This window comes from Streptomyces sp. NPDC048415, assembly GCF_040651675.1.
Taxonomy (GTDB): Bacteria; Actinomycetota; Actinomycetes; order Streptomycetales; family Streptomycetaceae; genus Streptomyces.
In genome coordinates, this window is the sequence record NZ_JBEZKJ010000061.1 from 1 (window position 1) to 50,518 (window position 50,518).

The 50,518-nt window shown below is 70.3% G+C and carries 45 protein-coding genes and 2 pseudogenes; 29 read left to right on the forward strand and 18 right to left on the reverse strand.

Translation table 11 applies throughout. From position 1 onward, the window contains the following. Positions 1-107: 107 nt before the first annotated feature. The 6 genes from AB0D27_RS30825 to AB0D27_RS30850 all read right to left on the reverse strand — a co-directional run bounded on the left by AB0D27_RS30825 (position 108) and on the right by AB0D27_RS30850 (position 9,840). On the reverse strand, positions 108-2,060 hold the full coding sequence (locus tag AB0D27_RS30825; RefSeq protein ID WP_362515373.1) for an amino acid transporter: 1,953 nt from the start codon (positions 2,058-2,060) through the stop codon (positions 108-110). A 625-nt stretch (positions 2,061-2,685) separates the two neighbouring features. Continuing rightward, positions 2,686-4,248, reverse strand: coding sequence for a Na+/H+ antiporter (locus tag AB0D27_RS30830; protein ID WP_362515375.1), 1,563 nt, complete (start codon positions 4,246-4,248; stop codon positions 2,686-2,688). Positions 4,249-4,517: 269 nt separating this feature from the next. After that, positions 4,518-6,542 carry an APC family permease gene (locus AB0D27_RS30835; protein ID WP_362515376.1) on the reverse strand — a complete coding sequence of 675 codons (2,025 nt, stop codon included), beginning with the start codon at positions 6,540-6,542 and terminating at the stop codon, positions 4,518-4,520. Between the two features lie 211 nt (positions 6,543-6,753). Next, complete coding sequence (locus AB0D27_RS30840; RefSeq protein ID WP_362515378.1) at positions 6,754-7,311, reverse strand: hypothetical protein; 558 nt, start codon at positions 7,309-7,311, stop codon at positions 6,754-6,756. Positions 7,312-7,426: 115 nt separating this feature from the next. Further along, a complete protein-coding gene (locus AB0D27_RS30845) occupies positions 7,427-8,917 on the reverse strand; it encodes a HAMP domain-containing sensor histidine kinase (protein WP_362515380.1) in 1,491 nt (496 codons plus the stop codon). Positions 8,918-9,069: 152 nt separating this feature from the next. Then, entirely contained in the window at positions 9,070-9,840 is a 771-nt protein-coding gene (locus tag AB0D27_RS30850; protein ID WP_362515381.1) for a response regulator transcription factor, read from the reverse strand. 360 nt (positions 9,841-10,200) lie between these two features. Here AB0D27_RS30850 and AB0D27_RS30855 point away from each other — a divergent pair, with 360 nt between their 5' ends. The 4 genes from AB0D27_RS30855 to AB0D27_RS30870 all read left to right on the forward strand — a co-directional run bounded on the left by AB0D27_RS30855 (position 10,201) and on the right by AB0D27_RS30870 (position 13,923). After that, positions 10,201-10,368 (forward strand): hypothetical protein, encoded by a 168-nt coding sequence (locus AB0D27_RS30855; protein WP_362515382.1) that lies wholly within the window; start codon positions 10,201-10,203, stop codon positions 10,366-10,368. Between the two features lie 1,157 nt (positions 10,369-11,525). Next, positions 11,526-12,680 carry a N(5)-(carboxyethyl)ornithine synthase gene (locus AB0D27_RS30860; RefSeq protein WP_362515384.1) on the forward strand — a complete coding sequence of 385 codons (1,155 nt, stop codon included), beginning with the start codon at positions 11,526-11,528 and terminating at the stop codon, positions 12,678-12,680. Positions 12,681-12,871: 191 nt separating this feature from the next. Further along, complete coding sequence (locus AB0D27_RS30865) at positions 12,872-13,207, forward strand: metalloregulator ArsR/SmtB family transcription factor (protein ID WP_362515385.1); 336 nt, start codon at positions 12,872-12,874, stop codon at positions 13,205-13,207. Beyond that, a complete protein-coding gene (locus AB0D27_RS30870) occupies positions 13,207-13,923 on the forward strand; it encodes a cation transporter (RefSeq protein WP_362515387.1) in 717 nt (238 codons plus the stop codon). Before AB0D27_RS30865 ends, AB0D27_RS30870 begins: the two co-directional genes overlap by 1 nt. Positions 13,924-13,953: 30 nt before the next feature. Here the strand turns inward: AB0D27_RS30870 and AB0D27_RS30875 are convergent, their stop codons facing one another. Then, the gene (locus AB0D27_RS30875; RefSeq protein ID WP_362515388.1) at positions 13,954-14,616 is read right to left on the reverse strand and encodes a hypothetical protein; all 663 of its coding nucleotides are present in this window, start codon (positions 14,614-14,616) and stop codon (positions 13,954-13,956) included. Positions 14,617-15,001: 385 nt separating this feature from the next. Between AB0D27_RS30875 and hemL the strand changes: the two genes are divergently transcribed. The 10 genes from hemL (at position 15,002) to AB0D27_RS30925 (ending at position 24,885) form a co-directional block, all read left to right on the forward strand. Then, positions 15,002-16,318, forward strand: a complete 1,317-nt coding sequence (gene hemL / locus AB0D27_RS30880; protein ID WP_362515390.1) for a glutamate-1-semialdehyde 2,1-aminomutase — start codon at positions 15,002-15,004, stop codon at positions 16,316-16,318. Then, entirely contained in the window at positions 16,315-17,007 is a 693-nt protein-coding gene (locus AB0D27_RS30885) for a histidine phosphatase family protein (protein ID WP_362515391.1), read from the forward strand. The genes hemL and AB0D27_RS30885 overlap by 4 nt, the downstream gene beginning before the upstream one ends. A 179-nt stretch (positions 17,008-17,186) precedes the next feature. Then, a complete protein-coding gene (locus AB0D27_RS30890; protein WP_362515392.1) occupies positions 17,187-18,437 on the forward strand; it encodes a hypothetical protein in 1,251 nt (416 codons plus the stop codon). Between the two features lie 66 nt (positions 18,438-18,503). Continuing rightward, the gene (locus AB0D27_RS30895; RefSeq protein ID WP_362515394.1) at positions 18,504-19,127 is read left to right on the forward strand and encodes a TlpA disulfide reductase family protein; all 624 of its coding nucleotides are present in this window, start codon (positions 18,504-18,506) and stop codon (positions 19,125-19,127) included. Between the two features lie 6 nt (positions 19,128-19,133). Further along, positions 19,134-19,910 (forward strand): cytochrome c biogenesis protein CcdA, encoded by a 777-nt coding sequence (locus tag AB0D27_RS30900; protein ID WP_362515396.1) that lies wholly within the window; start codon positions 19,134-19,136, stop codon positions 19,908-19,910. Positions 19,911-19,913: 3 nt separating this feature from the next. Beyond that, on the forward strand, positions 19,914-21,704 hold the full coding sequence (locus AB0D27_RS30905; RefSeq protein WP_362515398.1) for a cytochrome c biogenesis protein ResB: 1,791 nt from the start codon (positions 19,914-19,916) through the stop codon (positions 21,702-21,704). 71 nt (positions 21,705-21,775) lie between these two features. After that, entirely contained in the window at positions 21,776-22,816 is a 1,041-nt protein-coding gene (ccsB, locus tag AB0D27_RS30910) for a c-type cytochrome biogenesis protein CcsB (RefSeq protein ID WP_362515445.1), read from the forward strand. Between the two features lie 103 nt (positions 22,817-22,919). Further along, entirely contained in the window at positions 22,920-23,522 is a 603-nt protein-coding gene (locus AB0D27_RS30915) for an RNA polymerase sigma factor (RefSeq protein WP_362515446.1), read from the forward strand. Continuing rightward, the gene (locus AB0D27_RS30920; RefSeq protein WP_362515400.1) at positions 23,519-24,442 is read left to right on the forward strand and encodes a CU044_5270 family protein; all 924 of its coding nucleotides are present in this window, start codon (positions 23,519-23,521) and stop codon (positions 24,440-24,442) included. The genes AB0D27_RS30915 and AB0D27_RS30920 overlap by 4 nt, the downstream gene beginning before the upstream one ends. 38 nt (positions 24,443-24,480) lie before the next feature. Continuing rightward, complete coding sequence (locus AB0D27_RS30925; RefSeq protein WP_362515402.1) at positions 24,481-24,885, forward strand: SRPBCC domain-containing protein; 405 nt, start codon at positions 24,481-24,483, stop codon at positions 24,883-24,885. Between the two features lie 58 nt (positions 24,886-24,943). Here AB0D27_RS30925 and AB0D27_RS30930 read toward each other — a convergent pair whose 3' ends face one another. Further along, positions 24,944-27,418 carry a SpoIIE family protein phosphatase gene (locus tag AB0D27_RS30930; protein ID WP_362515404.1) on the reverse strand — a complete coding sequence of 825 codons (2,475 nt, stop codon included), beginning with the start codon at positions 27,416-27,418 and terminating at the stop codon, positions 24,944-24,946. Positions 27,419-27,644: 226 nt separating this feature from the next. Between AB0D27_RS30930 and AB0D27_RS30935 the strand changes: the two are divergent. After that, positions 27,645-28,640, forward strand: a pseudogene (locus tag AB0D27_RS30935) (GAF domain-containing protein); the annotation flags it as partial. Positions 28,641-28,692: 52 nt separating this feature from the next. On the opposite strand, the gene AB0D27_RS30940 reads toward AB0D27_RS30935, so the two are convergent. The 4 genes from AB0D27_RS30940 to AB0D27_RS30955 form a co-directional block, all read right to left on the reverse strand. Further along, positions 28,693-30,237, reverse strand: coding sequence for an ABC transporter substrate-binding protein (locus tag AB0D27_RS30940; RefSeq protein WP_362515405.1), 1,545 nt, complete (start codon positions 30,235-30,237; stop codon positions 28,693-28,695). Beyond that, positions 30,237-32,363, reverse strand: coding sequence for a hypothetical protein (locus tag AB0D27_RS30945; protein ID WP_362515407.1), 2,127 nt, complete (start codon positions 32,361-32,363; stop codon positions 30,237-30,239). The genes AB0D27_RS30940 and AB0D27_RS30945 overlap by 1 nt, the downstream gene beginning before the upstream one ends. A 128-nt stretch (positions 32,364-32,491) precedes the next feature. Next, positions 32,492-33,490, reverse strand: coding sequence for a 2-oxoglutarate and iron-dependent oxygenase domain-containing protein (locus AB0D27_RS30950; protein ID WP_362515409.1), 999 nt, complete (start codon positions 33,488-33,490; stop codon positions 32,492-32,494). Continuing rightward, a complete protein-coding gene (locus AB0D27_RS30955) occupies positions 33,483-33,941 on the reverse strand; it encodes a nucleoside deaminase (RefSeq protein ID WP_362515411.1) in 459 nt (152 codons plus the stop codon). Before AB0D27_RS30955 ends, AB0D27_RS30950 begins: the two co-directional genes overlap by 8 nt. A gap of 146 nt (positions 33,942-34,087) precedes the next feature. Between AB0D27_RS30955 and AB0D27_RS30960 the strand changes: the two genes are divergently transcribed. Then, a complete protein-coding gene (locus tag AB0D27_RS30960) occupies positions 34,088-35,725 on the forward strand; it encodes a PucR family transcriptional regulator ligand-binding domain-containing protein (RefSeq protein WP_362515413.1) in 1,638 nt (545 codons plus the stop codon). A 3-nt stretch (positions 35,726-35,728) separates the two neighbouring features. On the opposite strand, the gene AB0D27_RS30965 is transcribed toward AB0D27_RS30960, so the two are convergent. Then, entirely contained in the window at positions 35,729-36,823 is a 1,095-nt protein-coding gene (locus AB0D27_RS30965) for an abortive phage infection protein (protein ID WP_362515415.1), read from the reverse strand. A 328-nt stretch (positions 36,824-37,151) separates the two neighbouring features. Here AB0D27_RS30965 and AB0D27_RS30970 point away from each other — a divergent pair, with 328 nt between their 5' ends. Further along, complete coding sequence (locus tag AB0D27_RS30970; protein ID WP_362515417.1) at positions 37,152-37,556, forward strand: hypothetical protein; 405 nt, start codon at positions 37,152-37,154, stop codon at positions 37,554-37,556. Positions 37,557-37,571: 15 nt separating this feature from the next. Here AB0D27_RS30970 and AB0D27_RS30975 read toward each other — a convergent pair whose 3' ends face one another. After that, positions 37,572-38,546 carry a zinc-binding dehydrogenase gene (locus AB0D27_RS30975; RefSeq protein ID WP_362515418.1) on the reverse strand — a complete coding sequence of 325 codons (975 nt, stop codon included), beginning with the start codon at positions 38,544-38,546 and terminating at the stop codon, positions 37,572-37,574. 101 nt (positions 38,547-38,647) lie between these two features. On the opposite strand from AB0D27_RS30975, the gene AB0D27_RS30980 reads away from it, so the two are divergent. Further along, the gene (locus AB0D27_RS30980) at positions 38,648-38,980 is read left to right on the forward strand and encodes a transcriptional regulator (RefSeq protein ID WP_362515420.1); all 333 of its coding nucleotides are present in this window, start codon (positions 38,648-38,650) and stop codon (positions 38,978-38,980) included. Here the strand turns inward: AB0D27_RS30980 and AB0D27_RS30985 are convergent. Further along, on the reverse strand, positions 38,977-39,408 hold the full coding sequence (locus tag AB0D27_RS30985) for a hypothetical protein (RefSeq protein WP_362515422.1): 432 nt from the start codon (positions 39,406-39,408) through the stop codon (positions 38,977-38,979). The two genes, AB0D27_RS30980 and AB0D27_RS30985, sit on opposite strands and share 4 nt — an antisense overlap. Positions 39,409-39,447: 39 nt before the next feature. Here AB0D27_RS30985 and AB0D27_RS30990 point away from each other — a divergent pair. Together AB0D27_RS30990 and AB0D27_RS30995 are read left to right on the forward strand one after the other, a co-directional pair. Then, positions 39,448-39,594 (forward strand): annotated as a pseudogene (locus AB0D27_RS30990) (transcriptional regulator); the annotation flags it as partial. Between the two features lie 88 nt (positions 39,595-39,682). Beyond that, complete coding sequence (locus tag AB0D27_RS30995) at positions 39,683-39,874, forward strand: DUF397 domain-containing protein (protein ID WP_362515423.1); 192 nt, start codon at positions 39,683-39,685, stop codon at positions 39,872-39,874. On the opposite strand, the gene AB0D27_RS31000 is transcribed toward AB0D27_RS30995, so the two are convergent. Further along, on the reverse strand, positions 39,855-41,252 hold the full coding sequence (locus AB0D27_RS31000) for a cytosine permease (protein WP_362515425.1): 1,398 nt from the start codon (positions 41,250-41,252) through the stop codon (positions 39,855-39,857). The two genes, AB0D27_RS30995 and AB0D27_RS31000, sit on opposite strands and share 20 nt — an antisense overlap. 255 nt (positions 41,253-41,507) lie before the next feature. On the opposite strand from AB0D27_RS31000, the gene AB0D27_RS31005 reads away from it, so the two are divergent. Continuing rightward, the gene (locus AB0D27_RS31005) at positions 41,508-42,455 is read left to right on the forward strand and encodes a DMT family transporter (RefSeq protein ID WP_362515427.1); all 948 of its coding nucleotides are present in this window, start codon (positions 41,508-41,510) and stop codon (positions 42,453-42,455) included. On the opposite strand, the gene AB0D27_RS31010 is transcribed toward AB0D27_RS31005, so the two are convergent. Next, positions 42,352-43,233 (reverse strand): LysR family transcriptional regulator, encoded by an 882-nt coding sequence (locus AB0D27_RS31010; protein WP_362515428.1) that lies wholly within the window; start codon positions 43,231-43,233, stop codon positions 42,352-42,354. The two genes, AB0D27_RS31005 and AB0D27_RS31010, sit on opposite strands and share 104 nt — an antisense overlap. Then, on the reverse strand, positions 43,233-43,625 hold the full coding sequence (locus tag AB0D27_RS31015) for a PLD nuclease N-terminal domain-containing protein (protein WP_362515430.1): 393 nt from the start codon (positions 43,623-43,625) through the stop codon (positions 43,233-43,235). The genes AB0D27_RS31010 and AB0D27_RS31015 overlap by 1 nt, the downstream gene beginning before the upstream one ends. Positions 43,626-43,897: 272 nt before the next feature. Here AB0D27_RS31015 and AB0D27_RS31020 point away from each other — a divergent pair, with 272 nt between their 5' ends. The 8 genes from AB0D27_RS31020 (at position 43,898) to AB0D27_RS31055 (ending at position 50,420) form a co-directional block, all read left to right on the forward strand. Next, on the forward strand, positions 43,898-45,349 hold the full coding sequence (locus AB0D27_RS31020; protein ID WP_362515432.1) for a menaquinone biosynthesis decarboxylase: 1,452 nt from the start codon (positions 43,898-43,900) through the stop codon (positions 45,347-45,349). After that, positions 45,346-46,248, forward strand: a complete 903-nt coding sequence (gene mqnP / locus AB0D27_RS31025; RefSeq protein WP_362515434.1) for a menaquinone biosynthesis prenyltransferase MqnP — start codon at positions 45,346-45,348, stop codon at positions 46,246-46,248. The genes AB0D27_RS31020 and mqnP overlap by 4 nt, the downstream gene beginning before the upstream one ends. 31 nt (positions 46,249-46,279) lie before the next feature. Then, a complete protein-coding gene (locus AB0D27_RS31030; RefSeq protein ID WP_362515436.1) occupies positions 46,280-46,966 on the forward strand; it encodes a UbiX family flavin prenyltransferase in 687 nt (228 codons plus the stop codon). A gap of 66 nt (positions 46,967-47,032) precedes the next feature. Further along, positions 47,033-47,488 (forward strand): Lrp/AsnC family transcriptional regulator, encoded by a 456-nt coding sequence (locus tag AB0D27_RS31035; RefSeq protein WP_362515438.1) that lies wholly within the window; start codon positions 47,033-47,035, stop codon positions 47,486-47,488. 49 nt (positions 47,489-47,537) lie between these two features. Then, positions 47,538-48,701, forward strand: a complete 1,164-nt coding sequence (gene mqnE / locus AB0D27_RS31040) for an aminofutalosine synthase MqnE (RefSeq protein WP_362515439.1) — start codon at positions 47,538-47,540, stop codon at positions 48,699-48,701. A gap of 58 nt (positions 48,702-48,759) precedes the next feature. Further along, complete coding sequence (locus tag AB0D27_RS31045; RefSeq protein ID WP_362515440.1) at positions 48,760-49,305, forward strand: GNAT family N-acetyltransferase; 546 nt, start codon at positions 48,760-48,762, stop codon at positions 49,303-49,305. A gap of 108 nt (positions 49,306-49,413) precedes the next feature. Beyond that, on the forward strand, positions 49,414-49,707 hold the full coding sequence (locus AB0D27_RS31050; protein ID WP_362515442.1) for a DUF4229 domain-containing protein: 294 nt from the start codon (positions 49,414-49,416) through the stop codon (positions 49,705-49,707). 68 nt (positions 49,708-49,775) lie between these two features. Next, on the forward strand, positions 49,776-50,420 hold the full coding sequence (locus AB0D27_RS31055; protein WP_362515443.1) for a TetR/AcrR family transcriptional regulator: 645 nt from the start codon (positions 49,776-49,778) through the stop codon (positions 50,418-50,420). Positions 50,421-50,518 lie beyond the last annotated feature (98 nt).

The window sequence follows — 50,518 nt, forward strand, 5'->3', positions numbered from 1 at the left end:
GCCCGTCCGGCGTTTGAGGACGAGCGCGAAGCGCGATACGGGGGGTCTGGGGGGCGGAGCCCCCCAGGTACGGGACGGGCAGGGGCGGAGGGGGCGAAAAACCGCTCCTAGCCCACGTGCACCCGTGGCCGGCGGGCGCGGTCCGGCTCGGCCTCGCGCAGGACCTCTCGGGTGACGGGGGCGACCTCGCCCTGGCCGAAGAGGAAGAAGCGGAGGAAGTTGGTGAACGGGTCGCCCTCTGTCCACTCGAAGTAGATGTGCGGGATGCAGCCGGTGGTGTCGCGGACGTGGAGGAGAAGAGCGGCGAGGCCGTTGGGGATGGACGAAGACTCCAGCGTCAGGACGCGATAGCGGCCATGCATGACCTCGCCCCGTACGTTCATGCCCGCCTCGAACTCCGAGGGGTCTCTCACGGTGACCTCGAGGAAGACGAAGTCCTCCTGGGCCGGAAGATCGTTGTCGGCCCGGATCTGCTCGATCTTCTCCCGGTACTCGGCGACGTCCCGGTTGTCGGGCTCGTTGGCGACGAACCGGATCCGGCGGCTGGCGATGTCCCGGACGAACCGCTCGGCCATGTCGTCCATGGTCAGGCTGGTGACCCGCAGCTCGAAGGCGCGGGCGAGCCGGGACAGGAGCGAGACGAGGATGATCCCGGCGATGAAGCAGGCGCCGATCTTGACGCCGTCGGGACGTTCGATGACGTTCACGACCGTGACGTAGAGCAGGACCGCCGAGACCACCGCGAAGCCGATCGTCCAGCCCCGCTGCTGTGCGCGGCGGGCGGCGATGGTCACCGCGATCGCCGCCGAGGACATCAGGACCAGGACTCCGGTCGCGTACGCGCCGCCCTGCGCGTCGACGCTCGCGTTGAAGATCCACGTGACCAGGAAGGCGACAAGAGTGAAGACGATCACCATGGGGCGGACCGCGCGCGCCCAGTGCGGGGCCATGCCGTAGCGGGGCAGATAGCGGGGCATCAGGTTGAGGAGCCCCGCCATGGCGGAGGCGCCGGCGAACCACAGGATGGCGATCGTCGACACGTCGTAGACCGTGCCGAAGGCGCCTCCGAGGTACTCGTGCGCCAGGTATGCGAGCGCGCGCCCGTTGGCCTGGCCGCCCGACTTGAACTCGTTCTCCGGGATGAGCAGCGTGGTGATGAAGCTGGTGGCGATCAGATACACGCTCATGATCACGGCGGCCGTGGTCAGCAGCTTCTTCGTGCCCCGGATACGGCCCTTCGGGTTCTCCTCCGTGTCGTCGGGGTCGCCCTCGACATGCGGCATGACCGCCACGCCGGTCTCGAAGCCGGAGAGGCCGAGGGCCAGCTTCGGGAAGACCAGCAGGGCCACGCCGACCATTGCAAAAACGTTTCCGTGCTCGGCGGTGAGGCCGTTCGACCAGTCGGTGACCACATGCCCCGCCGTGACCACGTGCCAGAAGCCGACGAAGACGACCACGGCGTTGAGGACCAGATAGAGCCCCACCAGGACGACCGCGACGCCGATCGCCTCCAGGAAGCCCTTGAGGAACACCGCGCCCAGCAGCGCCACGAGGATGAGGGTGATCAGCATCTGCTTGTCGTGCAGCACGGTGGTCAGATGGGGGTTCTCCACCAGGTGCGTGGAGGCGTCCGCCGCCGACAGGGTGATGGTGATCAGGAAGTCGGTGGCGGCGAAGCCGAGCAGGGTCAGGACGAACAGCTTGCCCTTCCAGAACGTCAGCAGCCGCTCCAGCATCGCGATCGAGCCCTCGCCCCGGGGGCTCTCCTCGGCCACCCGCCGGTACACCGGCAGTGCGCCCGCGAGGGTGACGATCACCAGCACGATGGTGGCGATGGGCGACAGCAGCCCGGCGGCCAGCGCGGCGATGCCCGGCTGATAGCCCAGCGTGGAGAAGTAGTCGACGCCGGTCAGGCACATCACGCGCCACCACCGCTGCCCCTTGTGCACGGGCTCGGGAGGGACGGCGTGCGGCCCCTGCGGGGCCTTGGCCATGTCGGACAGGCCCTCCAGCATCCACGCCCGCAATCGGCTCGTGGGGGCATGCTCGGTCGTGGCCATCGGGGTGCTCTCCTGACGTACGGCTCTTCGATCGTTCCCGGCCATCGAGGAGGACGGCGCATTCAGCAGTCAGCGTATGCAGAGAGTGATCCATGGGCCCACGGATGAGTGGGCCGAACGCGTCAAGCTTGCGTTAAGACCGGCTGGTCGCGCATCACGGGCGGCGCCCACGGGGTGGCGGCGGCCCGGACCCCGCTCGGGTCGGCGCGGGGGCGGACCGCGGCGTCAAGGCCCCGCCAAAGGTCGCCTGAGAAGGCGTCAAGGGACGCGGTACGTGACTGGAACCGGTCGCACACCGAGCCTCACAGGGGACACGGGGGACACGGGGGACACAGGGGACACAGGGGACACGGGGGACACGGGGGACACGGGGGACACGGGCGACACGGGCGACACGGGCGACCGTCCGTGGCGCGACGGGGAAGGGCTCACTTCACCGACTCCGTTCGCGCGGGCCGCTCCGACTCCGCCCGCGCGGGCCGCTCCGAGGTGAGGGGACTGCTGCCCTGGACGTGCGGGCTGCTGCTCGCGGCGGGCGCACTGACCCTGCTGGGGGCGCACTTACCCTGCTGGGCCTGCGTCCGCGGTTCGCGGAGTTCCGCTGAGCGCGTCGATTCTCGTCGGCTCACGCGTCCGAAAGCCGCGCCTCCTCCAGATCCAGGGACCGTTGCAGCCGCCTGCGCGTCGTCTCGCTGATCCGGTGCTGGTCGTACAGGCGCTGGAGTTCGGCCGCCTCGATGGTGATGAGGTCGCGGCGGAGCTGGCGGTAGGTGAGGTCGGCGGACTCGACCGGCGTGCCGTCGCCCTCGCCGCCGGATTGGGTGAGGCGGTCGCGGGCGGAGTCGAGGCGGGCGGTCAGGCCGCGCCGGAGGCGGTCGAGGACGACGTCCGGTACGGCCTCCAGTTCCGAGAGCTCCTCCAGCCGGCCAAGCCCCGCGCTCGCCAGGGCGAGCCGCGCCTCGGCCTCCTCGCGTTCCGTGTGGTCGGGTTCCAGAGCGATGCCGGAGCGGCGGACGACCGAGGCGAGGCTGAAGCCCTGGACGACGAGGGTCATCACCACCACCGAGGTGGTCAGGACGAGGACCAGCGGGCGATCGGAGAGCGTCTCCGGTATGGACAGGGCGGCCGCCAGCGGGACCACACCCCGGGTGCCCGCCCAGGTCAGTACGACCGGCACTCGCCAGTTCATGCGGGAGATACCGCCCTTGCGCTGCACCACCGCCGACAGCGGCGCCAGCCACAACAGGCGTACGGCGATGAGCGTGGCGGCGACGGCGAGCGCGTACAGGGGCCAGGTCCGGTCGTCGTCGGACAGCGCTTTGACCTGGGCGGGCAGGGCCAGGCCGATCAGGCTGAAGACGACGCTCTCCAGCAGGAACACCACCGTGCCGTAGACGGCGTGCAGTTGGAGGCGGATGCGGGCGTTGGTGAGGCGGTCGCCCCGGCCGCCGAGGACGACCCCGGCGACGACGACGGAGGTGACGCCGGAGGTGTGCGCGGCCTCGGCGAGGACGTACGCCGCGTACGGGGTGACCAGGGCGATCACCGTCTCCAGGACCGGATCCTCGGTGCGCCGCCTGATCAGTGCCACCACACCGGCGACCGCCGCGCCGATGACCGTGCCGCCGCCCGCGAGGAGCAGGAACTCGCCGCCCGCCGACCCCCACGTCGCCGCCGCCGAGGCGACGGCCACGCTCACCGCGACCCGGAAGAGGACGAGCGAGGTCGCGTCGTTGAACAGACTCTCGGCCTGCACGAGCACCTGGACCTTCGGCGGCAGCGCGAGCCGTCTGCCGAGCGCGGTCACCGCCACCGGGTCGGTGCTGGCGAGCACCGCGCCCAGCACGAACGCCATGGGCCACGACAGGGGCGTCACCGCCGAGGCGACCGCCGCCACCGCCGCGGCGGACGCGAGCACCAGCCCGATCGACAGCACCCCGACCGGCTTCCACACCGCGCGCAGCTCGCGCCAGGACAGTTCTTCGGCGCTCGCGTACAGCAGCGGCGGCAGCACGACGAGCCCGATGATCTCGGGGCTGATCTCGATCTCGGGAGTGCCCGGCAGCAGCGCGACGGCGAGACCCGCGACGACGAGCAGGGAGGGGGCGGGGATACGCCAGCGGCGCGCGAACGTCGCCACCAGGGTGGCCAGGACCACCAGAGCCAGGACCGTCCCTACGCTGCGCATGCCGACCCCTTGGCCATGAGGAAGGAGCCTTCGCGACTCTCCGCGGAGCCCTTGTGACTCTCAAGGGAGCCCTTGCGACTCCCTGCCGACCAGACTTCCCGGCACACCTCTTTCACCCTATCGGGCCGGTGCCCGTGAAGGCAGCGTCAATGACACGACCGGGTTTCGCCCCCTCCGCCCCTGCCCGTCCCGTATCTGGGGGCTCCGCCCCAGACCCCCGTGTCGCGCTTCGCGCTCGTCCTCGAACGCCGGACGCGCTGAAATACGCCCTAGCGTCGTCGTTCCCCGGCCGGGGACTGCGGCTCCCCCCGCCGGAAGGAACCCGGCGCCCGGGCCGCCGGGCGGTCCGCGTGGGACGAGGAGCTCAGTTGCCAGGGGACGCTGGTGACCATGACGCCGGGGGTGAAGATCAGGCGGCTCTTGAGCCAGAGGGCGGACTGGTTGTGGAGGAAGTTCTCCCACCAGTGGCCGACGACGTACTCGGGGATGAAGACGGCGACGACGTCGCGCGGACTCTCGCGGCGGATCGAGCGGACGTACTCGACGACCGGGCGGGTCACCTCCCGGTACGGCGAGTCGATGATCTTCAGGGGGACCTCGATGCCGTACTCCTCCCAGCGGGCGCGCAGCGCGGCGGCCTCCTCGCGGTCGACCGAGACGGTCAGGGCCTCCAGCCGGTCGGGGTGCAGGGCGCGCGCGTAGGCGAGGGCGCGCAGGGTCGGCTTGTGGATCGTCGACACGAGCACGATCGCCAGTACCCGGCTGGGCAGGACGAGTTCACTCTGCGGGTCGGTCACCGCCAGCTCCGCCGCCGTGGTGTCGTAATGCCGTCTGATCCCCCGCATCATCACCCACAGCACGATCGCCGCGAGTACGGCCAGCCACGCGCCCTCGGTGAACTTGGTGGCCAGCACGATCACCAGGACCAGGCCGGTGACGACGGAACCCACCGCGTTGATCACGCGGGCCGTGTGATGGCGGCGGCGCGCGGCCGGGTCGGGTGTCGCGCGCAGCTCGCGGTTCCAGTGCCGGACCATGCCGAGCTGGGAGAGCGTGAAGGAGGTGAACACGCCCAGGATGTAGAGGTGGATGAGGCTGGTCACGTTCGCCCGGAAGCCCCACAGCAGGAGCCCGGCGACGATCGCCAGGGCCAGGATGCCGTTGGAGAAGGCGAGCCGGTCGCCTCGGTTGTGCAACTGCCGTGGCAGATAACGGTGTTGGGCGAGAATCGAGGACAGCAGCGGGAAGCCGTTGAAGGCCGTGTTGGCGGCGAGGATCAGGACGAGCGCCGTCACGGCCTGGATGAAGTAGAAGCCGACGCTGTGCTCGCCGCCGAAGACGGACGCCGCGATCTGCGCGATGACCGTGCGCTGGGTGTGGTGCGCGCAGTCGCCGCCGAGGCCCGTGAGCCGGCAGGCGTCGCCCGTGATGTGCACCTTGGTGATCAGCGCCAGTGCCGTGACGCCCACGAACATGACGATCGCGAGGATGCCCATCACCGACATGGTCGTGGCCGCGTTCCTCGACTTGGGCTTGCGGAACGCCGGTACGCCGTTGGAGATCGCCTCCACGCCCGTGAGCGCCGTACAGCCGGAGGAGAACGCCCGCAGCACCAGCATCAGCAGGGCCAGACCCGTGAGGTGCGCGTCCGAGGGGGCCGCCGTGACGCCGTACCTCGCGCTCTCGGCGACCGGTGCGTCCCCGAGGGCGTATCGGATCAGGCCCGTGATCACCATGACGATGACGCCGCCGATGAAGAGGTACGTCGGTGCGGCGAAGGCCCGCCCCGACTCGCGTACGCCCCGCAGGTTCATGGCCGTCAGCACCGCGACGAAGGCGATGGCCAACAGGACGCGGTGGTCGGCGAGTTCGGGGATCGCCGAGATGATGTTGTCGACGCCGGAGGGGACCGAGACGGCCACCGTCATGACGTAGTCGACGAGGAGCGAGGCGGCGACGACCAGTCCGGCGGACGGGCCGAGGTTCGTGGAGACGACCTCGTACGAGCCGCCACCGCTCGGATAGGCGTGCACCACCTGGCGGTAGGAGAGCACCACGACCGTCATCAGCGCCACGACCGCGGCCGCGATCCACGGGGTGAAGTGCAGATACGCCAGCCCGCCGAGCGTGAGGACCAGCAGGATCTCCTGCGTCGCGTACGCCACCGACGACAGCGGGTCCGAGGCGAAGATGGGGAGGGCGAGCCGCTTGGGCAGCAGCGTCTCCTGCAGCTCCTCACTGCGCATCGCCCGGCCGATCACCAACCGTTTGAGGATCCCCGTCACGTTGAACACGGGCGGAGGGTAAGCCGGGGGAGGGGGCGGCGGGGGAGGGTGAGCGGCCCGAGCGCCGTTAAGGGACCGTTAGGGTTTCGCCGCGTAGGTACATATGGCGCTGTATGCGGCCATTTGGGGCAATGGTGTGGGCTTGGTCAGTCCAGTTCAGACGCAGCAATGGTGTGGGCTTGGTCAGTCCAGTTCAGATGCGGCAAGGGTCTGCGCTCGGTCAGTCCAGCCCGGACACCTTGAACACCGTCAGCGCCGTCTCGCGGTCGATCCGCTGTGCGACGCGATGCAGCGCCGTCGCCCCGCAGGTGAGCGAGCCGCGGTGGTCGGAGACGCGGGCGTCCTCGTCCAGGCGGCGCCACAGCTGCGGATTGGTGACCAGGATCCGTGGGTCGATCTCGACCCGCGAGCCGAAGGAGTCCCGCAGCACGAGCCGCTGTCCGACCCCGTCCAGACAGCGCACCGATACCAGGTGGTCGGTCCGCACCCGCCGGGTGCCGCGCAGCCCGCGTGCCGACAGCCAGCCCTGGCCGGCGGCGACCCGGGCGGGGCAGAGCACCAGGAACAGCAGCACCGCGAGCGTGATCCACAGCGCGGCGCGCAGGTCTGTGAGGGTGCCGGCGGCCCCGTCGATCAGCAGCAGCAGGGCGAGCAGTGCGCCGGCGCAGCGGGCCGAGCTGCGCAGGTCGCGGGCCCAGAGGCGGTCGTGCGTCACTTCGGCGGGCGGCGGTGGCGGGGGCGCGCCGACCGCTTCGCGCGTGTCATTGCGACGTTCCATGAGTTCGACGGTAGAGCCCCGGAAGGCCGGATGAGCCATGCCTTGACGGGACTCTGACGGGGCTTCACGTCAAGGATTCGGCGGCGAAGATCCGCACCTGCCACGACGCGCTGGTTCACGGTCGCTGGGGCAGCACGAGTCGGAACGTGCAGCCCTTGCCCGCGGCGGTGTCCAGTTCCAGGCGACCGCCGTGTCCCTGCGCGATGGCGGCGGCGATGGCGAGCCCGAGTCCGCTGCCGCCCTCGGCGCGGGAGCGGGAGCGGGAACGGTCGGCGCGGTAGAAGCGTTCGAAGACGCGCTGGGCGTCCTCGGGGGCGAGGCCCGGGCCTTCGTCCGCGATTTCCAGTACGCCGACGGGGGTGCCGTACGGGAGGGGCGGCGACGCGCTGGTGCGGCCACCCACGTCCGGACCGGCAAGGCCCGTTCCCACGCGTACGTGGACGGGGGTGCCCTGGGGCGTGTGCGTGCGGGCGTTGGAGAGCAGGTTGTCGATGACCTGGCGCAGGCGGTGCGGGTCGCCGACAGTCTCCACCAGTTCCAGTTCTTCGGCCCCCTCAGCGAGGGGCACCAGGTCGATCGGGCGGCCGGGGCTGCCGAGGGCGGCGGCGCTCACGGCGTCGGCGGCGAGGGCGAGGAGGTCGACGGGTTCGCGGCGGTAGGCGGGCTCCTGGTCGAGCTGGGCGAGCAGGTGCAGGTCGTCGACGAGCAGGCTCATGCGCGCGGCGTTCTGCGCGATCAGCCGGTTCGCCTCGCGTCTGCCCGCGGCGGACTGTTGCTCATGGCGCAGGGCCAGTTCGGCGAAGCCCTGGATCGTGGTCAGCGGCGTACGCAGTTCGTGGCCGGCGTCGGCGACGAAGCGGCGCAGTCTCGCCTCGGAGGTCTCACGTTCGCGCAGGGCGCCCTGAAGCCGTTCCAGCATGGTGTTCAGGACCCGGCCGAGCCGCCCGGTCTCGGTGCGCTCGTCGGTGTCGGCCAGCCGCAGATCCAGATTGCCGTCGGTGATGTCCTCGGCGGTGCGCTCCATCCGGGTCAGGGGCAGCAGCCCGAGCCGGACGACCCAGCGGCCGAGCAGCACCACGCAGGCGAGGGTGAGGGCCAGCAGGACGCCGTCCACCAGGAGGATCTTGGAGGTGGCGCCGTCCACGGTGTCCATGGGCAGAGCCACGACCGACTTCATGCCGTCGGGGCCGTCCCGCAGGATGACCCGCCAGTGGCCGCCGCCCGAGGTGGCGGACACGGTGGTGGGCCGTCCCGCTGTCAGGCCGAGGCTGTCGGCGGAGGAGGACAGGTCGGGTTCCGAGGGCTCCGGGTCGCCGAGCGAGGCGCTGAGGAGGTGGCCGTCGGAGTCGTAGAAGTAGATCCGGAAGTCGGAGGGCAGCGCCCCGGGGGTGGTGAACCGGCTCGGGAATCCCTGCTCGCTCGCCGCGTCGCCGTACGCCTTGGTGTGTGTGCGGAAGTGGGTGAGCTGGTCGTCGAGGCTGTCCATCAGCCAGGACCGCAGGACGAGGAAGCCGACGACCTCGGCGGCCAGCACGGCGGCGGTGGCGACGACGGCGATACCGAGGACGAGACGACGGCGCAGGCCGCCTCGGAAACGGGGTTTCATGGGTGGGCGGGGCGGGCCTGCTCGGAAACGGGGTTTCATGGGTGGGCGGGGCAGGCCTGCTCGGAAACGGGGTTTCATCGGTGCGCGAGACAGGCGGGCCCGGAAACGGGGTTTCACCGGTCGGCGGCGCAGGCGGGCCCGGATACGCGGTCTCACCGGTCGGCGGCCCGTTCGGCCGCCCGGTCCTGGTCGTGCTCGCGCGGCAGCCGCAGGCAGTAGCCGATGCCGCGGACCGTGTGGATGAGCGGCGGATCGAAGCGGTCGATCTTCTTGCGCAGGTACTTCACATACGTCTCGACGATGCGCGCGTCACCCGCGAAGTCGTACCCCCACACGTGCCGCACGATCTGCGCCCTGCTCAGCACCCGGTTGGAGTTGGCCATGAGGTAGCCGAGCAGCTGGAACTCGGTGGGGGAGAGCGGTACGTACCGCTCCCCGCGGTGCACCTCGTGCGCGTCCGGATCGAGCCGCAGGTCGGCGAAGAGCAGCAGGGTCCGCTCGCCGCCCGCCCCGCCGGCCGCGGTTTCCTCCGGGCCGGTGCGGCGCAGAATCGCCTGGATCCGCAGCAGCACCTCCTCGATGCTGAACGGCTTGGTGACGTAGTCGTCGCCTCCCGACCGCAGCCCGGCGATACGGTCGGACAGATCGACGCGCGCGGTCAGGAAGAGTACGGGGGTGTCGTTGCCGGCCGCCCGCATCGACCTGGTCACCTCGAAGCCGTCGAGGTCGGGCAGCATCACGTCGAGCAGCACCAGGTCGGGCCCGAACCGCTCGACCTCCAGCAGTGCGGACGCGCCGGAGTCCGCGCTGCTCACCTCGTAGCCGGTGAGCCGCAGCGTGGTTTCCAGCAGGGCACGGATGCTCGCCTCGTCCTCCACGACGAGGAGTCTGTGCCGGGTCTGGGGCGCGGAGTGCTCGGACATGGCGCCGACTCTCCCCCCTGTTCATGAGGGTCGGCTTTCAGCTCTCTGGGGGTTTCCTGAGAGCCGCCCATGCGCGGGGCACAAAGAAAAGGCCCCGGGCTCCTCCACTGCGGGAGCCCGGGACCTGCCCGCGCTTGACTGAGACGGGATGCGCGGACCCCGCGCACGTTAGGGGCGGCGTGTGGGAGAGCCCGGGACGAATGCTGGGAGATCCCTGTGGAAGCCCCCGCGCGAGCTGGCGGACCTTCAGCCCTTGTCGCCCGCGACTTCGTCGCCTCCGTCCTCCGCGCCCAGAGGCTGTTCGCGCCCAGAGACTGTCCGCGCCCGGAGACTGTCCGCGCCCAGAGACTGGAGGCCCTCGTGGACACGGCGACGCTCTGCACCTCCGAACTCGTCACGAACGCCTGCGTGCACGCGAAGGGCGGCGACGGCTCGGCGTTATCGCTGTCGGTGGCGTCGGCGCGGGTACGTGGCATCGTGTACGACGGCGACGACAACCCGCCGGTGATGACGACAACCCGCCGATGATAAGGGAGTTGACCCCGGAGGGGTGGGAACAGGGCGGCCGGGGCGTCCACTTGGTCGGCGCGCTGACGGACGGCCGCTGAGGCACTGCCCCGGCGACGACCCCGCAGGCCGCCGCCGAGCCGCTGGGCACTGCCCCGGCGACGACCCCGCAGGGCGCCGCCCCGGCTCGCGGCGAGGGCAACGCCGTGTGGTTGGACCTGCTCGCGCCCGATGTCTTCGTAACCTGAGAAGATCGTCTCGTCCGGCGGCTCATTCGCCACCCTTCGCTACCCCGGCGGCGCTCCTATCAGCGACGACGCGCGCCCGTCAATTCTTGACGCCACGCGAACGCCAGGGATAGCCAGGGATTCGCCACCCCGTTCCACAGCCCCTGCGGACGGCCCTGACCTGGGCAAATGGCGTTCACGGTGGGTACAGTACCCAGCATTGGATGGAGCGGCGCGCGTTGCTGAGGCCGAGCGACGCATCCCTTGATCTGCCCGCGCGACGCACGAAGCCTGGCCCGGGGGCAACCGGGACCAGGCTCGCGCGCGGGTCAGTGTGAGCCCGGCCGATCATCAAGCGGTCGGGCTCACGCCCAACCATCCGTCCGGCTCACGCTGCGTCACATGAACTTCTCGACGCACCCTGCGACTGCGGCTACCGCGGTGAGGCAGAGCGCCGCGAACTGAACCCAGTCGCGCCTGTGCCGGCGCGGAGGGCGGCTCTCTTTCTTCCTCGGTTTGGCCACAAGTACCAGCTCCCTTCCTTGATGTGACCCGGGCGAGCCCGGGCCCCCGCCTGGGGTCAGGCGGGCGTCAATGCAGGAAGTATCAGCTGAACTCGTCGCAACTTACCGGGTGTTGGCGAGGGCGGCGAACTATCGCCACGGTTCGCCAGGGTGCGCCACATGGTCTGCCACGGCGCTCCCGGTGTGGGCTTCAGTCGGTGCACTCTGAGCTACGGCCCCGTGGAGGAGGCCGCCCGCCGTCCCCGTTCGAAGGCGCGCGGAGACCTGTATACGCAGACGTGTCTTCGTGGAGGTACGACAGCATCACGATGCCGCACCGCGACGCCGGAGTTGGGCGCGCGCCAGGGCGTCCGGCCCGAAGGAGTGCCGTCGGCCCGGTCCCCGTACTCCGTGAGTGTGTTAAACAGGTAGTAATCAAAGGGGCATTTTGCAGCAGCTCAAGCTCGGAATCATGTCGCAGACCCGCAAAGAGAACGAGCACCGTCTGCCGATCCACCCAGCCCACTTCGAACGCATCGACGCCGACCTCCAGCCCAGCATCTATCTGCAGACCGGTTACGGAGAGCACTTCGGTGTCTCGGACAGTCAGCTCGCACCGTTCGTCGCCGGTTTCCGCCCACGGCAGGAGCTGATCGCGGAGTGTGACGTCATCCTGCTGGCCAAACCGCTGCACGAGGATCTGGCGGAGCTGCGGGACGGGCAAGTGCTGTGGGGGTGGCCGCACTGCGTTCAGGACGAGAAGGTCACGCAGGCCGCCATCGACCGCAGGCTCACCGTGATCGCCTTCGAGGCGATGAACCACTGGACCCGTGAGGGTTCGTTCAATCTGCACGTCTTCCACAAGAACAACGAGCTGGCCGGCTACTCGTCGGTGCTGCACGCCATGCAGCTGACGGGCGCGACCGGCGACTACGGGCGCCGGCGGCGTGCGGTCGTGATCGGCTTCGGCGCCACCGCCCGCGGCGCGGTCACCGCGCTCAGTGCGCTGGGCGTGCACGACGTGGACGTGCTGACCGCCCGTGGCGTCACCGCCGTCAGCTCACCGATCCACTCGGCGCGGATCGTGCACTTCGACCACGACGAGGCCGACGACACCCTCGACCCGCGGCGCAGCGTCGTGCTCACCGAGGACGGTCCGCAGCCGCTGGCCGAGTTCCTCGCCGGGCACGACATCATCGTCAACTGCGTGCTCCAGGACACCGCGGCGCCGCTCATGTTCCTGATAAACGAGGACCTGCCGAAGCTCGCGCCCGGCACCCTCGTCGTCGATGTCTCCTGCGACGAGGGCATGGGCTTCGCCTGGGCCCGGCCGACCACCTTCAACGACCCGATGTTCACCGTTGGCGACCACGTCCACTACTACGGCGTGGACCACAGCCCCTCCTATCTGTGGGACGCGGCCACCTGGGAGAACAGCGAGGCGCTGATCCCGTTCCTGCGGCCGGTCCTCGAAGGACCGGCCGGCTGGGACGGTGACCGTACGATCCGCCGGGCGATCGAGATCCGCGGCGGCATCGTCCAAAACCCCGCGGTCCTGGCCTTCCAGCACCGCGCCGAGCAGTATCCGCACGCGCTGCTCTGAGCCCGCGCCGCCCGGTCGACGGCGTACCCGCACCGGGTACGCCGCCGACTGGGCGCTCCCGGCCTTCGCATCGGGGGGCTGTTCACCACGCTATACCCCCAGCGGGTATACGGAGCAGTCATTAATTTCCATATCAGCAGTCATGTCGTGTCAGCATTTCGTGAATTCAGGATTTGCTGTACTGTCGCTTCATGTTGACTCTCGCCTCCGAGATCGAGGTGCTGGCCCGCTTCGGCCGCGCGCTCGCCGACCCGATCCGCTGTCGTCTGCTGCTCGCGCTGCGCGAGTCTCCGTCGCATCCGTCCGATCTGGCGGAGGAGTTGGGGATTTCGCGTACCCGGCTGTCCAACCATCTGGCGTGTCTGCGCGACTGTGGGCTGGTCGTCGCCGTGCCTGTCGGCCGTCGTACGCGCTACGAGCTCGCCGATCCCCGCCTCGGCCACGCGCTCGAGGACCTGCGGACGGCGGTGCTGGCCGTGGACGCGGACCGCAACTGCCCGGACGCGGACGAGGAGGGCTGCTGCTGATGCCTGCCGAGTTGCCTCTGGTGTCCCTGGGGCCCTCTTCCGCTCGCCTTGACGCGCTGACTCGCCGGATACGGCTGCTGGTGGGCGCGACCATCGCCTACAACGTGGTCGAGGCGGTCATCGCCCTGACCGCGGGGGCCGCCGCCTCGTCCAGCGCGCTGATCGGCTTCGGCCTCGATTCCGTGATCGAGGTGTCCTCGGCGGCCACCGTCGCCTGGCAGTTCTCCGCCGCCGACCACGCGGCGCGTGAAGCCCGGGAGCGGCGGGCGCTGCGGATCATCGCGGTGTCCTTCTTCGGCCTGGCCGCGTACGTCGTCGTGGAGTCGGTACGGGCTTTTGCGGGCGCCGGTGAGGCGGACCGCTCCCTCGTCGGCATCGCGCTGGCCACCGTGTCGCTGGCGGTGATGCCGTTCCTGTCGGCTGCCCAGCGCCGGGCCGGACGTGAGCTGCGCTCGGCATCGGCGGTCGCCGACTCCAAGCAGACCCTGCTGTGCACCTACCTCTCGGCGGTTCTCCTGCTCGGGCTCGTCGCCAACGCGGCGTTCGGCTGGAGCTGGGCCGATCCCGCCGCCGCCCTGATCATCGCCGCGGTCGCGGTGAAGGAAGGCCGGGACGCCTGGCGCGGCGACGGCTGCTGTGCCGCGTTGACCGCCGAACCGCCACTCGACCGCGAAGACACCTGCGGCTGCGAGCCGGGGTGCGCCTGCTGCTCGTGACCAGGCTCCCGCAGCAGATGCAATCCCAGGTCAGGGCCACACCAAGCAGTACGGCTGATGCCCCGCCTCATGCAACCGATGGCTGAAATCCTGCCACTCATGCAGCAACTGGTACACATTGAACGCGTCCCGCGGCCCGCCCCGGTCCGGGACCGTCGACCAGATGAAGGCGGCCGCGCCGACCGCTTCCTCGCCGATGCCGCGGAGGGGGTCGACGACGGTCATGGGGAGCTTCACCACGGCGTAGTCGGGGTGGAGGACGACCAGCTCGAGGGGCGGGACCTTGTGGAGGGGGACGCCCTCGATGCCGGTGAGCACCATCGCGGCCATCGTTTCCGGCTTGATCTTGGTGAACATGCCGTTCATGCCGAGCTCGTCGCCGCCGAGCTCCTCGGGGCGCATCGAGATCGGGACCCGGGCCGCCGTCGCGCCGTCCGGCGCGCCGAAGTATTTGTACGTCACCCCCACCCGGCCACCATTCCCGCTCCCCGCCCGCAGCCGCTCGACCGTGCGGTCGCCCCGCTCGGACTCACCCTGTGATCCGTGTGATCCCTGAGATCCGGGAGAGCCCTGCGATCCCTGTGCCTGTCGTGCCTCGGCCGCTTCCTCCGCCTCGCGCCGGTGCCTTCCCCGCCGGGCACGCCGAGGACCGAGGTCATCGGTCCCCTCGCCCAGTCCGCCACCGCGATGCATATCTCCACCCGACTGCTTTTCTAAGGCGCGCGACCCCCGCCACGCAACCCGATCATCGTGACAGTGACCTCCCCCACGGCCGCACGCCGAAACGTACGCTGAAACACCTGTCCGCAGGATCTTCGCAGCCTCTGAACACCATCGTTCATGTGAGCTGTCCGTACCAGTCCCAGTTTCGCAGATGGCCGGGGGAAGGCGCCCGGTTGTCGTACCGGACACCGGCCCATCGGACCCCGCGACGGCCGGGATCTTCCGTACAGGAAGCCGTACGTCCGTCCGGCATCCCGCGTTCACGGCCCCGTGCTCTCGCCCTCGCGGGCGCCGGCGGCCCCTGGCCTACCCTGAGGAGGTCATTAGCCCCCCGGAGTCGGAGACGTCGCAGGTCATGACCGAACTGCCTTATCCCTACGAAGCCCCAGCCTCGCAGTCTCTATTCGACCGTGCGTCGGCCGTCACACCCGGCGGCGTGAACTCTCCCGTGCGCGCCTTCCGCGCCGTGGGCGGTACGCCCCGGTTCATGGTGTCCGGTACCGGTCCCTACCTCACCGACGCCGACGGCCGTACATACGTCGACCTCGTCTGTTCCTGGGGGCCGATGATCCTCGGGCACTCCCACCCCGAGGTCATCGCCGCCGTCCAGGAGGCCGTCTCGCGCGGTACGTCCTTCGGTACGCCCGGTGAGGGAGAGGTCGTACTCGCCGAGGAGATCGTCGCGCGCGTCGAGCCCGTCGAGCAGGTCCGGCTCGTCTCCAGCGGCACCGAGGCGACCATGTCCGCCATCCGGCTCGCCCGCGGTTTCACCCAGCGCTCCAAGGTGATCAAGTTCGCCGGGTGCTATCACGGGCACGTCGACTCGCTGCTCGCCGCGGCCGGGAGCGGGGTGGCGACCTTCGCGCTGCCCGACACCCCCGGCGTCACCGGCGCCCAGGCAGGCGACACCATCGTCCTTCCCTACAACGACCTCGAAGCCGTGAACGAGGCCTTCCACGCGCACCCCGGCGAGATCGCCTGCGTGATCACCGAGGCCTCGCCCGGCAACATGGGCGTCGTCCCGCCGCGGCCCGGCTTCAACCAGGGGCTCAAGGACGCCTGCGCCAAGAACGGCGCCCTGTTCATCTCCGACGAGGTCATGACCGGCTTCCGCACCAGCAAGGCCGGTTGGTACGGAATTGATGGCGTACGTCCTGACCTGATGACCTTCGGCAAGGTCATGGGCGGTGGCTTCCCGGCCGCCGCCTTCGGAGGCCGCGAGGACGTGATGGCGCACCTCGCGCCCGCCGGGCCGGTGTACCAGGCGGGCACGCTGTCCGGGAACCCGGTCGCCACCGCCGCCGGGCTCGCCCAGCTGCGGCTGCTCGACGACGCCGCGTACGACAAGGTCGACGCGGTGTCGGAGCGGATCCGTACGCTCGTGACCGAGGCCCTGACCAAGGAGGGCGTGACGCACCGGCTGCAGAACGCCTCCAACATGTTCTCCGTCTTCTTCACCGGGCGCGAGGTGCGCGACTACGAGGACGCGAAGGCGCAGGAGTCCTTCCGCTACACCGCGTTCTTCCACTCGATGCTGGCGCAGGGCGTGTATCTGCCGCCGTCCTCCTTCGAGTCGTGGTTCGTGTCGACGGCCCACGACGAGCAGGCGGTTCAGCGGATCGCCGACGCCCTTCCGGCGGCGGCGCGGGCAGCGGCGGAGGCCACGGCATGAGCGAGCACATCGACGACAGCGACATCACCGTCGTCCACGTCATGCGGCACGGTGAGGTCGCCAACCCGGACGGGGTGCTGTACGGGCGGCTCGCCGGGTACCACCTGTCCGAGCTCGGGCGGCAGATGGCCGACCGGGTGGCCGAACACCTCGCCTCGCGTGACGTCACGTATGTCGTCGCCTCGCCGCTGGAGCGGGCGCAGGAGACGGCCACCCCGATCGCCAAGGCGCACGGGCTGGACCTCGCGACCGACGCGCGGCTGATCGAGGCCGAGAACGTCTTCCAGGGCAAGACCTTCGGCGTCGGGGACGGCGCGCTGCGTCGGCCGGAGAACTGGAAGCACCTCGTCAACCCGTTCAGGCCGTCCTGGGGTGAGCCGTACGTCGATCAGGTCGTACGGATGATGGGGGCGCTGGACGCCGCCAAGGACGCCGCTCGTGGGCATGAAGCGGTGTTGGTCAGCCACCAGTTGCCGATCTGGATCGTGCGCAGCTATGTGGAGAAGCGGCGGCTGTGGCACGACCCGCGCAAGCGGCAGTGCACGCTGGCTTCCCTGACGAGCTTCACCTACCGGGGCGACAAGATCGTGTCCGTGGGCTACACCGAGCCCGCCCGTGATCTGGTCCCGGCCCATCTCCTCGCGGGCGCAAAGCCGGTGAAGGGGAAGGACAAGGCGTTCGGGGCGTAGGCCCCCGCAGGGGGGCGGCGTACGCCCCGTCACAAAGCGTATGCGGTCATGCCATTTGAGCGCATCTTCGTAAAATCAGATAAATACGCGGAGTTTGACGGAACCTCCGTCTCCATCGCGCCCTCTCATTGTGTGCCAGCTGGGAGCCAGCTGAGAGGGCGCGATGAGATGGGGACCGCATGCGGGACATCAGCCGGAGGGGAATGATCGGCCTCGGGGCAGGTGCCGCGGCAGCGCTGGGACTTGCCGCGTGCGGCACCACAGAGCATGACGCCGCGAGCCGGGGCGGCGGTTCCCACGGTGGCGGACGGCCCGGCGCCCCGAAGGCCACCGCACGTCCCCTCGGTGATGGCTCCACCGCGTACACGGGCAAGCAGCCCAACCAGCCCGACAAGGCCGTCCCGCTTGAGCCCGGCGAGACCCCTCCGCAGTTCGTGATCTTCTCCTGGGACGGCGCGGGGGAGGTCGGGACCGGTCTTTTCGACCGCTTCCTCGGACTCGCCAAAGAGCACGACGCGCACATGACGTTCTTTCTCTCCGGGCTGTATCTGCTGCCCGAGTCGAAAAAGCGCCTGTACTTGCCGCCCAACAACCCCAGGGGCGCCTCGGACATCGGTTATCTCACCGACGAGCACGTCAAGGCGACGCTGAAACTCGTCCGGCAGGCCTGGCTCGACGGCCATGAGATCGGCACCCACTTCAACGGCCACTTCTGCGCCGGCTCGGGCACGGTCGCCAACTGGACGTCCGCGCAGTGGCGCAGCGAGATCGACCAGGCGAAGTCCTTCGTGAAGGAGTGGCGGACCAACACGGGCTGGAGTGATCTGCCCGCGCTGCCCTTCGACTACGAGAAGGAACTCATCGGCGGCCGTACGCCGTGTCTGCTCGGCCAGAACAACCTGCTGCCCACCGCCAAGGAACTCGGCTGGCGCTACGACGCCTCCTCGCCCGGCGGGCGCCAGCGCTGGCCGCAGAAGAACCAGGGGCTGTGGGACCTGCCGCTGCAGGCGATGCCCTTCCCCGGGCACCGCTTCGAGGTGCTCTCGATGGACTACAACATCCTCGCCAACCAGTCGGTCAACTCGACGCGGGCGCCCTCGTACAACTACCCGGGCTGGCGCACCCAGGCGGCCAACTCCTATATCGCCGGATTCAAGCGGGCATACGAGACAAATCGCGCACCCTTCTTCATCGGCAACCACTTCGAGGAGTGGAACGGCGGCATCTACATGGACGCCGTCGAGCAGGCCTTCAAGCACATCGCCCGGGAGAAGGAGAAGGGCGCGGACGTGCGCCTCATCTCCTTCCGGCAGTTCGTGGACTGGCTGGATGTGCAAAAGCCCGAGGTGCTGACCCGGCTTCAGTCGCTGGACGTGGGGCAGCAGCCCGCTGGCGGCTGGAAGTCCTACCTGGGCGGACAGGCAGCCTGAAATGCGGGTTTCCGCCCGCAAGGGGGGTGCGGAAGATCCTCGAAACGGGCATGCGAAACTTTTCACATGAGTGCCGCCTGCCGTGCCGACCAGCGCCCGAACCGCACCCGTAGCCGCGCCGCCCTGCTCGCCGCCGGGGCCGCCGCCGCCGCGCTCGTCCTGTCCGCGTGCGGTTCCGGGGGCACCTCCGGGGGAGCGGGCAACACCAACTTCGTCGCCGGCAAGAACGGTGTCGACACCGCCTCGAAGGGCTCGCGGGCCGCGATCCCCGACCTCTCCGGCAAGACCATCGACGGCAAGCAGCTCGACGTCCGCGACTACAAGGGCAAGGTCGTCGTCCTCAACGTCTGGGGGTCCTGGTGCGGGCCCTGCCGCGCCGAGGCCAAGAACCTCGAGCGGGTGTTCCAGAGCACCAAGGACCAGGGCGTGCAGTTCGTGGGCATCAACACCCGCGACACCAGCACCGGTCCGGCCAAGGCCTTCGAGAAGGAACAGGGCATCACCTACCCGAGCCTGTACGACCCGACGGGCAAGCTGATGCTCCGCTTCAAGAAGGGCACGCTGAATCCGCAGCTGATCCCCTCCACGCTCATCGTCGACCGGGACGGGAAGGTCGCCGCCCGGACCCTGCAGGCGCTCAGCGAGGAAACCCTGCGCAAGATGCTCGACCCGGTTCTCGCGGAGAAGTGACCTGACGTGTCCCTCCTAGCCACGACCTTGGCCGAGTCCGTCGGCAAGAACGAGACGGTCTACAGCGGCGCCCTGCTGGTCGCCCTGCCGATCGCCGTGCTCGGCGGACTCGTCTCCTTCTTCTCGCCGTGCGTGCTGCCGCTGGTGCCCGGCTACCTGTCGTACGTCACCGGGGTCGGTGGCACGGATCTGGCGGAGGCCAGACGGGGGCGGATGGCCTCGGGCGCGGCCCTGTTCGTCCTCGGCTTCACCGTCGTGTTCGTCTCCGGCGGGGCGCTCTTCGGGTATTTCGGCGCGACCCTGCACGAGCACCAGGACACGCTGTCGAAGGTGCTCGGCGTGCTCATGATCCTCATGGGTGTGTTCTTCATGGGGCTGATGCCCTGGTTCACCCAGCGCGAATTCCGGTTCCACAAGCGGCCGGTGGCCGGTCTCGCGGGCGCGCCTGTGCTCGGCGCGCTGTTCGCCATCGGCTGGACGCCCTGCCTCGGCCCGACGCTCTCCTCGGTGCAGGTTCTCGCGATGAATCAGGCGAGCGCGGGCCGGGGGGCCATACTGACCGTCGCGTACTGCCTCGGCCTCGGCATCCCCTTCGTCCTCACCGCGGTCGCCTTCCGCAAGGCGCTCGGCGCCTTCGGCTGGGTCAAGCGCCACTACACCTGGGTGATGCGGATCGGCGGCGGCATGATGATCGTGACCGGCCTGCTGCTGCTCACCGGTGCGTGGGACAGCATCGTGCAGCAGATGCAAACCTGGTCCGACGGCTTCACGGTAGGGATCTGATCCATGGGCACGACCGATACCGACACCGGCAAGACGACGGAGTCCGCCACCGCTCAGGAGGCGCGCGCCGCCGAGGCCGATCTCGGGGCAGCCGGATCCCAACTGTCCACCGCCCCGGTGGAGACGGCCATGCCCGGCTCGTTCGGAGGAGTGCGAGGGCCCGGTGCCGCCGGGTGGCTGGCGTGGACCGGCCGGGAGGTCATCGGCTGGGCCCGCTGGTTCTGGCGGCAGCTGACGTCCATGCGGGTCGCGCTGATCCTGCTCTTCCTGCTGTCGCTCGGAGCGATCCCCGGCTCGCTGATCCCGCAGTCCGGGACCGACGCGCAGAAGGTGGCGGACTTCAGGAACGCGCACAGCGTGCTCGGGCCCGTCTGCGACAAGCTCGGGCTGTTCCACGTCTACAGCTCCGTGTGGTTCTCGGCGATCTACATCCTGCTGTTCGTCTCGCTCATCGGCTGCATCGTGCCGCGCACCTGGCAGTTCGTCGGGCAGCTGCGCGGCCGTCCGCCGGGCGCGCCCAAGCGGCTGACCCGGCTGCCCGCCTACGCGACCTGGCGCACCGACGCCGAGCCGGAGCAGGTCCGCGAGGTCGCCCTGAAGGTCCTCAAGCGGCGCCGGTTCCGGGCGCATCTCGACGGGGACGCCGTCGCCGCCGAGAAGGGCTATCTGCGCGAGACCGGCAACCTGCTCTTCCACATGGCACTGATCGTGATGCTCGTCGCCTTCGCCTGGGGCCAGCTCTTCAAGTCCGAGGGCAACAAGCTGATCGTCGAGGGCGACGGCTTCTCCAACGCGCTCTCGCAGTACGACGACTTCAAGTCCGGCAACCTCTTCAGCGACGACGACCTCACGCCGTTCAGCTTCAACCTGAAGAAGTTCACCGGCACCTACGAGCGGACCGGCCCCAACAAGGGCACCCCGCGCACCTTCCAGGCGGACATCACCTACAGCGTGGGCGCCTACGGCAAGGAGAAGAAGACCACCGTCAAGGTCAACGAGCCGCTGAAGATCGGCGACTCGAAGGTCTACCTCGTCAGCCACGGCTACGCGCCCGTCGTCACCGTCCGGGACGGCAAGGGCAACGTCGTCCTCCATCAGGCCGTGCCGATGCTGCCGCTCGACGCGAACGTCACCTCGCAGGGCGCCATCAAGGTCATGGACGGCTACCGGAACGGGCAGGGCCGCAGCGAACAGCTCGGCTTCGCCGCCTTCTTCGTGCCGACCTTCGCGGGAGCGGGCAAGGGAACGATGTTCTCCCAGTTCCCCGCGCTCGACTCCCCCGTGCTCGCGCTGTCCGGCTTCCACGGCAGCCTGGGGGTCGACTCGGGAATCCCGCAGAACGTGTATCAACTCGTCACCTCCAACATGAAGCAGTTCAAGGACGCGAAGGGCGACATCCTCAAGAAGAGGCTGCGGCCCGGGCAGACCATGAAGCTGCCGAACGGCGCCGGCTCGATCACCTTCGACAAGCAGATCAAGGAGTGGGCCGGCTTCCAGGTCACTCAGCAGCCCGGCAGTGACTGGGCGCTGATCGGGGCCTTCGCTGCGATCTTCGGCCTCGCCGGGTCGCTCTTCATCCAGCGCCGCCGCGTCTGGGTGCGGGCCACCACCGGCGCCGACGGCGTCACCGTCGTCGAGATGGCGGGCCTGGGCCGCAGCGAGTCCGCGAAGCTCCCCGAGGAACTGGGCGACCTGGCCGCGCTCGTGCACGAACAGGCGCCAACGAAGACCGACGGAGCCGACCCCGACGCCAAACCCCCCGTACCTGCCGCCGAAGGGGCTGAGAAGCAGTGACTCTCGCCACCGCAAGCCATCTCGCCAGCGCAACCGACCTGGCCACGGCCACCAACGAACACCTCGCCAACATGAGCAACACGCTGGTCTACTCCGCGATGGCCGTCTACACGCTGGCCTTCCTCGCGTACATCGCCGAGTGGCTCTTCGGCAGTCGCAGCAAGGTGGCCCGTACGGCCAACGCGCTCACCGCCACGAAGGCTGCGGCACAAGCACCCAAGGTGCAGGTCAAGGCGCAGGCCGGCACCACGGTCCTGGAGCGGCCGCAGGTCGTCACCCGGTCCGCGGTCGGCGCCCGGGACGTGCCCGACGGGCCCGGCGCGCACGGCGGCGACGAGCAGGGCGACCTCTACGGCCGTATCGCCGTGTCCCTCACCGCGCTCGCCTGGGCCGTCGAGGCGGCCGGTGTGATCGCCCGCGCTCTGTCGGTGCGGCGGGCGCCGTGGGGCAACATGTACGAGTTCAACATCACCTTCTCCACCGTGGCCGTCGCGGTGTTCCTCACGCTGCTCGCGCTGCGGAAGAACGTCCGCTGGCTCGGCCTCCCCCTGGTCACCACGGTCCTCCTCGATCTCGGTCTCGCCGTCACCGTCTTGTACACCGCTAGCGACCAATTGGTTCCCGCGCTGCACTCGTACTGGCTGTACATCCACGTCTCGACCGCGATCATCTGCGGCGCCGTCTTCTACGTGGGCGCCGTCGGCACGCTGCTCTACCTCTTCAAGGACTCGTACGAGAACAAGCTCGCGAGCGGCGGTCAGCCTGGCCGTTTCGCGACCTCCGTCATGGAGCGGCTGCCCGCCTCGGCCTCCCTCGACAAGTTCTCCTACCGCGTGAACGCCGCCGTCTTCCCGCTGTGGACGTTCACGATCATCGCGGGCGCGATCTGGGCGGGCGACGCCTGGGGCCGCTACTGGGGCTGGGACCCCAAGGAGACCTGGGCGTTCATCACCTGGGTCGCGTACGCCTGTTACCTGCACGCCCGCGCGACGGCCGGCTGGAAGGGCCGCAAGGCCGCCTACATCGCCCTGATCGCCTTCGGCTGCTGGCTGTTCAACTACTACGGCGTCAACATCTTCGTGAGCGGCAAGCACTCCTACAAGGGCTTCTAGCCGTAAGTCCTTCGCGACCGAGGCCGGTTCCTGTGACGTGAGTCACGGGAACCGGCCTTTGCCGTACGGACAGGGTGAGGGTGTGGAGACGACTCCGGGGACTCTGAGGAAACGCATCCGCGCGGGGGATCACGAGGCCTTCGGCGAGCTCTTCGACGCGTACGCGCGCTCCGTGTACAACCACGCCTACCGGCTCACCGGGGACTGGGCGCGGGCCGAGGACGTGGTGTCGCTGACCTTCCTGGACGCCTGGCGGCTGCGCGAGAAGCCCGACGAGGAAGGCGGCTCGCTGCGGCCCTGGCTGCTCGGCATCGCCACCAACGTCACGCGCAACACCCGCCGGGCGGCCCGAAGACACGCCGCCGCCGTCGCCCGGCTGCCCCGCGACGAGGCCACCCGCGACTTCGCCGACGAGGTCGCCGAGCGCCTCGACGATGCCGCGCGGCTGGCCCTCGTACAGGCGGCGCTCGCGAGGCTGCGGCGGGCCGAGCGGGAAGTGCTGGCCCTGTGTGTCTGGTCGGGGCTCGACTACGCGGCGGCGGCCGAGGCACTAGGGGTGCCCGTCGGCACCATACGGTCGCGGCTCTCCCGGGCCAGGACAAAGCTCGCGAAGCAGATGAAAAACACGGAACTGCCGCCAGTACGCGGACCGATGAAAGGTGACCGCACCACCGCGGTCGGGCCCATCAGGGAGGGAAACCGATGACCACACCCCCCGAACTTGCCGAGAAAGACCTTCCGCCGGGCCGGCACCGACTCCTCAAGGAGCATCTGATGACCGAGATCCGGCGAGAAGACCAGGCGACGGCCAAGGCCCCGGCGCGCGACAGGTGGCTGCGGCCCGCGATCGCCGCGGCAGCCGTCGCCGCCGTGGCCGCGACGGTCGTGATCGCGCTGCCGTCGTCGGGCGGGAAGAGCACCCCTGCCGCCTCCAAGGAGGCCACCGCGCTCCTGAGCAATATCGCGCTGGCGGCGGAACACGAGAAGGCGTCGGCCGTCCGCGACGACCAGTTCGTCTACATCGAGAGCAAGGTCGGCTACTCCGAGCAGGAGAACGACGGGCCGGCCCGGGTCGCGCCGGTCCACGAGCGGGAGATCTGGCTGTCGGTGGACGGCACGCGCACCGGTCTCCTGGAGGAGGGCCGGGGCCCCAACCAGCACCAGACGCTGGAGCCGGACACCCCCGGCAACCCCAGGAACACCAACTACCGCCACCTTCAGACCCTGCCGACCGACCCCGACAAGATGCTGGACTGGCTGCACAAGAACAGCGACGGCGGCAAGAGCGCGGACCAGAACACCTTCGTGCTCGTCGGCGACCTGGTGAGCGAGTCGCTGCTGCCGCCGGACGTCGCGGCGGCCCTGTTCCGGGCCGCCGCCAAGATCCCCGGGGTCGTCGTGGTCGCGGACGCCGTGGACGCGGCGGGCCGGCCCGGCGTGGCCGTCGCGCGGGCGGACAGCGGCACGCGCGAGGAGCTGATCTTCGACAGCAGGACGAGGCAGTACATCGGAGAGCGGGAGGTCGCCGTCGAGGACCTGGACAACGGCTTGAAGAAGGGGCAGACCACCGGGTCCAGCGCCATCCTGCGGCGCGACGTCGTCGACAAGGCCGGTCAGCGGCCGTAACGGGTGCACAACCCCCGCTTCCGGGCCACGCTGGTGTCATGACCGACCCCAGTCGAGCGATCGAAGAGGGCACCACCGAGACCCGGGGGGACGCGCACACCCTGCGCTACGTGCTGCGTCTTCCCCAGCCTGTGGAGAAGGTCTGGACGGCGCTGGCCACCCCTGACGGGCTACGGGGGTGGCTGGCCACCGCCGAGGTGTTCGAGCCGAGGCTCGGCGGGGCCGTCAGCCTGCGCGGGCTGGGCGGCGGGCGGATCACCGCCTGGGATGTGGAGCGGGTCGCCGAGTACAGCACGGAGGGGCGCGGGCGGGTGCGGTTCCATCTGGAGCCCGGGGCGCCGGAGGGGACCACGGTCCGCTTCACCCACGAGTTCGAGGGGGAGCTGCGGGACCCCGGCTGGCGGGCCCGCTTCGAACGCCTGCTCAAAGCGCTGAACGCCTAGCCGGCTAGGGCGAATCCGGCGGCGCTCACCCCACAGAACGCGGTGGAGGAATGCTCGTTCAGTCTGCCTGGAGAATCTCCTGCTCGGCCCAGATGATCTTCCCCTCCGTCGTGTACCGAGCACCCCAGCGATGGGCGAGCTGAGCGACCAGGAAGAGCCCACGGCCGCCTTCGTCCATGCTGCGGGCATGCCTCAGTCGCGGGGCGGTGCTGCTGGCGTCGGAGACTTCGCAGGTCAGGCGCGAGTCCCGGAGCAGTCGCAGCCGTATGGGCGGTGCGGCATAGCGAATGGCATTGGTGACCAGCTCGCTCACGATGAGTTCCGTCGTCATGGCCAGGTCCCCGAAACCCCAGGCCTCCACCTGGCGGGTCGCCTGCGCGCGGACGTCGCCAACGGCGGCCGGGTCCGCGGGCACATGCCACGAGGCAACATGGTCGGCGTCCAAGGCGTGTGTCCGCGCCAGAAGAAGGGCGATGTCGTCGGGCTGGGGCACGGGCACGAGCTGCTGCACGGCGGAGGTGCACAGCGTTGCAAGGTCGCAGTCGGACCGGGTCAGCAGGGCGCCGAGTCGGGACATGCCCAGCTCCACGTCGTAGTCCGGTCCCTCGATGAGACCGTCGGTGTAGAGACCGAACAGGCTGTTCTCGGCAAGCTCGATCTCCGCGGCCTCGAACGCCATCCCGCCCAGCCCGAGCGGAGGCCCGGCGGGGATTGTGGGGAAGTACGCCTGTCCGCCGGGTGCGACGACCACAGGCGGCGGATGTCCGGCCCGGGCCATCGAGCAGCGTCGTGTGACCGGGTCGTAGACGGCGTACAGACAGGTCGCCCCGAGGAAGGTCGTCACGCTCCTGTCGGCCGCGTCGCCGCCGTCGGTCTCCTCCTCGTCCAGCCGCAGCACGATGTCGTCCAGGTGAGCCAGCAGTTCGTCGGGACGCATCTCCATGTCGGCGAGGGTCTGAACCGCGGTACGCAGTCGGCCCATGGACGCCGCGGCGGCGATGCCATGGCCCACCACGTCTCCGATGACCAGGCCCACACGGGCACCGGACAGCGGGATCACGTCGAACCAGTCGCCGCCGACCCCGCCTGTCGCGTCCGCCGGCAGATAGTTCGAGGCCACCTCCAGCGCCGTTCCGCCCGTGAGCGCGTGCGGCAGCAGACTGCGCTGCAGAGTGACAGCCGCCGTGTGTTCCCTGGTGTAGCGGCGGGCGTTGTCGACGCACAGCGCTGCCCGTGCCACCAGCTCCTGGGCGATCAGGGCATCGTCGGGTTGAAAGGAGATGGGGTTGAGGGACCGCGCGAACGTGGCGAGGCCCAGGGCCGTGTTCCGCGCCCGCATCGGCACCGAGATGAGGGAGTGCAGCCCGAACTCGCGGATACTGGCCGCTCTCGCGGGCTGTACGGCAAGCCACAGCTCGTCGGCCGGGTCGAGGACCGGGATGAGGACCGGCTCGCCGCTGATGAGCAGATCCATGCCGTGCGGCGGAGGGAGGAAGTCCACCCTCTCCCCGATCTGCGCCACGGCCTCCGGGCAGCCCTCTCGCACGGAACTCATCCCGGCGCGACGCATCACCGGTGTGGCGGGTGCCGGTCCCGCGTCGGTCAGCCACGTTCCGTGCCCCTGCGTGCTGAGGACAGGTTCCAGCAGGTCGACGATGACGAAGTCCGCGAAACGCGGAACAGCGAAGTCGGCGAGCTCCTGAGCGGTCCGCATCACGTCAAGGGTGCCGCCGATACGGGTCCCCGCCTCGTTGACCAGCGACAGGAGCTGGCGGGCGTTCCACCGCTCGGTGACGTCCGAAACCATGTAGCAGACCCCGGTGACGGAGTTGTCGGCGTCCACCAAGGGGAAGAACGAGGTGGAGTAGGCGTGTTGGCGGTGTGGATCCGCCCAACTCCATCCCACGTACTCGTAGTCGGTCACCGGAATTCCGGTGACCAGGACCTTACGCATCAGTCCCTCGATGGTCTCCGCCTGCAGCCCGGGCAGCAGCTCGCTCAGACGACGCCCCAGCCGCTGCTCGCGGGGCACACCACCGAAGCGTTCCAAGGTGTCGTTCAGCCACACGTAGCGCAGTTGCAGGTCCATCACCGCCATGCCGACCGGCGAGCGGGTCAGGAACCCGTCCAGGACGGACTGGCCCAGCGCCCATTGCCGCCTCTGCTCCCGCGCCGAGAGCAGGAAACACTCGTCCGGGCCGATACGGAAGGACGCGGAGACCCTCAGGTCGACGTCGATACGGTGGCCGTCGCGGTGCAGTACGGGGACGAGGCCGTTCCATCCCATGCCTGAGCGGCATCTCTCCGCGATGCCTTCCACGCGGACCGGATCCCCGGGCATCGCCAGCAGACGCGCGACAGAGCCACCAAGCACCTCGGGCGCCTGGTAGCCGAGCAGTGCTTCGGCGCCCCGGGTCCAGCCGATCACCACACCGCGCCCGGACACCACCGCTGCCGCGTCGGAGGACGCGTCGAAAAGCTCGCGCGGGCCTGGCGACGTAGGCGCATCGGAACCGTCTTGCGCAGAATTCATTGATCCCATCCTCTACACAACCATGGTCCTGCTAGTCCGTACGATCTGCACGGTCCCCGCGTCTCCCACTTGCCTCACTGCGACTCGCCACGCCACGCGCCGCGGCTGGGTAGCGCAGAGGGCCGCGGCCGGAGGGAGCGTGGGAGTACCGGTCGTCGGAACCCGGGCGTGGGGGGATGCCGACAGAGGTCGCCATGCTCTGCCGACCGGTGGAGGAGGTTCTGCGATGACGGACGAATCCTTCCCGTCCAACGGCGACGAGTACGGCCCCGATCCATCCCGGCCGATTGGCCTGCTGGACGTGCTGAGTGTGGCCGCAGTGGTCGTGGACGCCGACGGGCGCATCGTGTTCTGGACCCGCAGGCCGAGGAGCTCTTTGGCTACATCGCGGATGAGGCCCTCGGCAAGTACGCGGCGCGGCTGCTGATCCACGCCGAGCACCTGCGGGCCGTCGCTCGTCTGTTCGCGGAGGTGCTGGAGACCGGCAGAAGCTGGGCGGGCGCCTTTCCCATCCGGCACAAGGACGGCGGCAGCCGTCTCGCGGCAGCCGTCTCATGGAGCCCGCACCATGCGGCTGCTGGACGACCTCGGAGATGTCTACGTCCTGGGCATCGCGGCCCACCACACCTTGCTCCAGCGCGTCGAGACCGACCTGGCCCTGCGGCTGATCAACCAGTCCCCCATCGGTCTCGCGCCGTGGACGTCCTCGACTCGGCCTTGGCCTGCAATCGTAGGCGCAGACCGGACAACGGTCCGGAGCTCGGCCACTTCGTGGGCGGCCTGCTCCACCTCCCGGGTGGTGCCCACACGGGTGGACGCTCTTCCGCGCCTCGCCCTCAGAGCGGCCCATCCCACCGTGGCCTGCGTGCAGCCGACGCTCCCGGCGACCTCGCCGCCTATGACGGCGACCGCCTGGTCAGCCTGTGTGTGCACACTGGCCGGCCGGTCCTGGTGCGCCAGTCGGCGACCACGATCTGCCGCGCATCGTTCGTAACGCCGAGGCCACCACGCTCCTTGCCCGGGCCGGCGTCCACTCCTGTCTCGCCGTACCGTTGATCGCCCATGGCGAGGTGCTGGGTGCGCTCGACTCAAGCGCACCCGCAACCCGCTCCCGTTCGACGAGGACGATGTCGTCCTCGCCAGTGAGCCGGTCAGCCGCGCCGACGTGGCCATCGACAACGCCCGCTGGTTCCAGAGCGTGCGCAACACCGCCCTCACCCTCGCCGCGCCGGAGGACCCGTCGTGAGGATCGACTGGCCAGGGCCTGTCCGGCGCTAGCTCGGCGGCAGGCACTCCTTCGCCGGTGGCTTCCCCTCCGGCCAGGCGATCTTCACGAAGCGGGTGCGGCTGTCGGGGGTCAGTTCCACGATCGGCACGGCCTTGTCGTACGGATTGCCGTGGGCGTCCAGACAGATCCACCCGCTCGCCCCGTTGACCCGCAGCTGCTTGCCCTTCACCTGCGGCCACTGGAGGCCGACGTCCGCGAGCGCCGGGATCTTCCCGGTCGGCGACGCCCCGCGGATGCCGTGCACGGCGAGCCGCATGGCGTCGTATGCGATGATCAGCTGCCCGTCGGTCAGGTCGACCTTGCCGACGGGACCGACCGGTTCCCGCGCGGCGCTGTCCAGCAGCTGCTGGAGCACCTTCGCGTCGGCCGCGCTGCCGCCGGTCTTCGCGGTGTCCTTCAGCCAGGCGTCCGGATGGGCGAGCGCCGTGTAGCGGACGGACAGCAGCGGGTCCTTGAGGGCGGTCGGGTCGAGGTCCTTGTCCCCGGCGAGGTAGGAGCCCTCGTCGCCGGTGAGCAGGGTGAAGCGGCGGTCGACGCACCCCCGGGCACCCAACGCGTTGATGAACTGGCGCAGTTGGGTGTGCCGGCCCGCGAAGAGGATGGTGTCCGTGCCCTTCGGCGTGTTGCACAGGATGTTGGTGATCTGCGCGAAGACGTTGGCGGTGCTGCCCTCCTTGCTGCGGTCGGCGGGCGGGGTGAACGGCTGGGCCTCGTAGCGCGCGCCCTTGAGCATCTTCTCGAAGGAGTTCTGCAGTGTGCGCGTGTACGGGTCGCCCGTGCGGTCGTAGACCAGGAACGCGTTGGCGGCCGACACCTTGGCGAACGAGGCGAGGGCGCGGGCCTCGTCGGTGTTGGTGGGGGAGACGCGGGCGAGCCCCGGGAAGGGGTCCTTGCCGTTCTGCCCGTTGGCGAGGTCGTCCGCCGTGATGGAGCTCCCTATCACCGGGATGCCGCGCCGAGTCAGCTCCCGCACCGCCTTGGTGTTGTTGTCGGTGCTCAGGCCGACCCCCGTCACCGCGCGCAGCCGGTCGGCGCCCTTCGTCATGCGCTCCAGCTGGTCGACCGTGTGCTGCCAATGCGCCCCTGTGGCACCCGGGTTGGCGAGCACCAGCCTGATCTTCGGCTTCAGCCCCGTGGTGTCGTGGTTGGCCTGGTACTGGGCCAGATAGGCGCCCTGGAGCTCGTGCAGCACATCCCCCAGGTTGTCCGCGTCGGTCGCCGTGAAGGGCTCGAGCAGGGCGACGGTGACGTAACTGCCGGGCGCCAGGCGGTGGTTCTCGCGGTTGATCGCCCGTACGGTGTCGGCGAACTGGGGACGGCCGAAGGCGTACGTCGTCCACGAGACGCCCACGCACTCGTCGCCGCCCTTCGGCTTGACGACCCCCGGCGCACAGGACCGGTCCTCCTTCGTGGCCGTCATGCCTCCCCACACGCCGAGCGCCGCGAGGACGGCTGCCAGCGTCAGCGCGACATACCGGCGGAAACGAATCTCCCACACGTCCTCGCGCAGCCACGTCCACACACGCGCCATCACCGGCCCCCGTCCCCGTTCTCGTCGTCGTCACCCGGGACGCGGAAGGGCCGGCCGGCCAGGGCGTCCGACGGCCAGTCCCGCGAGGCCCGCCACAGCAGGGCGTTGCCCGCGGGCCGCAGATTCGACAGCTGCTCCAGCTCGAAACGCAGCCGCTCGGTCACCTTCGGGTCGGGCAGCACCAGCGGATCCGTCAGCTGCCACACGGCGTGCAGTAATCGCCGTACCCGTAGGTGCAGTACGGCGTCCACGCTGTCCGGGGGCTGCAGCGCCGCGTCCGTGTGCCCGAGCGCCACGGAGGCCCGGTGATCGTGGCCGTCGAAGTCCCGGCCGTCCGGATCGTGCGCGTGGTAGTACGGCGCGGAGGCGATGAAGACCAGGGACGTCAGCCAGTCGCGGGTGTCGGTGCGCGGGAAGGCGTCGCGAAGATGCGCCACCGCGAAATCCGGCTTGCCGAGGGCGAGTTCGTGGTGCAGCCGGTAGCGGGCGCCGTCCTGCGGGGCCGGGTCGCCTGAGTCCTGGTAGTGGTCGATGAGGGTGCGGTGCACGGCCCGCCACCGCTCGTGGTCCCGGTCGCCGTGGTGCAGCCGCAGCAGAAGCAGGGCGCGCAGGAACGGGTCCCCGACGAACTGTCCGGCCGCCGTGGCCCAGCCCTCCTCCGCGAGCCGCTCCTCCAGGTCCAGGACGCCCGACGCACCGAAGTCGTCCGGGAGCTGCGCCTCGGCGAGCGCGCACGCCGAGTCGCGGTCGTGGGCCGCGGCGAGCACGGTCAGCTCGTCGAGACGGCCGCCGGGCACGAGCCGGTCGAGGAGCTCCTGATAGGCCGGGCGGCCGTCGTGGTCCTCGTGGACGCAGACGTCGGCGGTGAGCAACTCGCCCAGGGATGCCGCGCCTCGGGGAAGATTCTGCTGGGCCGACTCGGCGAGCAGGGTGATGCCGAGCGGGCTGCCGCCGGTCAGCCGGTGGGTGGCGTGCGGGAGTTGCGGCGGGACCACCACCAGACCCGCCGGGCCCGGGCCTGCAGCCGCGGTGTCCACGATGTGCAGCGTGTCGTCGGGTGTCAGCGGCGGCAGCGAGACGAGCAGCGCCCGCGAGGACGGTGAGGTGCCCGGCGTCCAGCCGGTCTCCCGGGCGGTCTCGGGCAGCGTACGGCGGCCCGCGTTGCGCAGGGCGGGGTGCGTGTACCCGCGGAGAGCGGCGAAGAAGACGACCTGGTCGGCGATGCCGTCGGCGCGGTCACGCAGGACCGGCTCCAGCAGACCGAGGCCCGCCGGCTCCTGCACGTTGTCGATCAGCACGACAGGGCGGCCCCGCCGGTGCGAGCGCTGCACGACCCCCGCGTACGCGTCGTCGAGGTCGGCCAGCAGGGCCCGTACGAGATAGCGCTCGGCGTGTCTGCGCGAGTCGCCGCCCGCCCGGAAGTGACGGGAGAGAAGGATCAGCGCGAGCTTGGGACTGCCGCCCGCGTTCGGATAGTCCCGGTACCAGGTGGCGGCCTTGCGCAGCCGGCGGTGCGCCGGGGCGATGCCCTCCGCGAACGCCTCCAGGGTCGCCTCGATGATCGGCTCGACCACCGGACCCGTACCGCTCATCGACGCGACGAGCTTGGAGATCACCTTGCTCACCCAGCGGCCCGCGAACCCCGACAGCCACGAGTCGGTCTCGTTCAGCAGCAGGATCCGCTCGGCCTCCTGCCGGATGCGCGGCACATCGCGGTTGCTCCAGCCGCCCGCCGCCACGGCGAGCAGCCCCGACGCCAGCCGCGGAAAACCGATCCGCCCGGCACCCGTCACCGGCTCGGCGAGCTGCTCGGCGACCGTGGTGAGCGCCTGCCCCACCGGCGACCAGGCCTCCGCCGGCCGCTCGGCCGGCGGGGCGGCGAACTGCCGCTCCTCACCGTCGACCAGCGCGACCGGAGTGTGCCCGCGATACGCGGTGCGCACCTCGTGCAGCACGGCGCTCTTGCCGAGTCCGCGACCGCCCGCGAACACCACGAAGGGCAGCTCCCGCGCGTGCTCCTGCCCCGTCGCGCGCAGCTGGTACGGACGCAGGCCGACAAGCCGTGACGCGAGCCCGGGCGGATCGGTGTCGAACAGCGCCCCCCGGCCGTGCAGCCCTCTGTGCACCGCATCTCCCCCTGGCGCGGTCCGTCCCGATGTGCTGCTGTGAGGTGTATCAACACCAGTGTAAAAAGGGGGGGTTGGTTCGGGATAGGGCGCCTGGTGTCCGTTGGGTTACGAAAACTTACCGCCAGTCATCCGACCGTGATCGAGTCCAGCTTCTCGCGTAGATAAACATGAGAGTCGACGGGCGGGTACGCGACCCGGCCCACTGGTGCGGGTACGGACTCCACGAGCGTCCCCGGTGTGCACTCGCCGAAGTAGACGAGCGACATCAGCTCCTCGGCGGGCGCGTCGGCGGGTGGCGGGAGTACCCGGTGGCGTCCCGAGCGCCAGCGGTCGCCGGTCCAACGGGCCATCAGGTCACCGATGTTGATGGTGAACGCCTCCGGGTCGAAGGGGGCGTCCTCCCAGCCGCCCTCGTCGGTGAAGACCTGGAGGCCGCCCTTGCCGGCCTGCCGGTCGAGGATCGTGACCGTGCCGAAGTCGGTGTGGGGGCCGATGCGGAACTGGCCGGGCTCGGGTTCGCCGACGACCTCCGTGCCCGGGTACCAGTTGATGTTGAAACCGTACGTGGGATGGCTCATGTGCCGCGTGAAGAAGTCCGGCTCCAGACCGAGGGCCTCGCCGAGCAGGGCGAGCAGGTGGTTTTCCAGTTCTCCCATCCTCGTCAGGTACTCCTCGCAGAGCTTGTGGAGTTCCGGGGCTTCGGCGGGCCAGATGTTCGGCGCGTACCACTCCGCGTTGATCACGGGGTCCTCGAACGGCTCGTGCGTCGCGAAGGTCAGCGATTCCTTGAGGTCCGGCGGCGTCTGCGTACCCTCCGAGTAGCCGTTGGCCTCGGCGCCCGGGCCGAGCCAGCCGCGACCGCCGACCTGAGCGGCGTACGGCTGCTTCGACTCGGCGGGGAGGGTGAAGAAGGCGTGGGCGGCTTCCCGAATGCGGGTGCGGAGGCCTTGGTCGACGCCGTGGCCGGTGACCTGGAGGAAGCCAGCCGTTTGGAGGGCGTCGTCGACGGTGCGGGCGATCTTCGTACGGGCCTCGGGGGCGCCGTCCAGCCAGGGGCGCAGGTCGATGGTCGGGATGCGGGGGGTGCCGGCGCCGGAGCCGGGCGGGGTCTTGGTGTCACTCACCGATGTCCTCGTTCCACAGGGCCGGGTTGTTCTTGATGAAGTCGCGCATCATCGCGGCGCATTCGGGATCGTCGACGTGGACGATCTGTACGCCGTGCTCGGCGAGCCAGTCGTGGCCGCCGTGGAAGGTCTCCGCCTCGCCGACGACGACCCGGGAGATGCCGAACTGGCGGACCAGGCCGCTGCAGTACCAGCACGGCGAGAGGGTGGTCACCATGGTGGTACCCCGATACGTCCGCTGGCGTCCGGCGTCCCGGAAGGCCGCCGTCTCCGCGTGCGTGGAGGGGTCGTCGTCCTGGACGCGGCGGTTGTGGCCGCGGCCGAGGAGGGTGCCGTCGGCGCCGTACAGCGCGGCCCCGATGGGGATGCCGCCCTCGGCGAGGCCGGCGCGGGCCTCCGCGACGGCGGTGGCGAGCCACGCGCGTGCCTGTGCCTGATCGATGCGCTCCATGACTCCCACTCTCCTGTGGCCGAAACACGAGGGCAACGTGCGGAAAGTACTCTCCCGGCAACCCGCATCCGGACGAAGTGTCGGCCGCCCCGCCGGGAGGCGACATCCGGAGGAACTGTCGGCCCGACCGCCGGGAGGCGACGCGTATGACCGCACTGACCCTCCGGGAGATTCTGGCCCTCGAACCCGTCCACTGCGCCGAGCCCGAACTCCTCGCGGGCGAGAGTGCCCTGGACCGGCCCGTGCGGTGGGTGCACTCCAGCGAGGTGTACGAGGGCGCGAACTTCCTCGACGGCGGTGAGCTGCTCCTCACCAACGGCTTCGGGCTCGCCGACGCCGACGAGGGGACCCGGCGGCGGTACGTCCGTGAGCTGGCCGCGCGCGGTGCGGCCGGGCTCGCGGTGGAGGTCGGGCGGTCGCTGGTGCTGATGCCGGAGGAGGTGGTGGACGAGGCCCGGCGCCTCGGACTGCCGCTGCTCGCCCTGCACCGCGTCGTGCCCTTCGTCCGCATCACGGAGGCCGCGAACCGGGCGATCGTGGCGCGCGGCCTGTCGGGGCGGCGCGGTTGCGCCGTACGTCCCTGGGGCGACGACCACACGGCCGCGCTGCTGGCCGACCTCGCGGACGGCCAGCCCCTCAACCAGCCCGAGGTGGAGGCCCGCGCGGCACTCGCCGGATTCCACCCGGGCGCGGAGACGCGGCTGATCGGCGTGTCGGTGCACGGCGCGCGCGATCTGGGCGTGGTGGACCGCGCGGCCCGGGAACTGGGCGGGGTGGGGGTACTGCGGGCGGTGTTTCCGGGGGATGTGCTGGCGTTGGTGGCGATGACGGGGGCGGGCGCGGGCCTGGGGTCCCGGGCGGGGGCGCGGGGCGCGGTGGTGCGCGGCGGCGCGCGAGCCGGTGCCACGGCGCCCGGGGAGTTGGGTGGGAACGCTCAGCCCAGCGGGGCACCGGTGGCAGAAGCGCGCACGGCACAAAACGGGGGTGCGCGGGGTTCCGCGCCTGCTGCCCGAGGTGATGATGTCCATGGTTCGGCGCGTGGGGCTGGAATCGGGGGTGCGCGGGGTTCCGTACCTGCTGCGCGAGGTGGTGGTGTGCAGAGTTCGGTGCGTGCGGCTGGAGACGGTGGGGCTGAGGGTGTGGCGCGCGCTGCCGGGCGAGCCAGGGCCGCTCAGAGCGGTGCGCACGCCGGAGCGTGCTCCGGAAGCGCACGCGACCCCGTGCGCACCGTGCAGGACGCCTTCCGCGCCGCCGCCACCGAGCCCGGCCTGACCGTGGCCGTCGGGCACGCGGTCGCCGCGGGCAGCGGCTGGCTGCGCTGGAGCGAGACGCTGCGCGCGGCGCGTACGACGCTGGAGCTGGCGCTCACCGTGCCGCCCGCCGAACCGCCCACCGCGCAGGGCCCGCTGGTGACCTCGTCCCGTGCCCTCACGCTGGAACGCGAGCTGACGCGCGGCGGCGTGGACGCCCACCGCGACCGGCTCGCCCGGCTGGTCCAGCACACGCTGGGCGCCCTGCTGGACTGGGAGGCGGCGCACCCCAGCGACCTGGTCCGCACTCTCGAGGTCCATCTCCGGCACGGCTGCTCACCCACCCGCACGGCGGCGCTCCTCCACATCGGCCGCCAGTCCCTCTACCAGCGCCTGGAACGCATCGAGTCCCTGCTGGGCCTGGAAATCGACGACCCGGACCTGCTCGGCGAACTCCTCACGGCCCTGTGCGCCCACCGCATCGTGCGCGGGGCGCGGGTGGCGACGGGCGGGCGCCTGCGCACGGTGGCCTGACGGTCAGCAGCGTGACCGTCCGTACTGCCGGGCCAGCGCGTGGAAGGACTCCTTCGGCTCCCAGTGCCAACCCGAGGCCGGATCGCCCGGTCGGTCCTCGACCGGCTTCACGATGCCGTAGCTCGCCATGTCGAGGTCGTGGCGCGGGTCGCGGGGACGGTGCGGCGCGTCCGGGGTGACGAAGGTGTACGCCATCGCCGAGTACAGGCCCATCGACTCGAACACCGACAGCAGGTCCGTCAGATACGCGGCCTGGGTGCGCTCGCTGCGTACCAGCCCGGCCTTGATCTCGGGCGGCTCCTTCGTGTAGTCGACGACGTCCCAGCCCATGCCGCCCTGCTGCGGGGCGCCCTCGAAGGTGCAGCAGCCGAACTCCATGATGGCGACGGGCTTTCCGAAGCGGCGGAGGGCCCCGAGATCGCGGACGTACTCCTCACGCCGCCGGAAGTACCCGTAGTAATCGATGCCGACGAGGTCGAAGAGGCCCCAGTCGACGTCCTCGTCCTGTGCGGCGGCGTACGTCAGCCGGCCACCGAAGACGGACCGCCCGACCGCCGCCGCCCGCGCGGTGAACCGGTGCAGCCGGCGGGCCATCCGCACCGGGTCGAAGTTGCCCTTGAGGAGGTTCTCGACGCGCTCCTGTGCGTTCGCGCCGGGCACGATGCCCGGGACGTACAGCACGAACTCGCAGCCGACGCTGAGGTGGACCCCGGCGCCCTGCCGCCGCAGCCGCTCGGCGAACCGGCCCGTCTCCGCGAGGTGGTCGAGGATCTCCCGCTCCGGCACGTCGCCGAGGGTCGGTTCGAGCCAGACGTTCAGCCCGCGCTCCGCCGCCTCGGCCGCGGTCGCGGTGAGCCGTTCGACACCGGCGCCGGTGACCTTGACGGAGTCGGCGTGCAGGTCGTGGGCGATGGCGCGGACGTCCGCCCGCATCCGCGCGGCGCTCCACCCCGTGCCCTCCGCCACCTCGTAGACCACCCCCCGGTGCGACAGCCGGCCCGTCGCCTCGGCCCGGCCCGCCGCCCCCAGTGGCAGCACGGCCGCACCTCCGACCGCCGCCGCCATCCCCAGAAACCGTGCCCGACTGATCCCCTGCATCGCGCCTCCCCACGCCCGCTGTCGTGGCCCCCAGTCTGGGAAGCGGCCGCCCTTTCCGCCGTCCGCCGATGGTCTATGGCCGGGGGCCGAAGGTATGAAGTGGGCGCGCCTTAGGAAGCCGGCGGCCGGTTTCCTCGCCCCCGCCGCCCCTACCCTTCCCGTACCTGGGGGCTCCGCCCCCAGACCCCCGTATCGCGCTTCGCGCTCGTCCTCAAACGCCGGACGGGCTGACACCAGCTGGCTTTCGGGCGAGGAGGAAGGCCTGTGGGCCCTCGAACGCCCTTCGGAGCTGCTGTGGGGCCTCCTCGTCGACGGTACGGATCTGCGGGTGCATGCCGCCGACGCCACTCGTGACCTCTGGCGCCAGGAGAACGCGGAGGAGACCGAGGCCGAGCAGGAAGACTTCCTGCTCACCCAGCACGACGGCCTCGGCGTCTGCGAGGTCGGCGACCCCCTGCGCCACTTCCTCGGTGACCCCGCCCCCGAGCTCGCGGGCTACGGCACCGGCGCCACCCCCATCCTCGGCTGCTCCTGCGGCCTCTGGGGCTGCTGGCCCCTGCTGACGACCATCACCGCCACCCCGGCGACCGTCACCTGGTCCTCCTTCCGGCAGCCGTTCCGCAAGGAGTGGGGCGAGCTTCCCCTGGGCCCGTACGTCTTCGCCCGCCCCGCCTACGAAGCCGCGATCGCGCAGCCGGTCCGCCTCACCGAGGATCCGCTGCGTCGCGGGTAGGCGGGCGGCGCCCTCTCAGCCCGCCACCCGCAGCAGCAGCTTTCCCGTGCTGCTCCGCGTTCCCATCAGGCGGTGCGCCTCGCTCGCCTCCGTGAGGTCGAACTCCGCGGTGACCGGCAGGGACACGGTCCCGTCGACCACCGTCCCAAACGCCCTCTCGGCGATCGCACGCAGCTCACCGGGCGCCGTCTGCGCCAGGCCGAGGATGGAGAACCCGGCGACCGACAGACCCCTCGGATACAGCTCCGGCTGGCCCACCTTCCACGGCTCCGCCGAGCTGGCGTTGCCGAAGGAGACCAGGCGGCCGAAGGGGGCCAGGGAAGCGAGGCTGCCGCGGAGGGTCTCGCCGCCGACCGGGTCCAGGGCCAGGTCCACGCCGCGGCCGTCGGTGGCTGCCCGGACCTCGTCGGTGAAGGAGCCGACGAAGACCTCGTCGTAGCCGTGGTCGAGGGCGTATTTCGCCTTCGCCGCCGCCGAGACGACGCCGTACACCGCCCCGGCCCCCGCCGCCTTCGCCAGCTGCCCCAGTACCGTGCCGACTCCGCCCGCCGCGCCCTGCACGAGGACCGTCTCGCCCGGCTGGAGCCGGCCGACGGTGTGCAGGAGGGCGTACGCCGTCGGCAGGACCGTGGGGAGGGTGGCGCCGGTGCGCGGGTCGACGCCGTCCGGGAGCGGGAACACGGTCACCGCGTCGGCCACGACCACGTCCGCGTACGCGCCGCTCGCCGTCAGGGCGGCGACCTCCTGGCCGACCCGCAGGCCCGCCACGCCGTCGCCGAGGGCCCGCACCCGGCCCGAGACCTCAAGTCCCGGCCGGAAGGGGAGACTTGGCACACGGTAGCCCTCCGAGCGGGCCTTCAGGTCGGCGAAGTTCACGCCGGTGTATGCCACGTCGATGCTCACCTGCCCGGGCCCCGGCTCGGGGATCTCCGCCTCCACGACCTGGAGGACCTCCGGACCGCCGTACTCCTGGAACTCGATCGCGCGCATGGCACACCCCTGACGACTGCTCGACTGTTCAATCCAAAGCGAACACTCCGGAGTGTATGGTTTCTATCGAACACTCGGCAACCGGAGAAGCGGACACGGACATGACGGAGCGCACCAGTCATCGGGCCGCCCCCGAGCACACCCACCCCGACGACGTCCCCGTGCCGACCGCGCTCGCCGCCCTCGCCGATCCCGTACGCATCACGCTCGTACGGGAGCTGGCGGGATCCCCGGCCTGGAGCCGCAGCTGCGGCAGCTTCGACGTGCCCGTCGGCAAGGCGGCCCTCAGTCATCACTTCACCGTCCTGCGCGGGGCGGGCCTTGTGGAGCAGCGGGACGAAGGCGCGCGGCGTGTCAACCGCCTGCGCCGCGAGGAGTTCGACGCCCGCTTCCCGGGTCTGCTCGCGCTTGTCCTGCGCGCCGACGCGCCCTAGCCGTCCGCGGGTTCCAGGACCGCGTAGTCCGCGAAGTTGCGGCGGTAGCGCGTGTGCCGGGTCTCCTGGGTGTGTCTGCGCTGCCACTCCTCGACCTGCGCCGGGTCGTGGCGCGGGCCGGACCCGGCGCCGCAGTCGGCCTCGTCGCCCGAGACGCACCGCGCCTCGTACTCCGGCTCCGCCGTCGCGTCCTGCACGATCGTGTAGGGCATGTACCGGAAGATCCGGCGCCGGACCGGTGCGCCGTGCGCCGCCTTCAGGTGGCGGCGCAGCAGTACGTTCGCGTCGGTCTCCTCGGTGCCGTCGCACCGGGCGCGGGCCTCGGCGCGTTGTACGTCGAGTTCCGCGCAGGTCGCGCAACCGGGGGTGGGGGCGGGGGGCTCGTACTGGCTCCGGTGTGCCGTCACAGGCGCGACCAGGGCGCCCATCTGCTGAACGTCGGGCAGCGCCCCAACATCCGTATCCAGGTGGCCCCGGCGGGACTCTACGAGCTCATTCGCCCCACGACCTCGATGTCGCTGATCAGGCTGCTCGACGGGCACGAGTGGGTGTACTCGGAGTCGCTGGACCGGGGGCATTTCAACGACGATCCGGCCGCCTTCGCGCGCCACAGCCAGACCTATGATGTGCTCAGGGCGGACATCCCGTCAGCCTGCGAATCCGCCGTTCTCATCAGCGACGTGATGGAGGGGTACGAGCACGATGGACAGTCACGAACTCGGCGCGGCGACCTGGATCAAGAGCAGCTACAGCGGCAACAACGGCGGCAACTGCGTGGAAATCGCCCCCGGTTTCCCCGACTTCGTCCCCGTCCGTGACAGCAAGAACCCCGACGGCCCGGTACTGAAAATCACCCGCTCCGCCTGGTCCGCGTTCACTTCCGCTCTGCGCTGACCGACCGCCGGATCGCCGCGTACAGCCCCGCGCTCACCGCGAAGCCGACCAGGCAGGTGATGTCGCCGAACGCGGGCCAGTGCTCGGGCACCCAGCCGACGTACTTCTCCTGGTTGGAGAAGAGCGGGACGGAGACCGCGACGCCGAGCAACAGGGCCGTCAGGCCGGGCCAGTTGGTGAAGGACCGGTCGCCCAGGCGTCGTACCAGCTCCTCGTCAGGCGTGCGCGTCCGCAGCCACCGCTCCACCAGGACGACCCCCAGCCAGGGCCCCACCCAGTACGCGATGACCAGCAGGAACGCCTCGTACGCGGCCCCCGCGTCGGAGAGTGACGCCCACGCAGCCGCCGTACCGACGATCCCCGACAGCACCACCAGCGCGCCGCGGCTGAGCCAGGCGGGCAGACGCAGGCCGAGCGAGGTCATCGACATCGCGGAGGAGTAGATGTTCAGGGCGTTCGCCGAGATGCCGCCCAGGATGATGGCGAGCAGCGTCAAGTCGCCGAGCCAGCCCGGCAGATGGCCGGTGAAGGCGGCGGTCGGGGTGACGTCCTTCGGTGCCACGATCGTCGCCGAGGCCGCGCCGATGACGGCGACGATCGCGACCGACACGAACAGTCCGGCCGCCGGATACAGCACCGTCTTGAGCCTGCTCGCCGTGCGCGGGAGGTAACGCGAGTAGTCGGTGGCGTACGGGTTCCAGCCCGCCGCGTAACCCCACGCCGTGCTGAACGCGAGGAGGAAGCCGCCCACACCTCCGCCTGAGCCGCCTCCGCCGAGGTGGGCGTCCTTGAACGTCCAGGCGCCGGCCAGCAGGAAGACCACCGCGAGCGCCGGGAACGCGTACTTCTCGAAGACGTGCACGAAGTTGTGGCCGATGAAGCCGATCGCGATCTCCGCCACCACCACGAGCAGCAGGGAGGGCAGGGGGCGCAGGCCCGTCAGCGTGTTCAGGGCGAAGGCCGCGCTCACGCTGTTCACGGCGAACCAGCCCACGCCCGCCACCAGGGCGTTGACTCCGGACGGCAGCAGATTGCCCCGGCGGCCGAAGGAGAACCGGCCGATCACCATCTGCGGTACCCCGAAGCGGGGGCCGTCCAGGGACAGCACGCCCTGAGTGAGCGCCCCGAGCGCGGTGCCCAGCAGCAGGGCGGCGGTCGCCTGCCAGAAGTTCAGGCCGAAGAAGAGGACGGAGATCACGCCGATGTAGACGGTCGCGAACTCGATGTTCGGGGAGGCCCAGGTCCACAGCAGTTGGAGGGGGGAGCCGTGCCGTTCGGCGTCGGGGATGGGTTCCGAGCCCGCCGTCTCGACGGCGATGACCTTGTCACCGTATGCGGGGGCGAGCGGGCCGGCGGTGTCGGCGGGAGCAGTCGTCATGCGAGGTAAGTGTCCGGCCCCCGCCTGCCCCGGCCCAGGGGCGCATTGTCCGCTTCCGGAGGCTCACCGGCGTACAACCTGTAGGCATCGGCGTTCGGCCCGCACGGGCGTCGGCGTTCGGCCCGTACGCGTCGGCGTTCGCCCCGCACGCGTCGGCGGGCGGCCTGGAGGCATCGGCCCCGCCGATGACCCCATCGGCAGGACGCCCCACTGGCACGTGGACCGGTCGTGCCGCCCGCTCGTAGCTTCATGGCCATGACCTCAGAGAACAAGGGCACGGCCCAGCTGACGGCGGCGATGATGCTCTCCGGCACCCTCGGCGTCTTCGTCGTCGAGTCGGGCGCCTCGCCCTTCAACGTCGTCTTCTTCCGCGTGCTCTTCGGAGCGCTCGCCCTCGGCGGCTACGCCCTCGCCCGCGGCTACTTCCGCGGCCACGGTTTCACCCCGCGCACGCTCGGACTCGCCGCGCTCGGCGGTGTGTTCATCGTCTTCAACTGGGTTCTGCTCTTCCAGGCGTACGAGAACACGTCGATCTCCGTGGCGACCGTCGTCTACCACACCCAGCCGTTCTACGTGGTGCTGCTCGGCGCCCTGCTCTTCCGCGAGCGTCTGACCGCCGCCAAGGTCGGCTGGGTGGCCCTCGCCTTCGCTGGTCTGATCCTCGTCTCGGGCGTCACACCGGCGGACTTCACGAACGGCGGCTCCTACCTGACCGGCGTCGGCCAGGCCCTCCTCGCCGCGCTGCTCTACGGCCTTTCCACCCTGGTCACCAAGCGCATCACCGGCGTACGGCCGCACCTCATCGCCCTCGTCCAAGTACTCGTCGGCATCCCGCTGCTGCTGCCCTTCGCCGACTTCGGCGCGATGGCCGGCACGGGCACCGGCTGGGGCTGGCTGGCCGGCCTCGGCATCATCCACACGGGCCTGATGTACGTCCTGATGTACGCCGCGTACGCCAAGCTCCCGACCTCGAAGATCGCGGTCCTGGCCTTCACCTACCCGGCCGTCGCGATGGTCATGGACTGGGCGGTGTACGGGCACCACATCGGCCTTGTCCAGGCCCTCGGCGTCCCGCTGATCGTCACCGCGAGCCTGAAGGTCACCCTTCCTCGGACACCAGCCGCCGCGCCTGCTCCACGAACAGCCGCACATGCGCCGGAAGCCGCTTCCCGGCCCGCCACGCCAGTTGCGTGCGAAGCGTGAACGGCGCCTCCCACGGCAGCCGTACGAGCGTTCCCTCGGCCACCTCCGCGGCGACCGTCACCTCGGGCAGCAGCGCGATCCCGAGACCGGCCGCCGCGGCGCGCTTGGTGGCCTCGATCGTGCCGAACTCCAGGAAAGCCACCGACGCGAGGGAGTTGAGCTCCCGCTCGAACAAGTCCCGGTAGGCGCAGCCCGGTTCGGTGGCCAGCAGCGGCTCGCCCACGAGGTCGGCGGTCTCGGCGGGGCCGTCGGCCAGCCGGTGTCCGGGCGCCGCGACCAGCGCCAGCGGCTCCACCGCGAGCACCTCGCTCTCCAGCCCCGGGTGCGCGGTCTCCTCCTCGATCAGGAAGCCGAGGTCGTAGGTCCCCTGCCGCAGCGCCTGCCGGGTCTCGTCGCCGATGGTCGTGCGCAACGACAGCCGTACCCGCGGATAGCGGTGGTGGAAGAGTTCGAGGAGCGGTGGCAGCCGGTACGACGTCAGCGACTCCATCGTGCCGACGGTGAGCGCGCCCGAGGGATCCTCCGTGCCGACGACCGCCCCCCGGGCCTCCTCGCTCAGCTCGATGATCTGCCGGGCGTAGGGGAGCAGTCGCTCACCCGCCTCCGTCAGCCGGATCCTGCTGCCGAGCCGGTCGAAGAGCCCGGTCCCGAGTGAGGACTCCAGGGCGCGGATCTGACTGGTCACGCTGGACTGCGCGTACTTCAGCTCGGCCGCGGCCTGCGTGAAGCTCAGCACGGTCGCGACCTTCTCGAAGGTGACCAGCAGCCGCAGCTCCATCAGCCCTCCGATTCCTCGCCCCGCTCGCGGCGGCGCAGCTCTTCCTCGCGGCGGCGCAGGTCGGCCTCCCAGTCCTTGAGGAGGGTCTCGTCCCCCCGGTGCTCGGCCTTGAGGGAGCTGAGGAACTCGGGGTTGTCGTCGGGGGCGACGTACTGGGTGCGGTGGTTGCGGTGCCACTCGGAGGGTGTGGAGCCGCCCGCCGGGCCCCTGCGCGTGCGGCCCGCCACCAGCCAGGCGATCGGGCCGACCAGCACCTCGCCGAAGAGCAGGATGATGATCACCCACACCACCTTCGGCAGGCCACGGACCTCTTCCTCCGGTGTGTTCAGGCAGTCGATGAACGCGTAGATCCACAGCGCCAGGACCAACAAAAACGGCAGATACCTGAGCATGGCCGAACGATCCCCCAGTGAACGACGGCGGGGCGACGTGGGGCCCCGGTGACGCGGACAGGGTAGCGGGTGCGTGTGCGGCGCCCCGAGGGGCTGGGGTTCAGCCCGTCCGGCGTTTGAGGACGAGCGCGAAGCGCGATACGCGGGGGTCTTGGGGCGGAGCCCCCAGGTACGGGAAGGGCAGGGGCGGCGGGGGCGAAAACCCGCGAGGCGGACTCCGCTCGGGTGGGGCGCACGCGGGCGCCGGGTAGGCCTCGGCGATACTGGGACACATGGCTTACGACGATCTTCGCTCCCTGCTCAGGGCACTGGAGCGCGAGGGCGACCTCAAGCGCATCAAAGCCGAGGTGGACCCGTATCTGGAGGTCGGGGAGATCGTCGACCGGGTGCAGAAGTCCGGTGGGCCCGCGCTGCTCTTCGAGAACGTGCGCGGCTCCGCGATGCCGCTCGCCATGAACGTCTTCGGAACCGACCGACGGCTGCTGAAGGCCCTCGGCCTGAAGTCGTACACCGAGATCTCCGAGAAGATCGGCGGCCTGCTCAGGCCCGAACTGCCGCACGGCTTCGTGGGGGTGCGCGAGGCCTTCGGAAAGCTCGGCGCGATGACCCACGTACCGCCGAGGAAGGTCAAGGAAGCACCGGTGCAGGAGGTGGTGCTGCGCGGTGACGACGTCGATCTCGACGCGCTCCCCGCCCTGTTCACCTGGCCCCAGGACGGCGGCTCCTTCTTCAACCTCGGGCTCACCCACACCAAGGATCCCGAGTCCGGCATCCGCAATCTCGGGCTCTACCGGCTCCAGCGCCACGACAAGCGCACCATCGGCATGCACTGGCAGATCCACAAGGACAGCCGCAACCACTACCAGGTCGCGGCGAGAAGGGGAGAGCGGCTGCCGGTCGCGATCGCCTTCGGCTGTCCGCCCGCCGTGACGTACGCCTCGACCGCCCCGCTGCCCGGCGACATCGACGAGTACCTCTTCGCCGGGTTCATCCAGGGCAAGCGGATCGAGATGGTCGACTGCAAGACCGTTCCGCTGCAGGTTCCGGCGCAGGCCGAAGTCGTACTGGAGGGGTGGCTGGAGCCCGGGGAGATGCTCCCGGAGGGGCCGTTCGGCGACCACACCGGGTTCTACACGCCGCAGGAGCCCTTCCCGGCGCTCAAGATCGACTGCGTCACCATGCGGAAGCGGCCGTTGCTTCAGTCGATCGTCGTGGGCCGGCCCCCGACGGAAGACGGACCTCTCGGCCGTGCGACGGAGCGGTTCTTCCTCCCCCTCCTGAAGATCATCGTGCCGGACATCGTGGACTACCACCTGCCCGAGGCGGGCGGCTTCCACAACTGCGCGATCGTCGCCATCGACAAGAAGTACCCGAAGCACGCCCAGAAGGTGATGCACGCCGTCTGGGGGGCACACATGATGTCCCTGACGAAGTTCATCGTCGTCGTCGACTCCGACTGTGACGTGCACGATCTGCACGAGGTCGCCTGGCGGGCCCTCGGCAACACGGACTACGCCCGTGACCTCACCGTCGTCGAAGGCCCGGTCGACCACCTCGACCACGCCTCGTACCAGCAGTTCTGGGGCGGCAAGGCGGGTATTGACGCGACGAGGAAGTGGCCCGAGGAGGGCTACACCCGGGACGGCGGCTGGCCCGAGATGGTGCTGTCCGACCCGGAGACGGCGGCGAAGGTCGACCGCCGCTGGAAGGAGTACGGCCTGTGACCTCAGCTTCCGCGGCGCTCCCGCAGCCGGGCCGCACCAAGGCGTTCCTGCGCCTCGTCATGATCGAGCACTCGGTGTTCGCGCTCCCCTTCGCCTACATCGCGGCGCTCACGGCGATGTTCGAGTGGGACAAGAACGTGCACTGGGGGCGGCTGCTGCTCGTCACCATCGCCATGGTCGGCCTGCGCACCTTCGCCATGGCCGCCAACCGGATCATCGACCGCGAGATCGACGCCCGCAATCCCCGCACCGCCCACCGCGAGCTGGTCACCGGCGCGATGACCGTGAAGCACGCGTGGACGGGCGCGCTGGTCGCCCTGGTGTTCTTCCTCGGCGCGGCGGCCCTGCTCAATCCCCTGTGCCTGGCGCTCGCGCCCATCGCCGTGATCCCGATGGTCGTCTACCCGTATGGCAAGCGGTTCACGAACTTCCCGCAGGCCATCCTCGGTCTCGCCCAGGCGATGGGCCCGATCGGCGGCTGGCTGGCGATCAGTGGGGAGTGGTCCTGGAACGCCGTCGTCCTCGGTCTCGCTGTCGGCGTGTGGATCGGCGGCTTCGACCTGATCTACGCCTGCCAGGACGTTACGACCGACCGCGAGATCGGTGTCCTGTCCGTCCCCGCGCGGTTCGGGATCCCGGCCGCGATCTGGGGCGCGCGCGGCTGCCACGCCGTCACCACGGGCCTCTTCGTCTGGTACGCGGTGGTCACCGGCGCGGGTGCCTTCTTCTGGCTCGGCCTGGTGATCGTCACGGCTGCCTTCCTCTACGAGCACTCCATCGTGAAGCCGCACGACCTGTCCCGCCTCAACCGCGCCTTCTTCAGCGTCAACGGCTTCATCGGCATCGCCCTGTTCGTGTGCGCCCTGCTCGATCTGCTGGTCCGCGGGCTCACGGTCTGAATCCCGGCGGTGGCCGGATAGGCTCGACATCATGAAGCCAGGACAGACGCAGCGCCGGCCTTGGATCGTGGGGGTGTCGGGCGCCTCCGGTACGCCGTACGCCGCCGCCGTGCTGCGCGCGCTTCTGACGGCGGGAGAGAGCGTCGACCTGGTCGTCAGCAGGGCCTCACGGCTCACCCTCCTCGACGAGACAGGCCTGCCCTTCCGCGACGCCCACTGGCAGGCCGACCTGCGCGAATGGCTGGCGCGTGGCGCCGACGGCAAGCCCGGCACCTTCGATGCCTTCGAGGATGTCGACGCCGTACGGCACTGGAGCGCGGGCGACCTGGCGGCGGGGCCGTCCTCGGGCTCGTACCCCACGAAGGGCATGCTCATCGTGCCCGCGTCCACCGCCTGTGTGGCCGGAGTCGCCCTCGGCCTCTCGAAGGACCTGCTCCAGCGTGCGGCGAGCGTGACCCTCAAGGAGGGCCGCAAGCTGGTCGTCGCCGTGCGCGAGACCCCGCTGAACGGGCAGACGCTGCGGCACCTGGTCTCCCTGGACGACGCGGGCGCGACCGTACTGCCCGCCTCACCGGCGTTCTACGCGGGGGCCACGCACATTCAGGACCTGGTGGACTTCGTCGCCGGACGGGTCCTCGACGCGGCGGGCGTCGAGCACGACCTGTACCGCCGCTGGGAGGGCGAACTCGGCGGCGGCTCCCGCAACGCAGCCACCTGAGCAACGCACGACCACTCATCACTTTCAGGAACTCTTCAGACCTTTTCAGCGGAAGGCTTCGATCGCATGGACGCGGTGGACAGGCAGCTCATCCAGGCCCTGAGGGAGAACGGCCGGGCCTCCTACGCGGAGCTGGGGCGCCTCGTCGGTCTGTCGGGACCCAGCGTCACCGACCGCATCAACCGGCTGGAGGCGGCGGGGGTCATCACCGGCTACCGCGCCACCGTCGACTCCGCCTCCCTCGGCCTCGGCGTCATCGCCCTGATCGGCATCTCGCTCTCCGACGCCGCCGACCACGAGGACGTGGCACGCCGCATGCGGGACCTCAGCGAGATCGAGGACTGCTGGTTCATCGCGGGCGACGACTCGTTCATGCTCAAGGTGCGGGCGAGCGACGTGGACGGGCTGGAGAAGACCATCCGGCGGCTCTCGGGGACGAAGGGCGTCTCCCGGACCCGTACGACGATCGTGCTCTCCACGAAGTGGGAGAACCGGGTCGGAGAGCTGCCCGAAGAGGACTGATGGGCGGGGCGTACGGTTGTCAGGGTTTGTGACGAGGAGAGGTGGAGGCATGGATGTCGGGCTCAAGCGCGAGCTGGAGGACAAGGTCCGGGCCGGTGAGCGGCTGACCCGCGAGGACGGCATCGCGCTGTACGAGTCGGACGACCTGGCCTGGCTCGGCGGACTCGCCCACGAGGTGCGCACCCGCAAGAACGGTGACGTGGTCCACTTCAACGTCAACCGTCACCTCAACATGACGAACGTGTGCACCGCGTCGTGCGCGTACTGCTCGTTCCAGCGCAAGCCGGGTGAGAAGGACGCGTACACGATGCGCATCGAGGAGGCCGTCCGCCTCGCCAAGTCGATGGAGGGCGAGAACCTCACCGAGCTGCACATCGTCAACGGCCTGCACCCCAACCTGCCGTGGCGCTACTACCCGCGGTCGCTGAGCGAGCTGAAGAAGGCCCTCCCGGACGTCTCGCTGAAGGCGTTCACGGCGACGGAGATCCACCACTTCGAGACGATCTCGGGCCTGTCGGCGTCGGAGATCCTGGACGAGCTGATCGACGCGGGCCTGGAGTCCCTCACCGGCGGTGGCGCGGAGATCTTCGACTGGGAGGTCCGGCAGCACATCGTCGACCACCGCACCCACTGGGAGGACTGGTCGCGCATCCACCGCCTCGCGCACGAGAAGGGTCTCAAGACCCCGTGCACCATGCTGTACGGGCACATCGAGGAACCCCGCCACCGCGTCGACCACGTCCTGCGCCTGCGTGAACTCCAGGACGAGACCGGCGGCTTCCAGGTCTTCATCCCGCTGCGCTACCAGCACGACTTCGTCGACGTGAAGGACGGCAAGGTCCGCAACCGCCTTCAGGCGCGCACACAGATGGCGACGGGTGCCGAGGCCCTCAAGACCTTCGCGGTCTCGCGCCTCCTCTTCGACAACGTCCCGCACGTCAAGGTCTTCTGGGTCATGCATGGCGTCCAGACCGCCCAACTCGCCCTGCAGCACGGCGCCGACGACATGGACGGCTCGGTCGTCGAGTACAAGATCACGCACGACGCGGACAACTACGGCACGCCGAACAAGCTGACCCGCGAGGACCTGCTCGACCTGATCCGCGACGCCGGCTTCCGGCCCGTGGAGCGGAACACGCGATACGAGATCATCCGCGAGTACGAGGGCCCCGACCCGGCGCGCCGGGAGGCGCCGCAGGCGATGCGGGTCTGAACGCTCGCGTCCGACCCGGTCACGGCGGGCCGCGCGGCGGCGCCTAGGCTCGATGACCATGGCACAGACGACGTCGCTGACCGGGGAGCTGACCTTCCGGCTCGACCCCGAGCTCACGCCCGCGTTTCTGGACGAGCTGACCCGGTTGTGGGCGGACGTCAGCAACGCGGGTGGCGCGGTCGGCTTCCCGGACCCGGTGACCTACGACGACGTACGCCCGGAGACCGACCGCTATCTCCGGACGATCGCCGAGGGCCGCCACCGGCTGCTGGCCGGGCTCGACGACAGGGGACGGCTGCGCGCCACCGCCTTCCTCGGCTTCACCGAGCACCGGCTCCAGCGGCACGTCGCCTGGCTGACCACGGTCATGGTCGACCCGTCGCTGCAGCGCGGCGGCCACGGCCGGGCGCTCCTCGGCGCCGCCGAGGCGCACGCCCGCGCGCTGGGCCTGGAGGCGCTGAAGCTGACCTGCCGGGGCGGGCTCGGCCTGGAGCGGTTCTATGCCTCCTGCGGCTACCGGGAGGTGGGCAGGGTGCCCGGGGGACTGCGGGTCTCCGCGGACGACTACCGCGACGACATCATGATGTGGCTCCCGCTGACGTGACGCGGCCCTCGACGGCCCCCCTGCAAGATCGCCGCCCGGACGTGCTTCACTGGACGGTGCCCTTTGGGAACGTTCGAGACGGATTTCGGAACGGAAGAGTGGATTGACATGGGCCGCTACACACTGATGCGCCTTGGTATCTTCGCGGGCTGCCTCGTGGTCGTCTGGGGCCTCGTCTACTCCGGTATCGCCCCGCGCGGACTCGGCGACTCCAACTACATGTGGGTCGTCCTGCTCTCCATGGTGATCTCCGCCCCGATCAGCTTCGTCGTGCTGCGGGGGGAGCGCGACCGCGCCTCGGCCCAGGTCGTCGCGCGCGTGGACCGCGCCAAGGCCAACCTGGAGCGCAACCGCAGCCAGGAGGACACCGTGGACGACGCGGCGCGCGGCGCCCACTCGTAACGTCTCCTGACGCTTTCTGACGCTCCTCGCCACCCGGCCAGGCGGCGGCCGATCGTACGCTTGCCCGCATGGGTGCTGTGAAGAACAAGCGGATGCCGCGTGCGGTACGTGAACAGCAGATGCTGGACGCCGCCGTACGGACCTTCGGGCAGCGGGGCTACCGGGCCGCGTCCATGGACGAGATCGCCGATCTCGCGGGCGTGTCCAAGCCGTTGGTGTATCTGTACCTCAACTCGAAGGAAGACCTCTTCACCGCCTGCATCCGGCGGGAGGCGAAGGCGCTCACCGCTGCCGTCCGGGCGGGCGTGAGAACCGCTCTGCCCGCCGACCGTCAACTCTGGGAAGGGCTGCGGGCGTTCTTCACGCACACCGCCGGGAACCCCGACGGCTGGGCTGTTCTCCACCTCCAGGCCCGTACGCACGGTGAGCCGTTCGCGGCCGAGGTCTTCGCGATGCGCGAGGAACTCGTCGAGTTCGTCACGCAGTTGATCGTCGTCGCCGCGCGGGAGGCTCACCGGGATCCGTCCCTGCCCGAGCGCGAGGTCGCCGGGCTCGCCGAGGCCCTCGTCGGCGCCGCCGAGTCCCTCGCCGCCTGGGCCAACGCCACCCCTGGCATCTCCGCCAAGCAGGCCGCCGCCACCCTGATGAACTTCGCCTGGGCGGGGTTGGGGGGCCTGATGGAGGGGCGGACGTGGGTGGCGCCGCCGGGGTAGAAGCGGGTTTTCGCCCCCTCCGCCCCTACCCGTCCCGTACCTGGGGGGCTCCGCCCCCCCAGACCCCCCGTATCGCGCTTCGCGCTCGTCCTCAAACG

Excerpts from the sequence above, each read along its gene's own strand:
- AB0D27_RS31010 (WP_362515428.1), bottom strand. The coding sequence starts at position 43,233 with ATGGAGCTGCGGCTGCTGGTCACCTTCGAGAAGGTCGCGACCGTGCTG.
- AB0D27_RS30925 (WP_362515402.1), top strand. The coding sequence starts at position 24,481 with ATGACCGACCCCAGTCGAGCGATCGAAGAGGGCACCACCGAGACCCGG.
- AB0D27_RS30825 (WP_362515373.1), bottom strand. The coding sequence starts at position 2,060 with ATGGCCACGACCGAGCATGCCCCCACGAGCCGATTGCGGGCGTGGATG.
- AB0D27_RS31035 (WP_362515438.1), top strand. The coding sequence starts at position 47,033 with ATGGACGCGGTGGACAGGCAGCTCATCCAGGCCCTGAGGGAGAACGGC.
- hemL (WP_362515390.1), top strand. The coding sequence starts at position 15,002 with ATGACCGAACTGCCTTATCCCTACGAAGCCCCAGCCTCGCAGTCTCTA.
- AB0D27_RS31020 (WP_362515432.1), top strand. The coding sequence starts at position 43,898 with ATGGCTTACGACGATCTTCGCTCCCTGCTCAGGGCACTGGAGCGCGAG.
- AB0D27_RS30850 (WP_362515381.1), bottom strand. The coding sequence starts at position 9,840 with ATGTCCGAGCACTCCGCGCCCCAGACCCGGCACAGACTCCTCGTCGTG.
- AB0D27_RS30995 (WP_362515423.1), top strand. The coding sequence starts at position 39,683 with ATGGACAGTCACGAACTCGGCGCGGCGACCTGGATCAAGAGCAGCTAC.
- AB0D27_RS30905 (WP_362515398.1), top strand. The coding sequence starts at position 19,914 with ATGGGCACGACCGATACCGACACCGGCAAGACGACGGAGTCCGCCACC.
- AB0D27_RS30830 (WP_362515375.1), bottom strand. The coding sequence starts at position 4,248 with ATGCGCAGCGTAGGGACGGTCCTGGCTCTGGTGGTCCTGGCCACCCTG.
- AB0D27_RS30960 (WP_362515413.1), top strand. The coding sequence starts at position 34,088 with ATGACCGCACTGACCCTCCGGGAGATTCTGGCCCTCGAACCCGTCCAC.
- AB0D27_RS30845 (WP_362515380.1), bottom strand. The coding sequence starts at position 8,917 with ATGAAACCCCGTTTCCGAGGCGGCCTGCGCCGTCGTCTCGTCCTCGGT.
- AB0D27_RS31005 (WP_362515427.1), top strand. The coding sequence starts at position 41,508 with ATGACCTCAGAGAACAAGGGCACGGCCCAGCTGACGGCGGCGATGATG.
- AB0D27_RS30870 (WP_362515387.1), top strand. The coding sequence starts at position 13,207 with ATGCCTGCCGAGTTGCCTCTGGTGTCCCTGGGGCCCTCTTCCGCTCGC.
- mqnE (WP_362515439.1), top strand. The coding sequence starts at position 47,538 with ATGGATGTCGGGCTCAAGCGCGAGCTGGAGGACAAGGTCCGGGCCGGT.
- AB0D27_RS30940 (WP_362515405.1), bottom strand. The coding sequence starts at position 30,237 with ATGGCGCGTGTGTGGACGTGGCTGCGCGAGGACGTGTGGGAGATTCGT.
- AB0D27_RS31045 (WP_362515440.1), top strand. The coding sequence starts at position 48,760 with ATGGCACAGACGACGTCGCTGACCGGGGAGCTGACCTTCCGGCTCGAC.
- ccsB (WP_362515445.1), top strand. The coding sequence starts at position 21,776 with ATGAGCAACACGCTGGTCTACTCCGCGATGGCCGTCTACACGCTGGCC.
- AB0D27_RS30895 (WP_362515394.1), top strand. The coding sequence starts at position 18,504 with ATGAGTGCCGCCTGCCGTGCCGACCAGCGCCCGAACCGCACCCGTAGC.
- AB0D27_RS30920 (WP_362515400.1), top strand. The coding sequence starts at position 23,519 with ATGACCACACCCCCCGAACTTGCCGAGAAAGACCTTCCGCCGGGCCGG.
- AB0D27_RS30980 (WP_362515420.1), top strand. The coding sequence starts at position 38,648 with ATGACGGAGCGCACCAGTCATCGGGCCGCCCCCGAGCACACCCACCCC.
- AB0D27_RS30965 (WP_362515415.1), bottom strand. The coding sequence starts at position 36,823 with ATGCAGGGGATCAGTCGGGCACGGTTTCTGGGGATGGCGGCGGCGGTC.
- AB0D27_RS30865 (WP_362515385.1), top strand. The coding sequence starts at position 12,872 with ATGTTGACTCTCGCCTCCGAGATCGAGGTGCTGGCCCGCTTCGGCCGC.
- AB0D27_RS30975 (WP_362515418.1), bottom strand. The coding sequence starts at position 38,546 with ATGCGCGCGATCGAGTTCCAGGAGTACGGCGGTCCGGAGGTCCTCCAG.
- AB0D27_RS30955 (WP_362515411.1), bottom strand. The coding sequence starts at position 33,941 with ATGGAGCGCATCGATCAGGCACAGGCACGCGCGTGGCTCGCCACCGCC.
- AB0D27_RS30985 (WP_362515422.1), bottom strand. The coding sequence starts at position 39,408 with ATGGGCGCCCTGGTCGCGCCTGTGACGGCACACCGGAGCCAGTACGAG.
- AB0D27_RS30840 (WP_362515378.1), bottom strand. The coding sequence starts at position 7,311 with ATGGAACGTCGCAATGACACGCGCGAAGCGGTCGGCGCGCCCCCGCCA.
- AB0D27_RS30875 (WP_362515388.1), bottom strand. The coding sequence starts at position 14,616 with ATGCATCGCGGTGGCGGACTGGGCGAGGGGACCGATGACCTCGGTCCT.
- AB0D27_RS30885 (WP_362515391.1), top strand. The coding sequence starts at position 16,315 with ATGAGCGAGCACATCGACGACAGCGACATCACCGTCGTCCACGTCATG.
- AB0D27_RS31030 (WP_362515436.1), top strand. The coding sequence starts at position 46,280 with ATGAAGCCAGGACAGACGCAGCGCCGGCCTTGGATCGTGGGGGTGTCG.
- AB0D27_RS31000 (WP_362515425.1), bottom strand. The coding sequence starts at position 41,252 with ATGACGACTGCTCCCGCCGACACCGCCGGCCCGCTCGCCCCCGCATAC.
- AB0D27_RS31050 (WP_362515442.1), top strand. The coding sequence starts at position 49,414 with ATGGGCCGCTACACACTGATGCGCCTTGGTATCTTCGCGGGCTGCCTC.
- AB0D27_RS30930 (WP_362515404.1), bottom strand. The coding sequence starts at position 27,418 with ATGAATTCTGCGCAAGACGGTTCCGATGCGCCTACGTCGCCAGGCCCG.
- AB0D27_RS30890 (WP_362515392.1), top strand. The coding sequence starts at position 17,187 with ATGCGGGACATCAGCCGGAGGGGAATGATCGGCCTCGGGGCAGGTGCC.
- AB0D27_RS31055 (WP_362515443.1), top strand. The coding sequence starts at position 49,776 with ATGGGTGCTGTGAAGAACAAGCGGATGCCGCGTGCGGTACGTGAACAG.
- AB0D27_RS31015 (WP_362515430.1), bottom strand. The coding sequence starts at position 43,625 with ATGCTCAGGTATCTGCCGTTTTTGTTGGTCCTGGCGCTGTGGATCTAC.